This is a genomic window from Saccharopolyspora rectivirgula DSM 43747 (genome assembly GCF_000497205.1).
In the GTDB taxonomy this organism is placed as follows: domain Bacteria; phylum Actinomycetota; class Actinomycetes; order Mycobacteriales; family Pseudonocardiaceae; genus Saccharopolyspora; species Saccharopolyspora rectivirgula.
The window spans coordinates 1-48,429 of sequence record NZ_AYJW01000031.1 but is presented as its reverse complement, the minus strand read 5'-3'; the positions used below and the strand labels follow the sequence as shown (position 1 = coordinate 48,429).

Below are 48,429 nucleotides of genomic sequence, written 5' to 3'. Positions count from 1 at the left end.
CCTCCGTCCACACCTGGAGTTGCGCTGTGGGTATTTTGCGCTCCGATGGCTTTCCCGCACTCGTCAGAGCAGTGGTGGAAGAATGCCGAGCCAAGAGAACTGTCGCCGACGCAGCACATCACGCGGCATCGCTGGGCGATCGAACACCCATCAACATCGGACTGCAAGCACTGACATCGGTAGAATCCCGCCTTCTCGAAGTCGCCGTTCAACAGCAGGCCGAATTGATCCCACCATCTACTGGGGACACACTTGCCTTGACGCTCACCGGACGACTGCGATTGGTACCGGATGGTGTTGAAGCCTCGGATGCGGACTACCAGTTGGGTTCCGTGGGGTGGCCCAATGGCCGCCCAATCGGATTGACTGAAGATTTGATCTCGTTGGATCGAGCGGAAAAAGCCGAAGACCAAGAGCTCAAAGCATGGCTGTTGACCCTGCCGCGGGCAGAAGTCGACGTCATGATCGAACGAGTGCGGTTCTGCCTCCTCCACATGGCCCCCGTGCTGCTCTACGTTGGAAATCGCCACTACACCAATCTGGGCAAGCCCAGAAACCTGGTCGGCAAGTCGCTGAAAGCGGACTCGCCTCGCTGCGTCCTGAACGGTCTCGAGCACACGCCGGTGGAAGACTGGGATACCACTGACGCTTGCTTCTTGGTTTGCGTGCACGCGTTGAGCTCCTCCGGCCCTGCCGTTCGCGTCGAGGAGTTCAACGGAGTCCAGTTGAGACCAGATAGCTTGGAATCATTCCTGCGCAGCAAGTTGGCCGACTACGATGCCGAAATACCTGACACGGAGGAAATGGCACCCGCTGAACGTTTGCACGTTCTGGCGAAAGCCTGCGCACGGGGAAGGGATTCTGCTCTCAGCAGGGGCAAACGCGCATATCGCGTCATCCGCGGGTTGAACCTGAACAAACAGGAACATCTCACCGAAGAACCGGTTCAGCTGGCTCACGTGCCATCGGCGGTCACCGAGACGATGGCGGTCCATCTCGGTGTCGAGGTGCCTGCGGACTTCGCCGAACTCCGCGAAGCGTGCGCGAAGGCCATGCCATTGCTGCACGCCCCGGGGGAAGAGGGGTTCACCAGCCGGTTCGAGCAGGTGCTGCACGATGTGGTGCTGTCCGGAACCGAGGCCACGAATTCGGACGTCGGGATGTCCCGAGGTCCCCGCAAGATCAGTGCGCTGAGCAACGCGATCAGCCAGAACAGACTCGAACCCCTTGATTGGGGAACCAACGCGTTCTACTGCTGCGTCACACCCAGCAGCAATTTCGTGCGGCGATTCGCCGAAGCCCCGGCAGAACTCCCCCAAGCACTTCGGGCGATCAGCGCGCGGATGCGCTACAACGGGTGGCACTACCTGCCGCACAGCTCGGGCATGCACCACCGGGCAGCTGAGCGGGACTGGTTCTTCGCGCCCACCATGTCGGATGTGACCGACTGGTCCGACCAGCACCACACCGGCCACGTCGCGCACGGGGTGCGCTACGCCATCCGCGTACCCTTCGGCATCGAGCTAGCCGGGGCGAATCGTCCCGGAGTGCACGACTTCCGACTGATGCGGGCCTGGGGTGGAGAGGCCTATACGATCGCGGACCTGCGCAGCGCGATCGCCATCGGCGAGCTACTGCGGGTCTTCTACCAGGCCCACGCCGACCACTTGGCCTCCGGAGTCCCGCCCCTGGACGTCGTTGATTTCGACAACTCCTGGTACCAAGCCCGTTACAATGACCCGACCAAGTTGATCTTGAAGGAAGAAGCGCATGGCTGACCCGGTCGTCCTCTACCTCAACCTGCGTCGCACCCACCTGGAGCACGGGGCCGCCCTGGAAGCAGCGCACCGCCAGGGGTACGGGGTGGTGCTCATCGCCGACAGCGTTCCTCCCGGTCTTCCCCGGGGGATCGTGCGCGCGGTGCACCAGGTGGACACCTACGACGCAGAGGCGGTGGACGCGGCGGTGACCAAGGTCTGCGCCGAGCACGAACTCGCCGGCGTGATGACGTGGTCGGACCGCGATGTGGAGTCGGTGAGCCGGATCGCGGCCCGCTCGGGCCTGCCCGCCCCGTCGCCCGAAGCCGCGCGGATCGCGCGCAACAAGTACTTGATGCGCGAGGCGCTCGCCGCCCACCCCGACACGATTCCCCGCTACGCCAAGGTGAGCGACTGGGAGTCGCTGGTCAAAGCGGCCGCGGAGATCGGCTACCCGGCGGTGCTCAAGCCGACGTCCGCGTCCGGGAGCAAGGGCATCTTCGTGCTGCGGGGCGAGGACGACCTCGAACCGGCCTACGGCGAGCTGATCCGCTACACCCGCCCCGAAGTAGACCGGGTCTTCAGCGGCAACCCCAACGAGCTGATCATCGAGCAGTTCCTGGAGGGGACCGAGCACAGCGTTGAAGGTTTCGTCCACAACGGCGAGGTGTTCATCGCCGGGGTGACGGACAAGCAGACCACCGAACCGTTCCGGCTGGAACTGGCGCACGTGTTCCCCAGTGCGCTTCCCGAGCCCGCGCTGGCAGCGGTGCACCGCCTGACCCGCACCGTGATCGAGGCGATCGGTCTCGACAATTGCGCGTTCCACCTGGAGTGCATGGTCTCCGGGGACAGCGCGAAGCTGGTCGAGGTGGCGGCCAGGGTCGGCGGTGACTTCATCACCTCCCACCTAGTGGGCATGGCCACCGGTCGGTCGTTCGCCGAGAACGCTGTCCAAGTCGCCACCGGGCAGCGGCCCGAACTCACCACCGAGAACGTGCTCCACGCCGGTGTGCACAAGATCATGGCCGAGCGCGGCGGCGTGTTCGCCGGCCTGGACGGGCTGGCTCAAGCGCTGGCCGTTCCGGGGGTGCGGCACATCGTCGTGGAGCGAGCGGCCGGAGCCGAGGTGGCCCTCCCGCCGGAGGACTACATGTCGAGCACGCTCGGTGCGGTGCTCGCCACGGGTGATTCCGCGGAGTCGGTGCGCAACACCCTGGAAACCGCGGTCGGCGTGATCACTCCTCGGTTCGAGCAGGACTGAATCCCATGAGCAGACCAACCGTGCTGGTCGTGGGCTGCGCCTCGAGCACACCCCACGGTCGGGACCAGATGCGGCGGCTCAGCGCTCAGGCGCGGCGGCGTGGGATCGCACTGGTGGGCGCCGACACCCCGAGGAACCTGGCCGCCATGGATCCTGGCCTGGTGGACGAGCTCGTGGCGTTCGACGTACCCCAACCGGCCCGGGCCAGGGAGTGGGCGACCGGCCGGGGCGGCATCGACGCGGTGCTCACCTTCCGCGAGATGTGCGTGGAATCGGTGGCTGCGCTGGCCGATGAACTGGGCGTGGCGGGCAACGACCAGTCCGTGGTGCGCACCATCCGCGCCAAGGACCTGTGCCGGCGGAAGCTGCGCGAGTCGGGTTTCGCCCAACCGCACTGCCGAGTTGTCCGGAACCGGACCGAGGCCGCGGAGTTCATGGCCGACACCGGACCCGGACCGTGGATCGTCAAACCGCGTTCCGGCATGGGCAGCACCGGAGTGTCGCTTGTAGACAGCAATGCGACGCTCCCAGAGGCGATCAACCGGATTTCCGGCGAAGCGCCTTTCCTCATCGAAACCTACGTCCCCGGCAGGGAATTCTCCGCCGAAGGCGTGATGCTCGGCGGAGAACCGCGCGTTTTGGCCCTCACCGCCAAGACCACCGGAGCGGGTTTCGTCGAAACCGGTCACCGCATGCCTGCGGATCTCGACGAGTCCACCGCTGTCCGCGCGCAGGAACAGGTCGAGCGGGCTCTGCGCGCGGTGGGGCTCTCGCGCGGGATCTTCCACGTGGAGTTCTGGGCGGACGGGGATTCGATCGTGCTCGGAGAGGTGCACGCCCGGCCTGGCGGTGACTTCATCCACGCGATGGTCGAGCACGTGCGCCCCGGCCTGGAGCTCTACGGTCTACTCATCGACGACCTGTTGGGCAATCCCGCTCCTGCGCTGCCCGAGCCGAGTCGGGCAGCCGGTGTGGAATACCTGGTGCTCGACCCCGGCGAGGTGCGCTCCGTCGAAGGATGGGAGCAGGTTTCGCGCGCTCCGGAAGTGCTCGCGGCGGAGTTGAGCGTGCGCCCCGGGGACCACATCACCTCCGTTCGTGGTTCGGCGGACCGACACGGAGTTCTCGTCTTCGGAGCCAACACTTCGTCTGAAGTGGATAAATTGGCGATACGGGCGAAGAAAGCACTGCGCATTGACATCACCCGACCCTCCGAACACGGTCTTCCGATCGAACCTCGTTGAATCGCAGCAGTTTTCCACTTAGTCCTACATGGTTGTCCTCATTGGAGGATGATGTTTCGATTGTTTCGTTCACTTCCCGTTGGGATTTTCTCACGCGATCTCGGCCTGCGCGGTCCAGCACGCGCTGCGGCCGGAAGTGCGGTCAGGAAGCTGATTTTCGAAGATTCGTCCTGTTGGTGATCCGGTGCAGCCTGGCACGGTGCGCCTCGACCCAGGACGACGCGCAAGCAGCTGCACGTCTCGGCAGTCGACGGATCAACGTGGTCGTTTCGTCGAAGAACGTGTCGGACATGAGAGCGACTTCTCGGATCGCGTTGTGCCATCGGCACGGGAATTCCGCGGGGCCACCGGTGTCCTCGCTGATCCGATGGCGGTCGAGCACCTCGACCGGGATGTACGCGCGGCCGCCCATCCAGTCCTCCTCGACGTGGTCGAGCAGTTCGGTGATGTGCATGCCGACGGCCACGAGGTGGGTGGCTTCGACCAGTTCCTCCTCCACCTCAACCACTCCCACCACCGGGAGGACTGACTCGCCGAACGCTCCCGCGATCGATCGGCAGTGCCACTCCAGGCCTTCCCAGTCGTCGCTGAGGTGGCCCGCTATGGCCACTTCAGCGGTGTAGCCGTTGATGATCCGGTCGAACACGCCTGTGGGGACACCGTACCGCTGACAGGTGTCGACGAACGCCGCGCCCACGGCGTCCTGCGGAGGAAATCGGTGCCCCCAGACGTACCCCCGGATGCATTCGAGCATCTGCAGCCGCAGCTGCTCGGGAAAAGCGCTGTGCGCCGCAGCTCGAACGCGCAGCAGCATGGCGAACAAGGCGGCAACGGACCGCTGTTCCCTGGGGGACAGCTGGCGTATGCCGTCCCCGAGCAACGGTGCGGCGCGAATCTTCGCCATGCACCGCCGGTACCCGTGCCGCAGGAAGTCCACAAGATCACGATTGCCCTTCGTGCGCACCCTGGGTACCGCTTCTCGGGTAATGCGGCAGTCACCTGCAGCAACTGGGGTCACGAGGTGGCTCCACCACAGAGCGGGAGGGTGTCGTGGAACCGCTCGCTCCGGCCCGACCAGCTGCTCACCCCGTTCAGCGGCTCACCAGAAGCCCGGGTCCCCTCGCTCTGGACTTTCAGCGGAACGAGCTGCTGGCACGCAGGTGCCCGGGGCGGGCTTCCGGCCATCTCCGTGCCAGCAGAGCCGCTACCGGTTCTCCGCAGCGACGATCTCGTTCAGCGTCCGCCCTGCCGTTTCCGGCGCGAGCACCTGCGACACGACACCCCCCAGTGCGCAGAGCCCGGCAGCGATGAGCATGGTCGTGCCACTGCCCAGCTCTTGCATGGACCAAGGGAACAGGAACGTGCTCACAGCGGTGCGGACGTCCACAGTTCGATGATCACCAGCGCCACGGCGCAGACCCACTGCTGCGGGATGGTGAGCTTGCGCCGGCCGACCCGTTCGATGAGAGGTTGCGGCGACAACATCCGCGAGAGGTGGGGAGGCGACGAAGCGCACTCCCCACTGCCACTGCTCCCGGACCACACCAGCACTCCAGTGCTGACATGGTCCTACGCGAGGATCCTCCGTTCTCAGTCCACGGACTCGCCAGCAGCACGAAGGTCCGCTGAGCTGATCTTCAGCGCCGCGAGCGCTGCATCTTGGTCGTGGAGGGCCCATGCCGGCAACCGAATGGCCGGGGAACCGTCGCGCGAACTCACCAAGGCTCGACGACGGAGCATCAGGAGGAGATGCCGTTCCGCATCCGGAACTCCGCCCGCACCTCGATCGATGAGAACTGGACGGATGGCCCCGTCTTCGCCCTTGAACACTGCGTCGACCGGATGACCGTTGTGCTTGACGCCCAGTTCCACTGCTGAACTCCGCTTGTCGGCCATCAAGTCGTAGAAGAGCTGGGCGTGTTCATCCAGCTCACCAGAAGCTCCGCGGTTGCCCAGTTCTTCCCTCTCCTCCACAGCCAGGAGGAGTTCTCGCCCGGTGCCTCCCCGTTCGCGCCACAGATCTGCAGAACCGACCACGACCAGGTGCGATCTCGCCCTGGTGATCGCCACGTTCCAGAGGTTGGGCTGGTTGTTGATCCAATTGATCGCTCCATCCTCCATCCCCTCACCGGCCACGAGCGAGAAGACGATGGCATCGCGCTCACCTCCCTGGAAGGTGTGGACTGTGCCGACCTGCACGCGGTCCTCATCCGCCCAATGAGCTGCGAGTTCTTCCTGCTGTGCCCTGAACGGTGTCACGACCCCGACCGTGGCGTTGTCGGGGAGCTGGGACAGCAAGTAGTCGACGTGCTCTCGGACAGCTCGAAGTTCCTCGGGGTTCACCCATGAGTCCCCGTAACGAGAACGCACGGCCTGCCCCGCGATGTCGTGCCACCTCACAGCCGGAAGAGCAGAGGTGCGGTCGCGGACATCGGTGAGCACGGTGAGTGCCCCACCGTAGAACAACTCGTTGGCGATGGCGGCGATGTCGGGGTGGCATCGGTAGTGCTCGTCGAGCAGGAGGCTCTCCCGGTGCGCTCCCTCGGCTGCGTGGAAGGCAGAATGCCGGCGATAAGCCAGCTTGTGCTTCTCCAGATATGTGGCGCTCACCCCGCCCCGACGTCGGGTGATCACTTCGTGCTCCGGTTTGATCTCGGTGATGTGCGGGAGCTGCATGACATCACCGATGACGAGCGCACGTCGTGCGCGGAACAGGAGCGGCAACATCTGGGGGATCGAGCACTGACTCGCCTCGTCGATGATCACGAGGTCGAACAGTCCCGGAGTAGTGGAGAAGCGCCGAACCGACAAGCTCGTCGTCGCCCAACTGCGCACGTGCGGGAGAACATCGCGAACTTCTTGCCAATCGCTTTTGCCGTCGCTTTCCTGCACCAAAGCTTGTATCTTGCGCTTTCCTCCGGAAACCGCGTCGACCACAGCCGAACGCCACACAGCCAAGGAAGCTTTCTGAACTTCTTCGTCGGCGCTCTGCAACGATGCTGTGAGATCGTCATCCGATGGCAGGAGTTCCGCTTCTGCTCGACACTGGCGCCATTGGACTTCCGCCGCAGCGAACTCGGCTATGCGTGCGCACGCTGCTCTGCTGTCCTGTGCGGATTCCATTCCGAGCGCACGCAACAAACGCTTTCGACGCCACTCACCCAAGAAACGAGATTCCCTGAGCCGACGTGCTCGTTTCTCCCAGTCCTCTGGCTGGTTTCCCAAAAGCTCGGCGATTTCCCCAGGAGACAGACCTAGCGAATCAGCGCACTGCTTCCTGGTTCTCAGCACTTCGAGCAACTGCTGTTCGACTTCTGCCTTGTGAGCGATTTGCCGCCGGAATTCTTCACGTCGGCGTTCTTTTCGATCATGTTCAGCCTTGCAGGCGAGGAAGTTCCCACCATCACTGGGGGTCAGTTTCAGCAATTCCTTGAGGGCATCGTTTTCCTGTTTTCGGTAGTTGTTGCTGTGAGAGGAAGAACCGGTGCGGACCACGCTATTCTCCACGAGGTGGTCACAACGCTTCCAGACCTCGTCGACAGCTCGGTTGTTGGTGGACGCCACCAGCACTGTCTGCTGGTTCGCCACCGCGGACGCGATGGCGTTGACCACCAACTGGCTCTTGCCCGTTCCAGGCGGCCCCGTGGCCACAGTGAGCCGGTGCGTCATGGCAGAGCGGAGGACGGCGAGCTGGGCTTCGTTGGCCGGCAACGGGGTGATGACGTTCCCCTCGGAGACGGGTTCGTCATCTGGCCCGGACAGCAGCGCCCCCATTGCGGTTTTTGCGATCTGGTCCTCGTTTTCGGCGATGTACTCCAGATCTTTGATCAAGTTCTTGTTCGCCACGTCCTCCCGCGGAACCCGGATGAGGACCGCTGCATTGCGTGCACCGCTGGTCGGTGTGTTCGTCTCGATCCTGCTCTCCAGGAACCTGGGATCGAGCTCCTGCACGCAGTGCAGTTCGAACTCATCCCGCAACAATTTTCCTGCATCGGTGGCCAACAGGTTGTGCTGTCCCGCGTGCCACGTCGGCTGGTAGGTCTCGATGAGCTTGTTGGCCTGGTCTTCACCCAGGAACTCAGCTGCCAACTGCGGATGCGGGACCACCGTGCCGTACGGCCGAAGTCGAAAGGCTTGACCATCTCCTCCGGTCGTGATTTCAACTCGGCGTACCAGAAGCGGCGCGAACAACGGAGTCTTCAACCGTTCTCCGTTGCGCTTGTGGTGCAGCACAACAGCCGGGTAGCCAGCCCAGATCTCGTCCTGGTTCTTGACCGCTTCGTCCAAGAACTTCGCGGCTTCCCGTGGGGCCTCCACCGTCCCATCCGCGTCGAGCTCTCCGGACAGGAACTTCTCTTCACCGGTGAGGCAGATGTACTTGCGACCGTGATCGCTCACCCGCAGCAGCTCTGCTTCTGCGTTTTCGACGAGCAAGCACTCCCGGTAGTACTCGATCAGTTCTCCCCAGCTGGCTGCGCGCTCCCGGTTTCGGGCCGAACCGGCCGGAGAAGCATTGCTCCTTCCCTTGTCACCGCCCGAATCCCGTTCCACCGGAACGAGTTTCGGCACAGCAGACCCCACGGGGCAGTTGGCTATCACTATGCGGTCGTTGACCCCGACCGATGATTTGGTCGGTATCTGCCCGCCTTTGTGACGCATCCGGGAGTTGACGTGTTCGAACAGATCGTCCACTGAAACCTGACTGGAACCGTCCCTGCTCGCTTTGCCCGTGCGCAGCGCTTCGACCAGTTCTCCGGTGAACACCGATGGAGCTGCGCCGTCCTCCGATTCCACACCCGAGAACGACTCTTCCAAAGCTCCCGAAGAGCTCAGCACGTAAACGCCGCGACTGTTCAGCAGAGCAGGAGCAGCGGACTTCGCCCTGCCGCGCACCCGGTCATCAGTTCGAAATCCGAGGGCGAACCCACCGCTGAGGCAGCAATCCAGTATCGCGACTTTTTGCGGAGCCCAGCAGTGCTCCAACTGCTCGTTGACGAAACCAGCGCTGACCCCGGTCTGGGAGATGCGCTCGTGGTCGGTGTCCGCGGCCACGAAGTAGAACTCACCGGTGGTCTGCAGCAATCGGGTGCCGTGGCCGCTGATGTAGAGCAACGCGAGCTCGTCCTCGTCGCACCCCTCGAGGAAGTCGCGGATCGCTGCTCGCATTTCGTCAGCAGTGGGGTCATCGACGATGAGCGCGGATTCGAAGTTGCCGATCCTTCGGTCCTCGAGCACTTGCCGCAATTGCCAGGTGTCGACACGGGCCGATGGCAAGGCGGGGAACCTGCCGTCCTGGTAGTGCTCCGTGTGTATCAGCAGCGCACGTCTCCGCAGCGGGCGGCTCATGCGTCGCCCCCTGTGTTCTGCACGAACTCCCGGATGATCTCCTCCTGCCTGGCGTCAGGCTTGCCGGTGATCTCCACCTCCGAGTCGCCACGAGTTATGCGCACCTTCCGACGCCGCTCCTTGCGGCACCACTCGGCGATGGCCGTCTTGAGGACCTCGGCGAATGACCTGGACATCACCGCAGCAGCCCCGGAGGACACGACCAACGCGAGATCGTTGAGCGCTCCGCTCTTGCTCCCCGGGGCTATCGCATCGGCTTTCGCGAACTCGACCTGCACCCCCTCGAGCTCCGCCAGAGCATCGCGCAGATCTCGCGTCATCCGCTCTTTGCGGAGCGGATCACCACCAGCGAGAACTTCGATCCGGTACGACCGTTCACCCACCGCCACGTCGTCCTCTCGGCTCAACCTTTCAAGATCATTCGATGAGGCTAGAACGGCTCCACCGGCTGGCGGCGAGCTTCTGCGTCACTATCGCTCTTATGGAGCAGCTATGAACGCTCTTCGTGCACTCGAGCTTCGATTCATCGTCACCTAATCCGGCTAATACTGCTCCGGAGTGGTGATGCTGTCGCATGCCCGCGCCGCACACGGCGCATTCCCCTGTGAAGCACCGCTACGAGGAGCTGTGCGACCATCCTCGACGTCGAGTTCTTGCCCTCCCCGGACCACCTCGAAAAGCCGTCCATGACTTACCGCTACCTCGCACCCGGCCTCACTCCTCCCGCTACGTCCCCAGCGGCCGCGAAGGTGATGCGCAGGACAAAGCGTCGGGACACGCTGCCCGAGCTGAAGCTCAGGCGAGCTCTCCACCGGAGGGGTTTGAGATTCCTGGTCGACCGCTCACCTCCAGGCACGAACAGGCGCCGTCGCGCCGACATCCTCCTCCGCGGAGCGCGCATCGCCGTGTTCGTGGACGGATGCTTCTGGCACTCGTGCCCTGTGCACGCACATCTTCCGAAGAGCAACCGCGACTGGTGGCGGAGAAAGCTGGAAGGGGTCGTGCGCCGGGACCGCGACACGGATGCCGAGCTGACCGCGGCCGGCTGGTTGGTAGTCCGGGTGTGGGAGCACGAAGATCCAGAAGTCGCCGCCGACAGGAGCGCGCACCTGGTGCGCGATCGGAAGAACCACAGGGACAATTGAGAGGCGTCCGTCTCACCTGCTGATCGCCGGCTCGCGCGCACCGCTGCGATGAAGCTGGTTGCACCTGGTCTTCGACGAAGAAGATTCGACGAACATCACTCGATCCAGAACGAGAACTTCCTTTTAAAGTCAATAAAAATATATATGTCTACTGCGGACAATCTTTTGGAGAAGAAAGACAGCAGAAACTCAACTGTGATGTCCAACCCTAGTGGAGTGTCCTCTATGGATACCGCGATCAACCGCGGCGTGCAGCCCACATGGTGCGCTCGGTGCGCACCGCGAGGTCATCGCGGTGCAGGATGCTGTGCGGACCGTCGATGTCGAGCAGCCGGTCGAGCGCGGCGAGGTCTTCGTCGGCCAAGGCTCCAGCGACGCTGTTCCGCAAGAATTGCAGGCTTTTCACGGCGTAACGGCCAACCGCATCGCTGTGGGAACCACTGGCGTTGACGGTGATGGCACGCTCGCCTTCGACTGTGAACCCCGCGTCGGCCAGTTTCGCTCCCCAGTCGGCGCCGCGGTGGGGCACGTGGTCGGCGAGGTGGATCTCGTTCGCGGCGTGGCAGCGTTCCTCGAGGCCGGGACGGTCCGCGGGCGCACCCGTGGGCAGGAAGCGCGGAAAACCGGCGAGTTCGACGACGGCGAGCAGTCCACCTGGAGCAAGCGTGTGGTGGATGTTGCGCAGCGCGCGATCGGGGTCGGCCAGGTGGTGCAGCGCGGCCGATGCCCACACCAGATCAGGGGTACCGAGATCAGGCCATTCCGCGGCGTCGAGATCGGCTTGGAGAATGCGCACCTGCCCCGCTGCTCCTTCTGCTCCTGCCTTCTCCCGCAGGCGGTGCAGGTGTTCGGTGGAGGAGTCGACAGCGGTGACCCGCGCTTCGGGGAAGCGGGCGAGGAGGGCGAAGGTTCCGGCGCCTGTCCCGCACCCCAGGTCCACGATCTCGCGCGGAGGCTCGGTGAGGGGCAGCCAGGCGATGGCGGAGTTGATGTGCTCGGCGAGGACTTCCGCTTCCAGCTCGAGGAACTCCACTTGATCACCGATGTTGTGCTGCGCGTCGTGGCGCGGTGCGTGCTGGCTCATGCCGCCACGCTAAGCACGGCCATGCGTCGAACGCATGGTCTCTTTCCAGATGGGCAAGGAAGTGCTCGCCGGCACTGCCGGACGCGCATGGACCCCTGGTGCGGGTGGGGCGGATCAGGCCGAGGCGCGGGTGTCGTCCTCGTCGCGCCGGTGTCCGCGGCGGGCGTCGCGGTCGAAGATTCCCAGGATTTCGCAGGGTCCGCCCTCGGCACCGATGGCGTGCGGCAGCATGGTGGGGAACTCCGCGGCCTGGTTGGTCTCGACGCGGAAGCGTCGGTTGCCCAGCGCGAGGACCGCGGTTCCGGACAGCACGACGAGCCACTCCCGGCCGGGGTGCGCGCGCATGCGCGTGTGGTCTTCGGGAGGTGGTGCGGTCAGCCGCTGGCGCATGACGGTCATCCCGGGCTCTGCTTTCACGGGCCAGCGCAGCAGGTCGTGAGCGCTGTCGATCACCGGGTTGATCACGACGTCATCGGTGGCCGTTTCCACCAACTGGTCCAGGGTGGTGTTCAACGCGCGAGCCAGGATGACGAGGCTGTCCAGGGCCAAGCGGCGTTGACCGTTCTCGATGCGGCTGAGCGTGGACTGGCTGAGCCGGGTTCGGTTGGCCAACTCCTCCAGGGACCAGCCCTGCGCCACTCGCAACGCGCGGATCCGTTTGCGCACCAGGCTTTCCAACCCGTCATCTTCTTGCGTCATGGGCAAAATGTTATGCCTTCATCGCAAGGCGCAGTAGCGTCGCCGTGGAAGCCGGCAATGACCGGAACACGATCAGAAAGGGACCAGGACATGCCTGCGGCCACTGCTGCGCGCGAAACCGACTCCCTGCCGGACCGCATCGTCGATGTCGTTGTGATCGGAGGCGGTGCCGCAGGACTGAACGGAGCGCTGATGCTCGCCCGATCCCGCCGTTCGGTCGTCGTGATCGACAGCGGCACGCCCCGCAACGCACCGGCCGAGGCCATGCACGGCTTCATCGTGCTGGACGGCACCCCGCCCGGCGAGATCCTGGAGCGAGGCCGGGCGCAGGTGCGCGACTACGGGGGCCGGGTGGTCCCCGGCGAGGTGGTCTCGGCCGCGCCCGCCCCACCGTCACCCACGGGGGATGTGCGGTTCACCATAGCCCTGGCCGATGGCCGAACCATCACGGCACGCCGCGTCCTGGTGGCCACCGGCCTGCGGGACGTGCTGCCCGAGGTGCCCGGCCTGGCCGAGCACTGGGGGCGCAGCGTGGTGCACTGCCCGTACTGCCACGGCTGGGAGGTGCGCGACGAGCCGATCGGCGTCCTCGCCACCACCTCCATGTCGGTGCACCAGGCGCTGCTGTTCCGGCAGCTGACCGAGGACCTGGTCTACTTCACCCGCGGCGCCGAACTGGACGAGAGCACCCGGGAGCGCTTCACCGCCCGAGGCATCCGCATCGTCGACACACCGGTGGAGGAAGTGGTGACGGGCGAAGACGGCGGCATCACGGGGGTGCGCCTGGCCGATGGACAGGTGGTGCCCCGTCGGGTCCTCGCGGTCGCCACCACGATGCAGGCCCGCACCGAAGGATTGGCGGGTTTGCAATTGCCGATGGAGGACCTGCCCGATGGCATGGGCAGGCGGTTCGCCTCTGGCCCGGCCGGTACCACCGAGGTGCCAGGGGTGTGGGTGGCCGGGAACGCCACCGATCCGACCGCCCAGGTCGGTCCCGCTGCCGCGGCCGGCGCGCTGGCCGGCGCCAACATCAACGCTGACCTGGCTGCCGCCGACGCCGACACCGCGCTCACCGCTGCACAAAGCACCACCGCCTGATCCCCGCCCTGGGCTCCTCGGTGCCGTCAGCACGTGGTGCCGGCGGCACCGGGGAGTCCGCAACATCCTCACCTGGAGGCCGCAGACAACCGCAGCTCGAAGAGCGCTCTCGTCCGGCGAAGAGATCGAGATCATCCGCCATGGATATTCAACTATTGTGATCAAGAAGCGTAGGACGATATTTCCTTTCTTCTATCACTTCGCTCGATGAAATGCCCCATCGCGCAACGCTCTCAGTGATCTTCTGCTCCTCAAACCACCGGTGATGTCGCGGGTTGCGCTTCCCGCCACCGCATTGGCATGCAGGTTTTGCTGTTCCCCTCGTAGTGCATGAGGTGGGTGTTGCGGAAGAAGCGGCACTCGTGCTGAGCGAGATGCCAGCCAGCGGAGAGCACCACCGCTTTCGGAGCCATCGCGATGACAACGAGTTCCCGCTCCCCCGCGCTCTTCTTGATGCGTTCCAAGTGGTCGGCGATCTCGCTGCCCATCAAGGAGAATTCTTCTTCGGTCGGTTGATCACCGGGGACCTTGTCCTGGCAGTTGATCGTGTGCAGCGTGCGCACCCCGAACTGCCGGAAGTCCTTTGGTGAGAGGTGTTTGGCGGACTCGGTGAAGGCCAGCCACACCCCGACACGCCCTTCCGCTCCGCACCAGCGAATTCCTCCTGCACCGATGCAGTACAGGACTTTCTGCTGGCGAGGAGTGAGAATTCGCTTTCTTCCCCGTTCGGCTGCAGCTCGAGCAACCGCAAGTCCTCCTGACGCGGAAGGTGTGCCCCGATGGCCAGAGCCATTGGTCACAGCATGTTCGGCGCAACGGTGTACCCGGTGTCGTCACGGTCGTTGTTGATCGCCTCTTCCAGCGCGGCACCGACTTCCCGGCACGGTTCCACGACGTCGATGACCCCATCGCGAGTGCACCTCCCCAGGTCCACCCAACGAACCACGGAGTACGTCGACATGCGGCGGTTCTGCGCCGCGCCATCGATGCCGACACCCGCACCGCAAGTCCGGACACGCTCGGCATCAGCGAGCAGACCTGCGCCCACCGCGCCCGATTCACCACCATCCAGCGCGACCACCTCGACCCCGACACCCTGCACAAGCACCGGTTGGTGCTGGCCATCTCCGGGCAGGCCACGCAGTCCCTGGGGGCCAACCGCCGCCGCGGCCTGGGCTGGGTCAGCATCACCTGCACCCACGTCGAGCCGGGCGAAGCGGCCGCAACGGCTTTCCTGCAGCTGGGAGCAGCATGACCGAGTACGCGCACATCACCGTCACCTTGGACGAGCCCGTCGCCGCAGGCCGGAACTCGCCTTCCCACTTCCGGCAAGAGGTGCACAACCACGTTCCCGGTTCGGTGCTGCGGGGAGCGTTGGCCGCGGAGCGGCTCCGCCACCACGGCAACGCGATCAACACGACTCCGGAGTTCCTCGAGATCTTCGAGGGCGAGGGCAGCTTCGGGCCACTGCACTGCCTGGCCAGCCTGCCGATCCCGCTGTCGGTGCGAGTGCACAAGTACGCACCCCAGGACAACTGCCAGCAGCTGTGGTGGGACGAAGCCCTGGGCGAATCCGCGTCGAACTGCCCCAAGTGCCAGAGCCCGTTGGAACGCAGCAAGGGGCAGCCGCGCGGGAGCGTGCACACCACCACCCGCACCATGACCGCGCTGTCCACCGACGGAGTGGCGCTGGACGGCAGTCTGTTCAGCCAGCGCGCCCTGAGCACGGGCCTGCGGCTGCAGGGGTGGCTTTGCGGTGCCGCTGTGCGGTCCCTGCACCTGGACGGTTCCCCCATCACCGAGCTCCTGCTGGGCTCGCGGCGCAGTCTGCGCGGCAGGGCCACCGTCGAATTCGACACCGAGGCGGTTCCCGAGCCCGTCGAGAACGAGGGGAACGACGTGGTGCTGCGATTGGCCTCGCCCGGGGTGTTCGTCGACGACTACGGCCTGCCGAGTGCGAAACCGAGCAGCGCAGAGCTGTCCGAAGTCCTGGGTGTGCAGGTGCTGGACATCCGCGAATGGGTCCGTTGGGAAGAAGCCGGTGGCTGGCACGCGGTCAGCGGATTGCCCAAACCGGTCGAGCAGACCGTGGCTGCCGGGTCGACCTATCGCGTGCGTTGCGCCGAGAAGCCTTCCGACGAAGCACTGCGCCACCTCATGGCCCGAGGTGTCGGCTTGCGCCGCCGGGAAGGCTACGGGGGTCTCTACGCACCCACTTCCCCGCTCGGGTTCGCCGCATTCACCGGAAAAGTCGCTCCCCTGCGCCTGTACCGAGACTGGATTCCCGCTCTACAAGAACGACTCGAGGGGCTTCGGAAGGACTATGTGGACGACGGAAAAATCCACAATGAACTGAAAAAATCGACTTACCGGAATATCACGCCGAAGCGTTCCGGACGATGTTGAGCATTGACGACGCCGAGTTGTACGAAAAGCTGCTGAGGTTCCTGGAGGAGCAGTGAGGAGCGCGCTGATCCGACTCCGGTTGCGCATGTGGACGGCCGGCGGGGTCACCGCGCCGGAAGCGTTGGACGCGCCGGAGGAAACCTTACCGCTGCGTCGGGACACCACCGGGCAGATCCACCTGCCCGGCACGACAGTGGTCGGCAGCCTGCGCGCGCACTGCGAGCAATACCCGAGTTTTCAGTCCACTGGAGACCTTCCGGAGTTGTTCGGTCCACGGCCAGGAGCGAGCAACGGGCAGCGCACGGCCCCACCGGTGCAGGTCCTCGGCACCCTGTACCGCCACCGGGGCGATCCGGAGCTGGTCAAGCGAACCGCCATCGACCGGGTGCGCGGCAGCGCGGCCAACAACATGCTGCACCAGGTCGAAATGCTGCCCGCGGGTACCGAGTTCGACGTGGTGCTGCGCTGGGACGACCCGGATGAACGCTTCGATGCGTTCCTGCAGGCCCTCAGGGAGTGGCGGCCGCGTCTCGGCCGCGGGGCGAGCCGTGGTGCTGGCTTGTGCACGGTCGTCGGGTGCGGAACACGCGTCTACGACCTGTCTGCGGTGGAAGGCCTGCTGGCTTGGCTGCGGATCTCCGCTCCCGAGGACTACCCCGAGCCGGAGCCCGTCGAGGTGGACACCGCGGTGGCTCCCGTGCTCGACCTCGAGCTGGAGATCGTCGACGGTCTCCACATCGGTGCCGGGGGCCCAGCGGAAGAAGGAAGAACCAAGCCGAACACCAACCGGGTTCTCCGCCGAGGAGAGGACTTCCTCGTTCCCGGGACCACTCTCAGGGGTGTGCTGCGCTCCCGGGTGGAGTACGTCTGCCGCGTCGTTTCCGCACCGTCCTTCCCGGACCAGAGCTGCGGCTCCTGCCGCCCGTGCCGGTTGTTCGGGTTCAGCGGCAGCAGCGGGCGCGCTCGGCGCGCCAAGATCGCCGTGCACGACAGCACCATCACCGACCCGGTGCTCGAGCTGCGGCAGCACGTGGCCGTCGACCGGTTCACCGGTGGTGCCCGCGACCAGTTGCTCTACACCGATGAAGTCATCACCAGCGGCCGCTTCCGGGTGCGGGTCGAAGAGCTCGAACCGATCGACGACACCGAGCGGCTGCTGCTCGACGCCGCGCTCACCGATCTCCACGACGGTCTCGTCGGCATCGGGGCGCGCGCACCACCGCCGGTCTCGGCACGGTCCGCATCACCAGCCCGCACTGGCAGCACCCGGATCTGACCGCGCTGGCCGATCTCCTTCACGAGGAAGCAGCATGAGCACCGATTGGAACTTGTACGGCAGCGGACGCCGCCACCGCGACGAGTGGGCGCAACTGCACCAGGCCACCCGGGGCTGGGCGGCCGCGTGGGCCGACAACCGCGGTTTCCACCTGGACGCCATGCCCGCTGAACCACCGGAGACCACTCACCTGTGGGCGTGGGCGCCGGGCCGGTGGCTGCGCGCCCGCATCGACACCCCGCACTGGTGGGCGGCTCTGCTCACCCCGACTCCACCTGCATCAGCAAGTCGGTCTTCAGCATCGATGAGACCGTCCCCCGTCCTCGGGTCAACCACGTGCTGCCCTGGAGCCACCGGGACAGGCGCGTCCAGCACTACCGGTGCGGGGGCTCCAGCGATGTCCTCGGCCAGGACACCGTTCAACTCGTGCCGTTGCGCCCGACCACCGGTGTTTTCATCGGTGCTCTCGATTCCCTCCCGACCCACCTCCGCGAGCTCCTGGAGAAGTGACGATCAACCGCCCCGGTGAGCCACGATGGCGCCGTGCGGGCGGGTGCCGGGATCCACGCGGGTGTGGTGGGCCGTGACGGCGAAACCGGCCTGTTCGATCAGGAAGCTGAGGTGGTCGATCGGCCAGTAGTGCGCTGTGGTGATCGCGTGGTCGAAGGGTTCGAGCCGCGCCCCGTCGAAGAAACCGACGAGGAGTCCGCCGCCGGGTGCGAGGGCTCGGGCGAACTCCGCGAGCACCTCGGGCATGCGATCCGGCGAGAGGTGGATCAGGGAATACCAGGCGAGGATGCCGGCCAGGCTCGAATCGGCCACGTCGAGCTGCTCCGCCCGGCCCACCCGGAACCGAACACCGGGAAAGCGCCGCAGGGCGGCGTCGACGAACTCCGGGGTCGGATCGACCCCCTCGATGTCGATCCCCCGCTCGTGCAGCCAGTTCGTCCAGTGCCCCGGCCCGCAGCCGACGTCGAGGATCGAGCCGTCGGGGTGGGCGTGCGCCCAGCTGCTGATCAGTTCGCGATCAGCGGGTGCGGTCGCGTCGATGTTGCCGAGGATCCTGGTGTACTCCGCGGCCCGCGCCCCGTAGGCCTTGCTCGCGCGTTCGATCGTCACTCAGCGCATCCTCGCAGAGATCGCCGCTGGCCCCGTGCGAGCAACGCCGAGGTCGACTTCACTGGTCCTTGACACGAAAAGCGGTGCTGGCCAATTCTGACCAGCACCGCTGTTTTCCGTGTCGGAGGGGGGACTTGAACCCCCACGCCCAGTAATAGGGCACTAGCACCTCAAGCTAGCGCGTCTGCCATTCCGCCACTCCGACGCCTCGAGCCCGCCCCTTCTCGCAGGTGGCAGCCCCGCTGTGTTGTGCCTATAGGCTACCCCATGGTCAAAAGCGGGTTTCAGCCACCCCCGATTGTGCGCGCAGATGATAAAAATGCCAGGTGAGCGAGCACATCGAGGCAACACCGAGCACTGATCAGGACCACGGACTGCGGCTGGCCGAGGAAGAGGTCACCTCCCTGGCCAGCGATCTGATCCGGATCGACACCACGAACACCGGCGACCCCCGGACCCTCAAGGGCGAGCGCGCTGCCGCCGAGTACGTCGCCGGCAAGCTCACCGAAGTGGGATACGAGATCACCTACGTCGAATCCGGTGACCACCCGGGGCGCGGCAACGTCATCGCCCGCCTCCCCGGCGCCGACAGCTCCCGCGGCGGCCTGCTGGTGCACGGCCACCTCGACGTCGTCCCCGCCGACCCGTCCGAGTGGTCGGTCCACCCGTTCTCCGGCGAGGTCAAGGACGGCTACCTGTGGGGCCGGGGGGCGGTGGACATGAAGGACATGGTCGCCATGAGCCTCGCCGTCGCGCGGCGCCTCAAGCGGGACGGCATCACTCCCCCGCGGGACATCGTCTTCGCCTTCCTGGCCGACGAGGAGGCCGGCGGTTTCCACGGCGCCCAGTGGCTGGCCGACCACCGCCCCGAGCTGTTCGAAGGATGCACCGAGGCGATCAGCGAAGTCGGCGGGTACTCCGTGACCTTCAAGGACGGGGTCCGCGCCTACCTGGTGCAGACCGCCGAGAAGGGCATCCGGTGGCTCAAGCTGCGGGTGCGGGGCCGCGCCGGCCACGGCTCGATGGTCCACGAGGACAACGCGGTGTCCAAGCTGTCCGAGGCGGTGGCCAAGCTCGGCAACCACCGGTTCCCGCTCGTGCTCACCGACTCGGTCCGCGAGTTCCTCGCCGGGGTGAGCGAGCTCACCGGGTGGGAGTTCCCGGAGGACGACATCGACACCGCGATCACCAAGCTCGGCAACCTGTCGCGGATCGTGGGGGCCACGCTGCGCGACACCGCCAACCCGACCATGCTGACCGCCGGCTACAAGCACAACGTCATCCCGTCGGTCGCCGAAGCCGCTGTGGACTGCCGGATCCTGCCCGGCCGGGAAGAGGCGTTCGACCGGGAGCTCGCCGAGCTGCTCGGCCCCGAAGTGGAGCGTGAGTGGGTCGGGCTGCCCCCGGTGGAGACCAAGTTCGAGGGCCGCATCGTGGACGCGATGTCCGCGGCGCTGATCGCCGAGGACCCGGAGGCGAAGACCCTGCCCTACATGGTCTCGGCGGGCACCGACGCGAAGTCGTTCGCCCGGCTCGGCATGAACTGCTACGGCTTCGCTCCGCTCAAACTGCCGCCCGAGCTGGACTTCAGCTCCCTGTTCCACGGGGTGGACGAGCGGGTTCCGGTGGACTCGCTGCAGTTCGGGGTGCGGGTGCTCGACCGGTTCATCCGCAATAGCTGACCACCGGCGCCATCTGGTTTCATCGGAACCGGAGTTGATCTTCGCGGAGGTGCCGTGCCGTGGACGTTGCGCAGGCCATCGAGATCTACCTGGAGCACCTGCAAGCCCGGAAGCTGGCGGCGAACTCGCTGCGCGCCTACCGGCGGGACCTGGAGTCGGTGGCCGGTGAGCTGACCGAAGTCCTCGGACGCGAAGCCGGCCAGCTCCCGGTCGGCGACCTGACCCCTTCGGTGCTGCGGTCGGCGTTCGCCCGGTTCGCCGCGAGCCGGTCGGCGTCCACGGTCACCCGCGCCTGGTCGACGTGGAACGGTTTCTTCGGGTTCTTGGTGGTGGAGGGCGCGGTGGGCGGCAACCCCATGCAAGTGGTGCCGAAGCCGCGCACTCCACCGCCGGTTCCCAAGCCGCTGCAGGGCGAGGACACCCCGGAGCGGTTGCTGCGCACCGTGGCCGCCGGCAACCGGAAGGCCCGCAACCCTTGGCCGGAGCGCGATTTGGCGGTTCTGTCCACTTTGTTGTGCACCGGGGTGCGGTCCGCTGAGCTGCTCGACTTGACCGTCGGTTCGCTCGCCGGCCGGCCCGGTGACCGCCGCCTGCACGTCCGCGGCAAGGGCGGGCGCAGCCGGTCGATCCCCATCGAGGACGCGCTGGACGACGTCATCCAGCAGTACCTGCGCTCCCGGAAGCTGCGGTTCGGCGACCGGTTGCCGGGGGACGCGCCGCTCTTCGTGGACCACCGGGGGCAGCCGTTGCGCCGCGGCGGGCTGCAGTACCTGGTCCAGCAGTCGCTGCGGGCCGCCGGGGTGACCGATCGGGTGCAGCGCGGCGCGATGGTGCACGCCCTGCGGCACACCTTCGCCACCCGTCTGGCGGAGGACGGCGCGAACGCGGCGGAGATCGCCAAGCTCCTGGGGCACGCGTCGATGAACGCCAGCCAGACCTACATCGACGTCACCGCTCGGGAGCAGCGGTTGTCCGTGCGGGCCAACCGGACGCTGCGGGTCCTCGGTGAACTGTCCGCGCGCTAGCTAGCGCAGCCGTTCGAGCTCGCCGGCGACCTCGACGACCTGCTCGGCGAGTTTGCGGAGCTCCTCCGCCCCGGCTCCGTCCTGCACCGCGGTCAGGACGTCTTCGGCGGCGCAGCGCAGTTGGAACAGCCGGTCCTGCAGATCGGCGACTTCGGCCGCGGCGAAGACCACCGCGTCTTCGGGAAGACCGCCGCGCTGCACCGCGGTTCGCCGTTCGTAGGCGCGCTGCCGGCACGACTGGGCGCAGTACAGCCGGGGCCGCCCTTGGCGTCCAGAGGTTTCTATCGGTCGCCCGCACCAGGCGCAGTGCCGCACCGAACGCTGCTGTTTGCGGTCAGAGAGGACGTCCACGTCTGATCACGCTAGCCTGCCGCCCCGGGGTGCCCGCCCCGGCACACCGATCAGGCAGAGTGACATCCGTGACGTATCCCTTTCTGCTCGGTCCCAAGCCCCGCGCTTTCGCGCACCGCGGCTGGCACATCGACGACCTGGACGGAATGGAGAACTCCCGGAGCGCGTTCCGCCGCGCAGTCGAGGAAGGCTACCGGTACATCGAAACCGATGTGCGCGCCACCGCCGACGGGGTGGCGGTGGTGCACCACGACGCGACTTTGAACCGCACCACCGACGGGCGCGGCGCGATCCGGATGCTGCGCTGGGACGTCGTCCGCCAGGCGAAGATCGGCGGGCGGGAACCGGTGGCCAGGCTGGACGACGTGCTCGAAGAGCTGCCGGACACCTTCTTCAACATCGACGTCAAGGACGACCACGCGGTGGTCCCGGCACTGCGCACCATCCGCGCGCACAACGCTTGGGGCCGGGTGTGCCTGGCGTCGTTCTCCGAGCACCGGGTCCGCCGGCTGGCCCGCTTGGGCGGTGATCGGCTGTTGACCTCGCTGGGCCGGGGTTCGGCGCTCGCCTTGTGGACCGCTGCTCACTTGGGTGACTGGCCACTGCGGACGGTGGTCTCCGGGAGCGCCGCGCAGGTTCCACCGGCGGTGGGGTCGCTTCGGGTGATCGACCCGCGGTTCATCTCGCGGGCCCACCGGTGGGGATTGGAGGTGCACGCCTGGACGGTGGACGATGCCGCCGAGATGCACGCGCTGTTGGACGCCGGAGTGGACGGTTTGTTCACCGACCGCCCGGATGTGCTGCGCGATGTGCTGGTGCAGCGGGGGCAGCAGTTCCCGGGAGAACCGGTGGCCTGAGTGGAACTACGCATTGTTTCCGGTTTTCCCCCCGGGTACGGGTTGAGTCAGTACAGTCCGGTTACCCGAACCAGGTGAATTTCGGCTCCCGGAGGACGGATGAGCGTGCAGGACAGCGGGGTCTCACCGGAGGCTGCCCGGCGGAAGAAGGAACAGCGCGGCTGGTGCTGGTACGACTGGGCCAATTCGGTGTTCCCGACCTCGGTCACCACCGTTTTCCTCTCGCTCTACCTGACTTCGGTGGCCACTGAAGCGGCCAAGGCCGACACCGCCCGCAACGGGGTGGATCCGTGCCCGGGCGGCAACGCGCTCGAGCGGTGCGACATCTCCGCGTTCGGCATGTCCTTCCCCGCCGGTTCGCTGTGGGGCTACCTGCTGTCGTTGGCGACGGTGGTCCAGGTCGTGGTGCTGCCGATCACCGGCGCGATCGCCGACCGCACTCAGCGCAAGCGCACCATGCTCGGGGTCTTCGCCTTCCTCGGGGCGGCCGCCACTGCCCTGCTGGCGCTGGTCTCCGGGGGGAACTGGCAGCTCGGCGTGGTGCTGTTCGTGCTGGCCAACATCTGCTACGGCGCATCGGTGGTGGTCTACTACTCGTTCCTCCCGGAGATCGCCGATGCCGATGAGCGCGACCAGGTCTCCTCCCGCGGCTGGGCCGTCGGCTACCTGGGGGGCGGCTTGGCCCTGGCCTGCCACTTGGCGATCTACTTGGGACACGAGGCGATCGGGTTGGACAGCGGCGCCGCGGTTCGCCTGGTGTTCGTCTCCTCCGGGTTGTGGTGGGCGCTGTTCACGCTGCTCCCGTTGACGGCGCTGCGGCGGCACCGCGCGCCCGAGAGCGGCGGGGAGAGCGGCGCGTCGGTGATCACCGCGGGTTTCAAGCAGCTGGTCGGCACGTTGCGGCAGGCGCGGCACTTCCCGCTGACCCTCGCCTTCCTCGGGGCGTACTGGATCTACACCGACGGGATCTCCACCGTCTCCCAGGTGTCGGCCCAGTACGGCAGCCTGGAGCTCGAGCTGCAGCAGGAAGTGCTGATCATCACGCTGTTGATCGTCCAATTCATCGCCTACGCGGGTGGTGTGCTGCACGGGTTGCTCGCCCGCCGGATCGGCGCCAAGAAGACGATCCTGGTGAGTCTCGTGATGTGGCTGGTGGTGCTCGGTGCGGCGTACTTCGTGCAGGCCGGCCAGCAGCTGCAGTTCTACGGCCTGGCGGTGGGCATCGGGCTGGTCCTGGGGGGAACGAACGCGCTGTCCCGTTCGTTGTTCAGCCAGATGGTGCCACCGGGCAAGGAGGCCGAGTACTTCTCGCTGTACGAGGTGGGTGAGCGTTCGACTTCTTGGCTGGGGCCGCTGCTGTTCGCCGGCATCGGCCAGCTGACCGGTTCGTTCCGGTTGGCGATCATCTCGCTGATGGTGTTCTTCGCCATCGGGTTCGTGCTGGTGGCCTTGGTGCCGGTGCGGCGGGCGATCGCCGCGGTGGGCAATCCGGTGCCGAAGGTGCTGTGATGCTTGCACGCGGGTGGTGAGCGGAATACGACGACCGCCTGCGTCCGTTGCTCCGCGAAGGTGATAGGCATATCGGCGGTCATCGGTGCTCGCGGCATATGCCGGCACGCAGCGTTGTTGACCATTTCAGAACGGGATGATTACAGACTGTGGTTAAGTGATGTGGCTACTAAGCGACTCGGACCGTGATCTCGGTCCTACTTCGCCCGGTGTTCCGGGTATACCTTTGGCCGCTGTGACGGCCGGTCTGGCACTATCACCCGTTCGAATGAACCTATAGATTGCCAGTGGGATAACGCGTAACGAATGGCGTCCGACTGCATCTCTAGGGAAGAAACCGTCGTTGACGGGTGAACAACGTCACCGACGGCAACCAGAGGACAGCATCCGGGAACAGACGACGGCACGGCCGTTGTTGCACTCGGTGAGCACAAACCGCCTGGGTGCCCACCCGGGCCAAAGTGAAAGGAACCGTCATGGCCGATCGCGTTCTGCGTGGCAGCCGGCTCGGAGCAGTCAGCTACGAGACCGACCGCAACCACGACCTCGCACCGCGCCGGACGGTGCGCTACTCCTGCCCCAAGGGCCACGAGTTCGAGGTGCCGTTCTCCGATGACGCGGAACTCCCCGCCACCTGGGAGTGCCGCCTGCACGGCACTGAATCGAAGCTCGTCGACGGCTCCGAACCAGAGCAAAAGAAGTCCAAACCGCCGCGCACCCACTGGGACATGCTGCTGGAGCGGCGCACCATTCCCGAGCTGGAAGAACTGCTCAACGAGCGGCTGCAGATGCTGCGTGAACGGCGCGGAGAAGCCTGAGGAACAGCCGGTGTGAAAAGCGCCTGGGGATGGCGGCCCCGGGCGCTTCGCGTTTTCAGCGCAACAACGCCCGCACCGAGGAGAGCAGCTGGTTGCCCCGCCGCCGCAGGCCCCACTTGGTGACCCGGACCAAGGCCTCCCGGACGATCTCACCGGTCATCTTCGACTTGCCCTGCTCGCGCTCCACGAACGTGATCGGGACCTCGGCCACCGCGAAACCGGCCTCGATCGACCGCCACGTCAAGTCGACCTGGAAGCAGTAGCCCTGCGAGGCGACGCTGTGCAGCTTGACGCTCTGCAGGACTTCCCGGCGGTACACGCGGTAGCCAGCCGTCATGTCGTTGACCGGGACGCCCAGCGCCAACTTGGAGTAGATGTTCGCCCCGCGGGACAGCATCGCGCGGTACCAAGGCCAGTTCACCGTGCGTCCCCCGGGCACGTAGCGCGACCCGACCACCACGTCGGCGCCGGCCCCGTCCGGGCCGAGCATGCTCAACAGCCGCGGCAGGTCCTCGGGGGCGTGGGAACCATCGGCGTCCATCTCGACGATGACCTGGTACCCCCGGTCCAGCGCCCAGGTGAAACCAGCGACGTAGGCCGCCCCCAACCCGGCCTTCGCAGCCCGGTGCAGCACGTGCACCCGTTCATCAGCGGTGGCCATCCGGTCGGCTATCTCGCCGGTGCCGTCCGGGCTGTTGTCGTCCACCACCAGCACTTCGGCGGCGGGAACCGAGCCCAGCACGCGCTGGACTATCTGCTCCACGTTGTCCCGCTCGTTGTAGGTGGGTATGACCACCACGACCGAACTGGCAACGGCATCGCCTCCGGAGGCCTGCCGGTTCCCCATTAACTCCTCCTTGCCGGCCCGCGGCCGGCAGTCCTCGTCCTTGCTCGACTGCTCACCTGCGGCGAGGCCGCCACCAGGTGAATACCAGTGCGCCCGCACCCCCCAGCGACAACAGCCAACCCGGGACGCTGCCGAGCTTGGTCGCCAGCGTCTCGGAGGTGCGCAGCGGTACCTCCGACACGAAGTGCTCAGCGGTGAACAGACCGGTCTGGTGGTCCACGGAGCCGTCCGGCCGCACGACCGCACTGACCCCGCTGGTGGAGGACACCACCACGGCACGGCCGTGCTCGACGGCCCGCAGCTGCGCCATGGCCAGCTGCTGGTAGCTCATCTCCGAAGGCCCGTACCAGGCGTTGTTGGTCGGCACCACCAGCAGGTTCGCGCCCTGCCGCACCGCACCGGTGAACACGTCGTCGAAAGCCACGTCATAGCAGATGCCCACCCCGAGCACCGCGTTCGCGACCCGGAGCACACCGGGCTCGTCCCCGGGAACCATGTCCTGCTCGAAGCGGTCCACGAAAGGGGACACCAACCGGGCCACCGGGCGCAGGGGGATGGTCTCCGCGAACGGCACCAGGTGCTGCTTGATGTACTGCTCGCCCGCACCGGTCTCGGGGTCCCAGTGCACCACCCGGTTGCGCAGCTCCCCGTCGGCGTCGACGCCCAGACCGCCGACCGCCAGCGGCACCCCCAGTCTGCTGGCCACCGCCGAGAGCTCCGGATCGGTGCGCTCCGGCCGCCAGCTGCCCACCTGCTCGGGGAGCACCACGAAGTCCGGGCGGGGCAGCCGACCCGCCTCGACGCTCTCGGCGAGCTCACCGGCTTGCCGGATGTGGTTGTCGTGCAGCACGTCGTCGGCGTACAGCAGCCCGAGCCCCAGGTTCGGGGCGTTGCCCTGCACCACGCCCACCCGGGCGGTGCCGGCCTCCGCCTCGGTTCCCACCACCGGCCACACCGCCAGCCCGGCCAGCGCGGGAACCAGCGCGCACGCCACCGGAACAGCCCAGCCGCCACGGCCGCGCAGCCGGCTCACCAGCTGCGCCAGCCCGGTGCCGGTCAGCGCGATCGCGAACGTCACCGCAGCGGTGCCGCCCAGCGAAGCGAGCGCCAAGTACGGTCCGCTGATCTGGGTGAACGCCAACCTCCCCCAGGGGAACCCGCCGAACGGGAAGCTGGAGCGCAGCAGCTCGGCCGCGACGAACACCATCGCCATCCACAGCGGCGCGGCCGGCAACCTGCTGACCCGGGCCATCGCAGCCCCGGCGACCCCGAAGAACAACGCCTCCACCACGGCCACCGCCAGCCAAGGCCACGGGCCGAACTGCACTTCCAGGAAGTCCTGCAGCCACCCCAGCAGCGGCAGCAGGAAAGCCATCCCGAACAGCAGGCCGTAACCGAAGCCCGCCCCGGCTCGACGCCGTTGCACTGTCAGCGCGAAGACGGCGAAGGCGAGCGGGGCCGTCCACCACAACTGGCGCGGGGGCGAGCCGGCGTAGAGGACGAAGCCCGCCACGACCACCGCACCGGACCGCAGCAACGGGCCGGTCAGCTTCCCTCCGGCCTTCCTGCCTCTCGACCGCACATCGCGCTGCGCATCAGCCGTAGGGACAACCAACCCGACCAACCTTCTCGGTCTTGCAGTCCCGGTGTGACCAGGACGGAACGTACTCATCCACCGCGCGCCGACTCCGCACGCACCAGCCAAATGTACGCGCACCGGTGTCGCCGCAGGCCGAGCTCCGACCAACCGGAGGGAGAAGCCACCACGACCGCGCCAGCCGCACCCGATCTCGGCACCGCAGGAGCAGTGACGCGGCCGGCGGTCAGCCGACCAGATCGTCGTCTTCCGGCTCCCTGGTGTAGATGGTCTGGCCGCGCAGGACCGTGCGCAGACAGCGCGGCAACCGGGTCCCCGGGGCCAGGTCGGGCAGCGGCGGCACACCCGAACGCGGATCGGTCGACCAGCGCTGCACCCTGGAGTCCGGCGCCGCGACGACGAGCTCGTCGACATCCCACACCGCGTAGGTGGCGGGAGCCCCGGGCACCAGCATTCCGGTCAGCCCGTCGTCGACCCCAGCGGCCCGCCAGCCTCCCCGGGTGTGCGCCACGAACGCCGCCCGCGGCGAAATGCCGAAGCCTTCGGTGCGATGGTAGACGGCGGCGCGCACCGCACCCCACGGGTCCACCGGGGTGACCGGGGTGTCGGACCCGAAGGCCAAGGTGACACCGCTGGCCGCGAGCTTGGCGAACGGGTTGAGCTGGGTGCCGCGCTCCGGCCCGAGCCGGCGCGCGTACATCTGGTCGGGGCCGCCCCAGGCGGCGTCGAATTGCGGCTGCATCGAAGCGACCACCCCGTAGCCGGCCAGCTCGGCCGCCTGCTGCGGGTTGACCATCTCCAGGTGTTCCACCCGGTGCCGCATGCTGGCCAGCGCCGGGGTGCCCACGACTTCGGCGGCCTGCCGGAAGCCCGCGCAGACCTCGGCCACCGCGGCGTCCCCGATGACGTGGAAGCCGGCCTGCAGCCCGGCCTTCGTGCAGGCCACGAGGTGTTCGGCGATCTGCTGGGCGTCCAGGTAGAGCGCTCCGGCAGTGGTGGGGTCGTCCGCGTAGGGCTCCCGCAGCGCCGCGGTGCGCGAACCGATCGCGCCATCGACGAACAGGTCGCCGGCCAACCCGCGCACTCCCAGCTGCCTCGCCTGCTCCAGAGCGCCGAGCTCACCCCAGTAGCCGATGACCTCCGGCAGACCGCCCTGCCCGGACAGCTCCAGCAGGCTCGTCAGGTCGTCGGCACCGGAGATGTCCGGACCGGCGCATTCGTGGACGCACGCCACGCCCTGCGACGCGGCGTGCCGCAGGAACGCCAGCTGGGCCTCGCGGCGCTGCTGGGTGCTGAGCGCTTCCCGAGCTGCCCGCCGGACGTGGTGGTGCGCCACTCGGGTGAGCGGCCCGCTGTCGCTCCAGCCCTCGGCCTCCTTGGCCATCGGCGCCCGGTCGATCAAGGAGGTGGAGACGAGCGCCGAGTGCACGTCGATGCGCGACAGGTAGACCGGCGCCCCGCCCGCGGCCTTGTCGATCTCTTCCCGCGTCGGCGGGCGGCGTTCGGGCCACCAGGTCTCGTCCCACCCGTGCCCCCACACCACGGCGCCCGGGTACTCCTCGACGTAGTCCCGCAGCGCGTGCAGGAATTCGGTTAACGATGCGCAGCCGGTGAGGTCCAGGCCGTTGACCAGCAAACCGGTGGACGTCGCGTGCACGTGGGAATCGACGAACGCGGGCGCCACGAAGGCGCCCTGCAAGTCGACGACCTCCGCATCCGGGTGCAGCGCACGACCGACCTTGTCGCTGCCGACCCACGTGATCGTGCCCTGCGTCACGGCCATCGCGGTGGCATCGGCATCAGCGGGCGAGTAGATCCGCCCGCCAAGCAACAACGTTGTGTCGGACATTCCTGATGGCTTCCTGATCCAGGTGTTCAACTGCGCGGTCCCGTCGCTGAGCGCACCCAGCCACGATCGTCCTGGCGAGCTTACTCCTGAGCCTGGAGCCACCCGCGTACCGGCGACCTCAGTCCAGCCCGGAGCGCTCCTGCTGGGGTCCGGTTTGGCGGGGGAGCTGCGGCGCCACCGGCGCGTCCTCGTCGTCCTCGGTGACCGACACCACTTCACCGTCGATGACGTCGCCCCCGGCGAAGCGGGCGCCGCGGGCGTGCGGGAAGCCCCGTTCCCCGGCCTGGGCGGCTCGCTGCTCCGCCCGGCGCAGCATCCGGTCGCGCAGCACTGCGCGGATCGGCGGGAGCAACAGCAGCAGACCGGCGATGTCGCTGACGAAGCCGGGCAGGACGATCAGGAATCCGCCGGCGGCGATGAGCACGCCGTCGGTCATCTCCCGTTCCGGCGGCCGGCGCTGGAGCACCGACTCCTGGAAGGCGCGCACCGTGCGACGCCCTTCGTGGCGGAGCAGCCAGGTGCCCAGCACCGCGGCGACCAGCAGCAGCCCGATGGTGGGCAGCACACCGATCGCCTGGCCGATCGCGACCAGCACACCGAGTTCGACAACGCCGGCGATCAAGATCAATACAAGCAGGGGCACGGATTCAGACCTCTCTGTCGGCGGCTCTCCCCATTACAACGTCTCAAAAGCCGCAAATGCTCCCTGCCGGGCGAGCCTGCAGATCACAACGGCGGGTGAGCCAATAGACTGCTGCTGATGCGGGCGCGTAAGTCGAGACCACTCGTGGTGCTGCTGGTCAGCCTGGTGCTGGCGCTCGTGGTGCTGGCCAGCGACCAGTACCTGCCCGGGCTGCCGCTGCAGCCCAAGCAGCTCCCCGAGGCGGTGGTCACGCTCGGCGACAGCACGCTGTCCGGAGAAGGCGGCGGCAACTACGAGGTCGGCACCGACGGGGAGAACGGCAACTGGTGCCACCGCTCGGCCGCGGCCCCGGTGCACCAGCTGCGGCTCCCACCGCACGTGACGCGGATCAACCTGGCCTGTTCGGGGGCCAAGACGGACCTGGTCGGGCTGCACCCGCTCCCCGGGCACCCGGAGGGGTCGCAGGCCGCGCGGTTGGCCGAGGTGGCCAAGCGGTACCGGGTGACCCACGTCATCGTGCAGATCGGCGCCAACGACGACCCGGGGTTCACCGACCTGGTCACCCGGTGCGTCGAGGCCTGGGCCCGGCGCTCTGACGAGGGGTGCTCCGCGGACATCGCGGCGGAGTGGCCGCAACGGCTGGAGCGGATGCAACCGAAGATCCTGGCCGCGCTCGCGGACATCCGGACCGCCATGGACAGCTCCGGCTACACCCCCGGCAGCTACGACCTGGTCCTGCAGTCCTACGCCTCCCCCGTGGGACCGGAGATCTCGCCGGAGCTGCAGAACCTCGCCGGCTGCCCGTTCCAGACCGGCGACCTGACCTGGATCCGGGAGACCGGGGTGCCCGCCCTGTCCAAGGCGATCCGCGAAGTGGCCGAGGAGGCCGGGGCCCGGTTCCTGGACCTGTCCCGCGCCGGCATCGGTCACGAAGCCTGCACCGGTGATCCGCAGACCCGGGCCGGCGAGTGGTTCACCCGGCTGACGGTCGACTGGGAGAGCCTGGAGCACGAGGACCGCGCCCCGCACGCGATGCAGGAGTCGTTCCACGCCAACGCCGTCGGTCACGCGCAGCTCGGCCGCTGCCTCAGCGATTTCCTGAACCTGCCGGACCAGCGAGCGGTGTGCCTGCCGGACGAGAACGGCAACCTGCAGGCGGTTCCCGAGCACGCCGTCGCCGCCCAGGCCAACAGGTGACACCGCGCCCGCGGCCGGCGGCTCGACCGCGGGCGCGCTGGGACCGTCAGATCGCGGGCGGCCGGTTCTCGAACGGCGTGGACAGCACGACGGTGGTGCGGGTGGAGACCTTCGCCGCCTCCCGGATCTGCTGCAGCAGCTCCTCCAGCCCCTGCGGGGACTGCACTCGCACCCGCAGGATGTAGGACTCCTCCCCGGCCACCGAGTAGCACGACTCGATCTGCGGCAGGTGTTCGAGCCGCTGCGGGTAGTCGTCCGGCGCGGCCGGGTCGATCGGGGTCAGGGAGATGAACGCGGTCATCGGCAGACCGATCTGCTCCCCGTCCACCTTGGCGGCGTACCCCTGGATGGCGCCGCGCTGCTCCAATCGGCGAACCCGCTGGTGCACGGCCGAGACGCTCAACCCGACCCGCTCGGCGAGGTCGGTGAAGCTGCACCTGCCGTCCCGGGCCAATTCCCGCAGGATCGCCCGGTCGGTCGGTTCCAGCGGGCTGGACGTGTTCGACTCCTTCTCGCTCACGCCGGCAGCACCACCAAATCCCGCGGCTGGTTGTTGACGCGTTCCGCACCGTCCTCGGTGACGATCACGATGTCCTCGATGCGAGCTCCCCATCGACCCTCCTGGTAGATGCCGGGCTCGATGCTGAACGCCATTCCCGGCTCCAGGACGGTGCGGTTGCCCGCCACGATGTAGGGGTCCTCGTGCACGTCCAGTCCGATGCCGTGACCGGTGCGGTGGAAGAAGAACTCGCCGAAACCCGCCTCGGCGATGGGCTCGCGAGCAGCGGCGTCGACAGCCTCAGCGGTCACCCCCGGACGAACCGCTTCGAAAGCCGCCTGCTGGGCGTCCCGCAGCACCGCGTAGGTGTCGCGCACGTCCTCCTGGGCGGGCTCGCCCACGGCGTAGGTGCGGGTGCAGTCGGAGTTGTAGCCGCCGGGGACCGGACCACCGATGTCCACCACGACCACATCGCCCTTCTCGATCACCCGGTCCGAAAGCGCGTGGTGCGGGCTGGCCCCGTTCGGCCCCGAGCCGACGATGACGAAGTCGGCTTCGGTGTGGCCCTCGGCGACGATCGCCGCTTCGATGTCCGCGCCGACCTCGGCCTCGGTGCGACCGGGCCGCAGGAACTCGGCCATGCGGGCGTGCACCCGGTCGATGGCGGCGCCGGCCTGGCGGAGCGCTTCGACCTCGGCGGCGTCCTTCCGCATGCGCAGCGCGCGCAGCACCGGGCCGGCCAGCTGCTGCTCGGTCTCCGGCAAGACCGACCGCAGCGGCAGCGCGTGCAGGGCGGGCATGGTGTCGGCGATGGCCAGCCGGGCGGGCTTGGCGCCCCCGCGCCCCAGCAGGTCCCCCACCAGCGCGTGCGGGTCCTGGCCATCGACCCACGTCACGGTTTCGAGGCCGAGCGCGTCGGCGGGCACGTCGGCGTAACCGAGCTCTTCGAGTTTGGGCACCACCAGCACCGGAGTGCCGGGCCGACCGGCGGCCGGGACCACCAGTGCGCTCAATCGCTCGAACGACTCACCGGCAACCCCGATCAGGTAGCGCAGATCGGAGCCCGGGGTGATGACGAGCGCGTCGAGATCAGCAGCCGCCGCTGCTTCCGCGGCCTTGCGCAGCCGCGCCGCGAATACCGACGGATCCTGGTTGGGCGAGACGATGGCCATGACGTTCAGACTATCCCGTGGTTCGCCGCGAGCACCGCGCCCTGGCCTGAAACCGAAGCCACCAGTGGTCGAGCGGGTCGCGCGGTCCGCTATGGACGAATCGGGGAGACCGGTGGAGCGCTGCGGGGCGAGGGCATGACAAGCTAGCGACGTGCGTTCCCCGCTGATGCTCGTCGACGCAGCCGGCCTGTGGTTCCGCTCCTTCTACGCGCTGCCGGAATCGCTCACCGCCCCGGACGGCACACCGGTGAACTCGGTGCGCGGTTTCTGCGACATGCTCGCCCGGCTGATCACCGACCGGCGGCCCGGCCGGTTGATCGCCTGCCTGGACAACGACTGGCGCCCGCAGTTCCGGGTCGACCTGCTGCCCTCCTACAAGGCGCACCGGGTCGCCGAAGCGGAACCGGACGAAGAGGACGTTCCGGATTCGCTCGGCCCGCAGGTCCCGATCATCCTCGAGGTGCTGGCAGCTGCCGGGATCGCCACCGCGGAAGCCGAGGGGTTCGAGGCCGACGACGTGATCGGCACGCTCACCGAGCAGGAGCAGCGCGATCCGGTCCAGGTGGTGACCGGGGACCGGGACCTGTTCCAACTGGTCCGCAGCACACCGACCCCAGCCCGGGTGGTGTACGTCGGTGCCGGGCTGGCCAAGGCCCAGGACTACGGACCGGCCGAGCTCGCCGAGCGCTACGCGCTGTCCGCGGACCGGGCCGGCGCCGACTACGCGGACATGGCGATCCTGCGCGGCGACCCGTCCGACGGCCTGCCGGGGGTGGCCGGCATCGGGGAGAAGACCGCCGCGAAGCTGATCACGCAGTTCGGCTCCCTGGAAGCCCTGCTGGAAGCAGCGCAGGCCGGCGATCGCGGACTCACTCCTCGGGTGCTGGGCAAGCTGGTCGAGGCGGCCGAGTACCTCTCCGCCGCGCCCGGCGTGGTGCGAGTCGCGCGGAACGCTCCCGTGGTCCTGCACCGCCCCGACGGGTTCCCTCCGTCTGATGTGGACCACCAGAGGTTGCGCCAGCTGCAGCAGCAGTGGGGGCTCGGCTCCAGCATCGACCGGCTCATCTCGGCGATCGAGCGCTCCGGGCAGCCGCGGTGATCTGGTAGCGCTGGAACTCCACCGGGTCGTGAGCGCAGAAGATGTCCACTTCCGGGTGGGCGGTGGCCAGGTCCCGCAACCGCTCCTGGTTCCTGCGGCGCAGTTTCCCGTCGTACTGCATCAACCGCTCGTAGCCCCGCAGCGCGGGCGGCGCGTGCTGGGGCCGGAGCAGCTGGCCGTGCGCGAAGTAGGCGTCCCCGGCGTCCAGCAGCCACCGATCACCGGTGCGCACCGCAACCCCGGTGTGACCGCGGGTGTGCCCGAACAGCGGGACCAGCAGTATTTCCGGTGGGAGCCCCGGCAAGTCGCGAACCGCTTCGAAACCGAACCACTTCTCCCCTTCGGAACTGCTGTGCACGCTCCAATGCGGACCGTGCGCCCACTGGTGCCGCAGGTAGCGCCCCCGGTCCAAACCCAACTGCATGGTTTCGAACTCGGTGTCGTGCAAGTGCACCGTGGCGTGCGGGAAATCCGGCAGACCACCGATGTGGTCCCGGTCGAGGTGGGTCAGCACGATGTGCCGGACGTCCTCCGGTCGATAGCCCAGCTGGGCGACCTGGTGCACCGCGGTTTCCGACGGGTTCAGCTCCGGTCGGGTCATCAGCAGCCACCGCCGGGTCAGCTTCTCGTAGTCGGTGGTGATGTCCCGGGTGCCGAAACCGGTGTCGACCAGCACCAGTTCCCGGTCGGTTTCGATGAGCAGGCAGTGGCAGACCAGCCGCCCGCGGCCGAAGTCCGACTTGGCGTAGCTGATCAACCGGCCACCCCAGGGGTGCATCGTTCCGCAGTTCAAGTGATGGACCCGCATAGCACGCTCCAACTCCGCGTCGGTGCACCCCGGGTACCCGGGGGCAAGACGCTGCCATTCCCTCAGAAATTCGTGCCGCACCAGGGCAGTCGTCCGGTCCGGAACAGCTCCTCGGCCCGAGGCACCGCCTCGGCGTCGTGCACCTGGATCCGACCCGCTTCCACCATCCGCGACACCGGGTGGTCCCCCAAGTAGAGCGAAGCCAGGGTGGCGACGTCCATGCTCAACTGCGGCTGCCCGGTGCTGCGCTCGACCCCTTGCCCCGAGATCCGGTAGCAACCGGAGTTGGTCGGCAGCATGCTGTCCGCCACCTCGATGGTCACCGGCTCCGCCGATCCGAAAGCCCGCTGCTGCAAGGCGGTTTCGACGTCCACCAGCCGCAGCCACAGGTCGTCGTACGTCGCCACGGTGCGGCACTGCCGCCGGTCGGTGAGCCACAGCTCCAGCGGCTCGTCCAGCGGCCGGTCCACCACCCGCACCTGGTTGACCAGATCGATGTCCAGCAGGAAGCGCCACAGGCTCGCCGCCACAGCGCTGTCCGCGGCCTGCAGGTCGTGCACCTGCAACTGGCTCTCCGCCACGTCGAAGGCGTCTTCGATGCTCTTCGGCTCGTAGACGGCGAAACCGTCGTACGTGCCGTCGTCGGTCTGGTGCACCACGACCAGCGCCCCCGTGCTGAGCATGCCCAGCCGCGACTTCCACCACCCGTCGGTGCGCTCGATCTGGCCCGGCCGGGCCAGGACGCGGTCGCGGTAGATCTCCGGCAACACCCGGGTGGCCGCCGACAGCTCCAGCAGGTGCACCCGTCCCTTCCGCGGCACCTCGTCGCGGAACTGCGTCCGGATCCTGTTGATCTCCACCATCCGGGCCCGAGTGGCCACCCCGTATCCGAAGCGCTCGTAGATGACGGCCTCGGACGCGTGCAGCATCGCCAGCGGTTCGTTCCGCTGCCTGGCGTCGTCCAGCTGGGCGTGCATCAAGCCGGTCAGGATTCCGCGCCGAGTCCTGTCGGGCCGCACCGCCACCCCCGTGACCGCACCGGCCGGCAGCTTCCGCCCGCCCGGGACGACGACCGCGCTCGAAGTGGTCAGCGCGGTGCCGGCCAGCTCGTCGTCGACGAACGCACCGAGCACCCGACCGGTTTCGAACCTCGCCCGCAGGTGGCTCCACTGCTCGTCAGTCGACGGACGCTGCAGCACCGCGCGCAGGAAGAGGTCGTAAGCCGCGCGGAGCTCCTCTTCCTGCAGCGTCCGCATCTGGTGTCGGCCCACGCCCAGAGTGTTCCTGCTGGGTCAGCCGCTGTCGAATTTTCACTTCGGGTAGCCGACTTCGTAGATCCCCAGGGAGTCCTTGACGGTCACCGTCACCGTCTTCTCCCCGGACTCGAGGGTGACCCGGCAGTCGAACCGGTGGCCGGGCTCCACTGGCTGGTCCTCCGGGCAGCTGACCCCGGTGACCCCGTCGAGGTGGTACGAGTCGGTGAGGGTCCGCTCGATCCCCTTCTCCACCCCGGCCGCGTCGAACACCGTGCGCGTGAACCACCCCGGAGCCACGAACCCCAGGACCAGCACCACCGCCGCGCCCAGGACGACCACCGCCAGCGCCCCGAACACCCACGGCAGCGCCGAGCGCTTCTTCTTCGGCGGCACCGTGAACTCCTCCGACCCGTTCTCCCGAGCCCCCTGCGGAGCTTGCGGCGGCGCCACCGAGTAACCGATGGCCGGAACCACCCCGCCCGGCGGGCGGAACTGGGGCTGTCCCCACTGCGGTTGGTCATCTGGCGGACCGTAGGGCCCGGTCATCACTACCTCCGGAAGGAGCATCGGCGAACAGCGATACGGCCCTGCTGATCAAACCACAGCAGGGCCGCTGTTCGCGTCAACCGGGCCGTCACGCCACTCCGGCGGCCACCACCCCGCGGCGGATCGCGGTCACCGCCTTCGCCGCGGACGACCCCACCGGGTCGGCGGTTCCCATGACCTCGCGGATCTGGTCCAGCAGATCGACGACCTGCCGGCACCAGCGGACGAAATCACCGGCGGAGAGTTCGTGCCCGGCCGATTCGGATGCGATCAGCACCCGTTCCAGGGACTCCCCGCGGGCCCAGCGGAACACCGGCCAGGCGAAACCGGCATCGGGTTCGCGGGTGCGCTCCAGCTTGTGCCGCCGCTCGTCGTCCTCCAGCTCAGTCCACAACCGCCAGGTCGCGTCCAGCGCCTCGCTGACCGCCCCGGCCGGGACCTGCGGGGCCAGCAGCCCCTCCCGCCGGGACTCGTAGACCAGCGAGGAGACCACCGCGGCCAACTCGGCCGGCCCCAGGCCCTCCCAGATACCGGCCCGCAGGCACTCCGCCGCGAGCAGGTCCGACTCGCTGTAGAGCCGGGAAAGCCGCCGGCCGTGCTCGCTGACCGGCCGGTCGGGGTCGTCCAGCTGCAGATAACCGCGCTCGTCCAGCAGCGCGATGATGCGGTCGAACGATCGCACCAGGGAGTGCGTCGTGGCCGCCACCTTACGCTGCAGCTGCTCGGTTTCGCTCCGCAGCCGCTCGTGCCGCTCGGCCCAGCGGGCGTGGGTCTCCCGGTCCGCGCAACCGTGGCACGGGTGGGAGCGCAGGGCCTGCCGGAGCTCCAGCAGCTCCGGGTCGTCGGCCGCGCCGGAGCGCCGCCGGCCACGCCGCCCGGGAGCCTCGATACCCGTGTTGCGCAGGGTGGAGGCCAGGTCCCGGCGGGATTTCGGGGACCGGGTGTCCACGTGCTTGGGCAAGCGGATCTTGCCCAGCGGTTCCACCGGGGAGGTGAAGTCGGCCACCGAAAGCCGCCCGGACCAGCGGTCCTCGGTGACCACGAGCGGCCGCGGCTCCCCCATCGGCTCCACACCGGGGTCGATGACCACCGCCAGACCGGAGCGCCGGCCAGCGGGCACCGCGATCACGTCCCCCTTGCGCAGCTTCTCCAGCGACTTCGCCGCCTCCGCGCGACGGGCCTGCCGGTTCTGCCGGGCCAGGTGCTTCTCACGAGCCGAAATCCGCTTGCGCAGGTCGAAGTACTCGGCGAAATCACCGAGGTGGCAGCGCATGGCCTCGGCGTAGCCCTCCAGGGCTTCCCGGTTGCGGTCGAGCCGCCGGGACAGACCGACCACCGAGCGGTCGGCCTGGAACTGGGCGAAGGACTGCTCCAGCAGCTCCCGGGCAGCGTCCCGGCCCACCCGCTGGACCAGGTTGACCGCCATGTTGTAGCCGGGCCGGAACGACGAGCGCAGCGGGTAGGTGCGGGTGGAGGCGAGGCCCGCCACCTGCTTGGGGTCCATGCCGGGCTGCCAGAGCACCACGGCGTGCCCCTCCACGTCGATGCCGCGCCGCCCGGCGCGCCCGGTCAACTGGGTGTACTCGCCGGGGCTGAGGTCGACGTGGGATTCGCCGTTGAACTTGACGAGCCGCTCCAGCACCACGGTGCGGGCGGGCATGTTGATCCCCAGGGCGAGGGTCTCGGTGGCGAAGACGGCCTTCACCAGTCCGCGGACGAACAGCTCCTCCACGGTCTCCTTGAAGGCCGGCAGCAGGCCGGCGTGGTGCGCGGCAACCCCGCGCTCCAGCGCTTCCCGCCACTCCCAGTAGCCGAGCACCACCAGGTCGCTCTCCGGGAGGTTCGCCGTGTGCTTGTCGACGACCTCCCGGATTTCGGCCACCTCGGCGTCGGTGGTGAGCCGCAGCCCGGCGCGCACGCACTGGGCGACCGCCTGGTCGCAGCCGTTGCGGCTGAAGATGAACACGATCGCCGGCAGCAGTCCGGCCGCGTCCAGCCCGTTGAGCACGTCCACCCGGGAGGGCGGGAAGAAGCGGGGCGGCCTGGAGCCCTTCCGCTTGCCGTTGGGGCCACCGCGTCGACCGCGCTGGAAGTGCGTCTGCGTCAACCGCTGGGTCTGCCGCAGCAGGTTCGGGTTGATCTTCAGCTCCCGTCCCCGGGACTCCCCGGCGAACAGGTCGAACATGCGGGGGCCCACGAGCATGTGCTGCCACAGCGGAACAGGCCGGTGCTCGTCCACCACCACGGTGGTGTCACCCCGCACCTCCTGCAGCCACTCCCCGAACTCCTCGGCGTTGCTGACGGTGGCCGAGAGGCTGGCGATCTGCACGTGCTCGGGCAGGTGCAGGATGACTTCCTCCCACACCGCACCGCGGAAGCGGTCGGCGAGGTAGTGGACCTCGTCCATCACCACGTAGCCGAGCTGGTCGAGGCTGCGCGAACCGGCGTAGAGCATGTTCCGCAGCACCTCGGTGGTCATCACGACCACCTGGGCCTCGCCGTTGATCGAGGTGTCCCCGGTCAGCAGGCCCACCGCCGCGTGCCCGTAGCGTTCGCACAGGTCGGCGTACTTCTGGTTGGACAGCGCCTTGATCGGCGTGGTGTAGAAGCACTTCCGGCCGCTGCGCAGGGCCAGGTGCACCGCGAACTCGCCGACCACCGTTTTGCCGGCACCGGTCGGCGCGCACACCAGGACTCCGCGTCCGGATTCGAGAGCTTGGCAAGCGGTCCGCTGGAACGGGTCGAGTTCGAAGTCCAGCTCACTGATGAACTCGGCGAGCTCGGGGTGCGCACTGCGACGCGCGTGCGCCGCATACGCCTCCGCTGGGGACCGCTTGGTCGGGTTGGAACGGCTTGCAGCCACACCTCAAGGCTTTCACATCGATTGCCGTCGCGTCGCACGCCCCGCCAGGTCGGCGACGAGACTCACCTCACGACGGTCAACGCCCCGGGGTGGTTGTGCACGGTGAGCGGCAGGCGCACGGCCGGATCGCCGTCGGCGAACGCCAGCCAGCCGTTCTCCCCGCTGAGCCGCACCCGGTCGGTCTGCAAGGTGTAGACCGCGGGGTGCTCCACGTGCCGCCCGGTGCGCAAGTGGGGCAGGATCGCGGCGAAATCCCGCAGGGTCACTTCCCCGACCACCGTGATGTCCAGCAGCCCGTCGGCCGGGTTCGCGTCCGGGCAGATGGGGATCCCGCCCCCGTACCAGGAGGTGTTGCCCACCGCGACCAGCGTGGCGTCCAGTTCGACGATCGTCTCCGGGGTCTCCACCCGCAGCGGCATCGCGTGCAGCCGGGACAACTCGATCAGCAGCGCGACGTCGTAGCGCCAGTGGCCGGACAACCAGCGGAGGCGGTTCGCCCGCGCGTTGACCTGCGCGTCGAACCCGGCGCACAGCACGGTGCTGAACCACCCGCCGCCGGCGACCTTGCCCAGGTCGACCTGCTGGCGACTTCCGGAGGCGATGGCCCGCGCCGCCAGGTCGGCGGCGGCCACCGGGTCCTGCGGGATGCCGAACGCCCGGGCGAAGTCGTTCCCGGTGCCGGTGGGGACCACCGCCAACGCGGTCTCGCTGTGCGCGCACGCCTGGAGCGCCAGGCGCACGGCCCCGTCCCCTCCCGCGACCACCACGACGTCCACCCCGTCGGCCACCGCGGCGGCGATCGCAGCTTCCGCCTCGGCAGCGCTGGCGGTGACCGCCGTCCGCAGCTGGCAGACCTCGCGAAGGCTGGCGATCACTGCCCGCGCCGACGAAGCCGTGACGCCCCGCCTGGCTTCCCGGTTGACGATCAAGATACCGCGCACGGGGCAGCATCTTCGCGCACAGCGGATCTTTTGGCCACCACTCAGGTGGCTTCGTCGTGCTCCGCTGCCTTGCCGGACGAGGTGACGTCCAGCTCGGACGGCCGGTAGTCGATCTTCGACGGCTCGTCCGGGTCGAGACCGGCCATCCCCATCCCGGCCAGCTTCTTCTCCCGGCGCTTGTCGTTGAGCCGGCAGATGACCATGGCCACCCCGAACAGCGCGCTCAGCGCGAGGGCCAACGCCAGCATCGAGAACGGGTCCTGCCCGGGTGTCGCGACCGCCGCGAACACGAACAGCGCGAACACCACGCCGCGCCACCAGCTGCGCAGCTTGGCGTAGCTGACGATGCCGGCGAAGTTCAGCATCACGATCAGCAGCGGCAGCTCGAAGCTGACCCCGAAGACCAGCAGCAGCAGGAGCACGAAGTTGATGTAGTCACCACCGGTGAGGGCGGTGAAGAAGGAACCGCCACCGAAGCTGACCATGAAGGTCAGCCCCTCGGGGACCACGAAGTAGGCCAGGACTGCGCCGGCCGCGAACAGCACGCTCGCGAAGGCCACGAAGACCCGCGCGAACTTCCGCTCCTTGTCGTACAGCCCGGGCGTGATGAACGCCCACAACTGGTAGAGCCACACCGGGCTGAACAGGATCGCCCCGACCGAGAAACCGACCTTCAGCCGGAGCATGAAAACTTCGAAAGGCTTGGTCTGCAGCAGCTGGCACTGCCCGTTCGGGCTCAACCGCAGGTCAGCCGGCAGCTGGCAGTAGGGCTTGAGCAGCACGTCGCCGAGCGTCGGCAGCCCGAACGCCGAGTTGGAAAACCACCAAAACCCGAAGATGCCACCGACGACCACCGCCGTGAGGGCCACACCCAAGCGGTAACGCAGCTCGTAGAGGTGCTCGATGAGCGTCATCGTGCCGTCGGGGTTGTGCCGACGGCCCCATCGACGACGGTTCTTGTTGAATGGGTTTAGGCGGCGCAGCACACTGGCACCCACCGTAGGTTCCCGTCCAGATCAGTTCTTCTTCTCGTCGGACTGCTTTTCCTCGGGCTGCGCTGCAGCAGGCGGAGTGCTCGTCTCCCCGCTGGAGAGCTGCTGTTGCTGCTCCCGCTCGGCCTTGGCCCGCTTCGCGGCCTCCTCGTCCTCCTTGAGACCACGAGCTTCAGCCCGGAAGACGCGAGCGGACTGACCGAGCGCGCGCGCCATCTGCGGAAGTTTGCTGGCCCCGAAGAGCAGCAGCAGAACCAGGACGATGAGCACGAGCTCCCAGCCACCTGGCAAACTCATTCGGCACTACCTTTCGTGAAAGACCCCATACGACCGTCATGTTACGAGCGCCGCAGCGCGGCGGACAGGCCGCGCGCAGCTCACCGCCGCCGGCGCTCCGCGAACGCGACCCGCAGCCCGGCGCTCCGCGCCTTGAGCAATCCGGCCCGGTCCTTGATCTGCGCGACCGCCTGCTGCTGCGCAGAACGGAGCTCGCGGACCGCTTTGCCAGCGCGGACCGCCAGCACCACCAGCCCGGCCAGAGCAACGGCCACCAGCACCAGACTCAACACGTACGGCACGCAACCACTGTATCGGTTTCAGGTGACCGGAAGTTGACGTGCCCGCACCATGGCGGCTTCCGCGCGTTGACGCACTTCACCCCGCAAGGAGGCCGGGCTCAGCACCCGCACCTGTCCGCCGAGCCCGAGGAGCAACCGCACCAGCCACGCCCGGTCCCAGTAGCGCATCCGAACCCGGGCCCAGCCCTCCGGGAGTTCGGTGAGCTCCGCCACCGTGTAGTACTCGGCCACCCACCTGGCTTCCGGGGACAGCTCCAGTTCCGCGCTCGGCTGGTCCTCCGGCGGCTGGAACAGCCCCGGCGACAAGTCCTTCGGCTGGGCTTCCGACGGCGGTCGCGCGGGCTCGTCGAGGACCTCCAGGTCGTCGATCCGGTCCAGCCGGAACAACCGGACCTGCTCGGCCGACCGGCACCACGCCTCCAGGTAGGTGCGCCCGTCCACGATCAACACCCGCATCGGGTCCACGGTGCGTTCGCTGATGGCGTCCCGCGTGGCCGTGTAGTAGCGCAGCCACAGCGCCCGCCGCTGCGTGGCGGCCATCCGCACGGTCGAGCGGACCTGCGGGTCGACCGACCCCTCCCCGGTGGCCAGGCCGACCACCACCTCCGCCGGGCGGGCCTGCCCCACCGCGCTCTCCACCTTCGCCAGCGCCCGCCGGACCGCGTCGGTGTCGACCAGCCCCGGGGTTTCCGCCACCGCCTGCAACGCCACCAGCAGTGCGGTGGCCTCCACCGGCGTCAACCGCAGCGGGCGGCGCATCCCGGCGTCGAAGGTGACCGTGATCGAGTCGCCGTCGAAGGACAGGTCGATCAAATCCCCCGGCCCGTACCCGGGCAGACCGCACATCCACAGCAGTTCCAAATCCCGGCGCAGCTGCTGCTCGCTGACCCCGAAGTCGGCGGCGGCCTCCGAGATGCGGATGCCGGGGCGGCTGAGCAGGTACGGCACCAGGGCGAGCAGCCTGGGCAGTCGTTGCGCGGTGCTCGATCCCATCAGTTCTCCCCGTTGGTACTGCTCGCCCCGAGGTGCAGCTCGTGCACCGCCTTGCGCAGCGTCTCCGGTTCGACCACCACCACGTCGGGGCCGTAACCGGCGATCCAGCTGGCCGCGGCTTCCGGCTGCACCAAGTCGAGTTCCAGCAAAGATCCCTCGACCCCCGCGCATTCCAGCGGGGTGGATCGAACGGCCTTCCGGCGCAGCCCCTGGGCCCGCCCCTCAGCCGCCCAGACCCGCACCCGGGTGGGCGGCAGCCGCTGGTGCTGACCGGCGACGATCTCCAGCAGGTTCGCACCGGTCGGCCGCTGCACCTGCCCCGGAGGGCTGATCGCCACCGGCTGCCCGGCGATGCGCGACAGCCGGAAGCACCGGGTCGCCCGCCGGTCCTGGTCGTGCCCGACCAGGTACCAGTGGCCACGCCAGGAGACCACTCCCCACGGCTCCACCCGCCGGCGCTGGAGCTCGACCGCGCCGGAGCGGCGGTAGTCGAAAGCGACCACCTGACCAGCTCGGACAGCCGCGTACAGGGGCGCGAAGGCCGGTTCTGCCGTGCGCACCCGCGGTTCGACCGGGACCGCGGACCGCTCGTCCACCTCCACCCCGGCAGCTCGCAACTTCAACAGCGCCCCGCGGGCGGCCGAAGCGAATTCCGGGGAATCCCACAGCCGAACGGCCAAGGCCACCGCGGCCGCTTCGTCCGGGGCCAACTCGATGTCCCCGAGTTCGTAGTCACGCCGGGCGATCCGGTACCCGTCCGCGGTGTCGAAGACCGAATTGCGCCCGGTCTCCAGCGGGATCCCCAGGTCGCGCAGCTCGGCCTTGTCCCGCTCGAACATCCGGAAGAAGGCCTCGTCGGTCGGCGCATCGGCGTACCCGGGCACGGTCGCCCTGATGCGCTCGGCAGTCAAGTACTGGCGGGGGGACAGCAGGCACAGCACCAGGTTCACCAAGCGTTCAACACGCGCAGTGGCCACCCCGAAACTCTAGCGCCACCCCATCGGCTAAGCGGCGGAACGAACCGGGATGTCGGGGTACCGATCGCTCCACGGACGCGCCTGCTCGAGCTGGGCGGCCAGGCGGAACAGCATTCCCTCCCCGCCCAGCGGGGCCACGAACTGCATCCCGATCGGCAGCCCGTCGCCAGTCCAGTGCAGCGGCACCGTCATGGCGGGCCGACCGGTCAGGTTCGCCAGCTGGGTGTACGGCACGTACTTGAGGCTGTTGCGCGCTTGCTGCTCCACCACCCCGGTCCAGTGCAGCAGCGCCGACAGCCGCAGCGTCAGCGCCGCCTTCCCGGCGGCCCGGACCGGCGCGGCCACGCCGAGCTGCCCCACCCGCGGCGGCGGCGTGGCGGTGGTGGGGGTCAGCAGCAGGTCGTAGCGGCTGTGGAACTCGGCCAACCGGCGCGTGTGCTCGTGCCACCGGTCCAGCACGGACACGTACTCCGGGCCGGACACGTGCCTGCCGACCGCGGCCAGCAGCCTGGTGTCGACTTCGAAGCTCTCCGGGGGAGCCCCGGTGGTTCGGCGGACCTCCTCGAGGTTGGCAGCGGTCTTGACCATCCAAGCCCGCAGGAAGTCCGCGGCCAGTTCCGCGGTGTCCACCGGGCAGGCCACCGACTCCACGTGGTGGCCGAGCGATTCCAGCAGCTCCGCGGTCGCCGACAGTCCCGCGCGCGCCTCGGGGTGCGGTTCGCCGAACGCCGAATCCGCGCTGAACCCGATTCGCAGCCGACCCGGTTCCCGCCCGACTTCAGCGCTGAACGACCGCTCCGGCGCAGCGCGGTGGTACGGAGCCGTCGGGTCCGGTCCGACCAGGCAGTCCAGCGCAGCAGCGCTGTCCCGCACGGTCCGCGAGATCACCCCGTCCACCGCGGCACCGTGGAACTGCTCGGACACCAGCGGACCGGAGGGCACCAGCCCCCGTCCCGGTTTGAGGCCGAACAGGCCGCACCAGGAAGCCGGTATCCGGATCGAACCACCACCGTCGCTGGCCGCGGCCACCGGCACGATCCCGGCGGCCACCGCGGCCGCTGAACCGCCCGAAGAACCCCCCGGGGAGCGGCTGAGGTCCCACGGGTTGCGGGTGGGGCCGAAAGCCTCCGGCTCGGTGACCGGTTTGATCCCGAATTCCGGGGAATTGGTGCGCCCGAACACCACCAGCCCGGCGTCCAGCCAGCGCTGCACCACTTCGGCGGTCTCGGCCGAGGTGACGTTGCGCAGTGCCCGGGAGCCGGCGGACGAAACCGTGCCGGCCCACTCCTGCCCCAGGTCCTTGAGCAGGAACGGCACCCCGGCCAGCGGGCCGCTCAGCTCTCCGTTCGCGCGCTCCCGCGCGATCTCGGTGAAGTACCGGGTGATGGCGTTGAGCTTCCCGTTGACCGCATGAGCCCGATCCAGGGCCGCGTCGAGGAGTTCCGCAGGGGTGATTTCACCGTCGCGGACGAGCTGGGCGAGGGAGACCGCGTCGTGCTTGCGGTAGTCCAGGTGTTCCACGGTTCGCTCCTTCTGATCACCGCAGTCGGTGAGCCTAGCGGCGGGACGCGGAACCGGGAAGCGTTCCGAACGAGCTTTCTCGACGAACGCTGCGAACCGGATGGGAACGAACCGAGCAGCCCGACGCGAGCACCGCGCACGTTCGGCCAGCTGGCCCCGACCGGCGGGCGCAGCCGGCACCGCACCGAAGCGCAGGAGGAATTCCGCCCCGACCGGGGCCGGTCGGGGCGCCACCAGGTCCGGCGACCGGTCGCCGGACACCGCTCACAGGGAGTTGATCAACCGTTCCACCCGCTCGTCCACCGCCCGGAACGGGTCCTTGCACAGCACCGTGCGCTGGGCCTGGTCGTTGAGCTTCAGGTGCACCCAGTCCACCGTGAAGTCCCGGCCGGCGGCTTGGGCGGCCGCGATGAAGTCCCCGCGCAACTTCGCCCGGGTCGTCTGCGGCGGGGTGTCCTTGGCCGCTTCGATCTCGCCGTCGTCGGTGACCCGGTCGATGAGGTCCTTGCGCTGCAGCATGTCGAACAACCCCCGGCCACGCCTGATGTCGTGGTAGGCGAGGTCGAGCTGGGCGATGCGCGGGCTGGACAGCTCCAGGCCGTGCTTGCTGCGGTAGCGCTCCAGCAGCCGGTACTTGATCGCCCAGTCGATCTCCCGGTCGATCAAGGAGAAGTCCTGCTCCTCGATGGCCTGCAGCGCCCGCCCCCACAGATCGAGGATCCGGTCCGTGGTCGCGTCGGAGCCCCGGCGGTCGACGTAGTCCACCGCGCGCTCGTAGTACTCCCGCTGGATGTCCAGCGCTGACGCTTCCCGGCCACCGGCCAACCGGACCGTGCGCTGCCCGGTCATGTCGTGGCTGATCTCCCGGATCGCCCGGATCGGGTTGTCCAGGCTGAAGTCCCGGAACTGGACACCCTGCTCGACCATCTCCAGCACCAGGTTGGCCGTGCCGACCTTCAGCAGCGTGGTCACCTCGGACATGTTCGAGTCGCCGACGATCACATGCAGGCGGCGGTAGCGTTCGGCGTCGGCATGCGGCTCGTCGCGGGTGTTGATGATCGGGCGGGAACGGGTGGTCGCGCTGGACACGCCCTCCCAGATGTGCTCGGCGCGCTGGGACAGGCAGTACACCGCTCCCCGCGGGGTTTGCAGCACCTTCCCCGCGCCGCAGATCAGCTGGCGGGTCACCAGGAAAGGCAACAGCACATCGGCAATCCGGGAAAATTCACCCGATCTGCCGACAAGGTAGTTCTCGTGGCAACCGTAGGAGTTGCCCGCCGAGTCGGTGTTGTTCTTGAACAGGAAGATGTCCCCGCCGATCCCCTCGTCGGCCAACCGGCGCTCCGCGTCGGCGAGCAGGTCCTCCAGGATCCGCTCCCCAGCCTTGTCGTGCGCGACCAATTGGCCCAGGTCGTCGCACTCCGCTGTGGCGTACTCGGGGTGGGAACCCACGTCGAGGTAGAGCCGGGCCCCGTTGCGCAGGAAGACGTTCGACGAACGCCCCCACGACACGACCCGACGGAACAGGTACCGGGCCACCTCGTCCGGGGACAACCGCCGCTGCCCGTGGAAGGTGCAGGTGACCCCGAACTCGGTCTCAATGCCGAAGATCCGCCGCTGCATGCTTTCCACAGTAGGCGCTAACCGGCAGGTAGGCGGTCCGCCGTTTGGGCAGCGCGTACTGTGTTGCGGGTGGTCAATACCTTGCACAGCGTGATCGACCGAGTTCGGCGTGCTGACCGCGCGCTGTCCCAACGCAGCGCCGCCCTGCGGCCGACCATCGCAGATCCGCTGCTCAAAGCGCTGAGCACCGGGGCCGACCGGAGCGGGTTGTGGCTGGGCGCAGCTGCCCTGCTGGCAACGCGCAAGGGCCGCACCCGCCGGGCAGCGCTGCGCGGTGCCGCTTCGATCGCGCTGGTCAGCACGGCGACGAACCTGGTCGGCAAACCGCTGCTCCCCCGGCGCCGGCCGCCCGCAGACCTGGTGGCGGCCCACCGCCGGATCAACACCCCTCCGCTGTCGTCGTCCTTCCCGTCCGGGCACGCCGCTTCTGCGGCCGCGTTCACCGCCGCCCTCGCCGTGGAATCTCCGCTGCTGGGCGCCGTGGTCGCTCCGGTGGCAGCCGCGGTCGCCTACTCCCGAGTGCACACCGGGGTGCACTGGCCCAGCGATGTGCTGGCCGGCGCGGCCCTGGGCACCGGTGCAGCGCTGCTCACCCGCCGGTGGTGGCCGGTGCGCCCCGGGGCGGAGGCGGTCACCGATCGGCCGGACGTCCAGCTCCCGGCCCTGGCCGACGGAGCGGGACTGCTGGTGCTGATCAACCCGGAGGCCGGGGACGGCGCGGGCGAACCCGCGTCCTGGGCGAAGACGAACTGGCCAGCGGCTCACATCGTCTACGCCGACACCGACCTGCTCACCGACGACCTCGAACAACTGGTCCAGGAGAACGAGCCGACGGCCCTGGCGGTCGCCGGCGGAGACGGAACGACCGCGGCAGCGACCTCGGTCGCCCTCCGGCACCACCTTCCGCTCGCGATCATCCCGGCGGGGACGTTGAACCACTTCGCCAAGGACACCGGCCTCGACCTGGAGTCGGTGGCCGACGCCGTCTCCCAGGGCACCGGGATGGCGGTGGGGCTCGGCGCGGTGCGCACCGACGGCGGGACCCCGAAGTACTTCCTGAACACCGCGAGCCTCGGCAGCTACCCGGACGTGGTGCAGCTCCGGGAGAAGTGGGAACCGCGCTGGGGCAAGTGGCCGGCCGCCGCGGCCGCGCTGATCCGCGTGCTCCGCTCAGCGACCCCGCTGGACGTCACCATCAACGGCCGTCGACAGCGGGTGTGGGGGTTGTTCGTCGGCAACGGCAGGTACGCGCCGAGCGGTTCCGCGCCCGCCTGGCGTCCGGACACCGGCAACGGGAACCTAGACGTCCGGTACGTCCGAGCTGGTCGGTTCGCCCGACTCCGGGTCGTGCTGTCCGCGCTCACCGGAACGCTGCACCGCAGCAAGGTCTACACCGAACTGGTCACCGGGGAAGCCGAAGTGCAGGTGCACGGTGATCCGGTGGCTGTCGCCACCGACGGAGAAGTCGGCCCGGAGGGGACGCGGTTCGTCTTCACCGCCCGGCCGCGGGCGGTGAAAATCTACCGGAGGGGAACCGGGTCAGTCCTCCTTGGACTTGTCCGATGAGCTCTCGCCGCTCTGCGGGAGCAGTGCCTTGAGAGCCGCTCCGCGGATGCGCCGGAAAGTCCGGTGCTCACGGGACCGGTCCAGTATGGCCACCTCCAACTGGTCCACCCCGAGCTCGCGGTTGCCGTCGCCGCCCGCGGACAACGCCCGGATGGCCAGTTTGGCGGCATCGGCCAGCTCCA

The 48,429-nt window shown here is 68.3% G+C and carries 45 protein-coding genes, 1 tRNA gene and 1 pseudogene; 17 read left to right on the top strand and 30 right to left on the bottom strand.

The features are described from left to right. The 3 genes from SREC43747_RS21040 to SREC43747_RS0110665 form a co-directional block, all read left to right on the top strand. Positions 1-1,778 (top strand): hypothetical protein (locus SREC43747_RS21040; RefSeq protein ID WP_236623135.1); only part of this gene is annotated, 1,778 nt, incomplete at its 5' end. Continuing rightward, positions 1,771-3,021, top strand: a complete 1,251-nt coding sequence (locus SREC43747_RS0110670) for an ATP-grasp domain-containing protein (RefSeq protein WP_029721232.1) — start codon at positions 1,771-1,773, stop codon at positions 3,019-3,021. The genes SREC43747_RS21040 and SREC43747_RS0110670, both read left to right, overlap by 8 nt. Positions 3,022-3,026: 5 nt before the next feature. After that, entirely contained in the window at positions 3,027-4,265 is a 1,239-nt protein-coding gene (locus SREC43747_RS0110665; RefSeq protein ID WP_081722525.1) for an ATP-grasp domain-containing protein, read from the top strand. Between the two features lie 142 nt (positions 4,266-4,407). Here SREC43747_RS0110665 and SREC43747_RS0110660 read toward each other — a convergent pair whose 3' ends face one another. The 4 genes from SREC43747_RS0110660 to SREC43747_RS0110640 all read right to left on the bottom strand — a co-directional run bounded on the left by SREC43747_RS0110660 (position 4,408) and on the right by SREC43747_RS0110640 (position 10,018). Then, positions 4,408-5,169 carry a squalene/phytoene synthase family protein gene (locus tag SREC43747_RS0110660; RefSeq protein ID WP_152528384.1) on the bottom strand — a complete coding sequence of 254 codons (762 nt, stop codon included), beginning with the start codon at positions 5,167-5,169 and terminating at the stop codon, positions 4,408-4,410. A gap of 300 nt (positions 5,170-5,469) precedes the next feature. After that, positions 5,470-5,607, bottom strand: coding sequence for a hypothetical protein (locus SREC43747_RS21940; RefSeq protein WP_236623134.1), 138 nt, complete (start codon positions 5,605-5,607; stop codon positions 5,470-5,472). A 248-nt stretch (positions 5,608-5,855) separates the two neighbouring features. After that, the gene (locus SREC43747_RS0110645; RefSeq protein ID WP_037331762.1) at positions 5,856-9,611 is read right to left on the bottom strand and encodes a caspase, EACC1-associated type; all 3,756 of its coding nucleotides are present in this window, start codon (positions 9,609-9,611) and stop codon (positions 5,856-5,858) included. Further along, complete coding sequence (locus SREC43747_RS0110640; RefSeq protein WP_236623133.1) at positions 9,608-10,018, bottom strand: effector-associated constant component EACC1; 411 nt, start codon at positions 10,016-10,018, stop codon at positions 9,608-9,610. Before SREC43747_RS0110640 ends, SREC43747_RS0110645 begins: the two co-directional genes overlap by 4 nt. A 279-nt stretch (positions 10,019-10,297) precedes the next feature. Here SREC43747_RS0110640 and SREC43747_RS0110635 point away from each other — a divergent pair, with 279 nt between their 5' ends. Next, entirely contained in the window at positions 10,298-10,756 is a 459-nt protein-coding gene (locus SREC43747_RS0110635) for a very short patch repair endonuclease (RefSeq protein WP_306413781.1), read from the top strand. A 238-nt stretch (positions 10,757-10,994) separates the two neighbouring features. Here the strand turns inward: SREC43747_RS0110635 and SREC43747_RS0110625 are convergent, their stop codons facing one another. Together SREC43747_RS0110625 and SREC43747_RS0110620 are read right to left on the bottom strand one after the other, a co-directional pair. Beyond that, a complete protein-coding gene (locus SREC43747_RS0110625) occupies positions 10,995-11,840 on the bottom strand; it encodes a class I SAM-dependent methyltransferase (RefSeq protein WP_029721224.1) in 846 nt (281 codons plus the stop codon). Between the two features lie 114 nt (positions 11,841-11,954). Then, on the bottom strand, positions 11,955-12,539 hold the full coding sequence (locus SREC43747_RS0110620; RefSeq protein ID WP_029721223.1) for a helix-turn-helix domain-containing protein: 585 nt from the start codon (positions 12,537-12,539) through the stop codon (positions 11,955-11,957). Positions 12,540-12,629: 90 nt separating this feature from the next. On the opposite strand from SREC43747_RS0110620, the gene SREC43747_RS0110615 reads away from it, so the two are divergent. Beyond that, entirely contained in the window at positions 12,630-13,637 is a 1,008-nt protein-coding gene (locus tag SREC43747_RS0110615) for an NAD(P)/FAD-dependent oxidoreductase (RefSeq protein WP_029721221.1), read from the top strand. Between the two features lie 251 nt (positions 13,638-13,888). Here SREC43747_RS0110615 and SREC43747_RS0110610 read toward each other — a convergent pair whose 3' ends face one another. Together SREC43747_RS0110610 and SREC43747_RS20250 are read right to left on the bottom strand one after the other, a co-directional pair. Continuing rightward, positions 13,889-14,200, bottom strand: a complete 312-nt coding sequence (locus tag SREC43747_RS0110610) for a hypothetical protein (RefSeq protein WP_152553653.1) — start codon at positions 14,198-14,200, stop codon at positions 13,889-13,891. A 233-nt stretch (positions 14,201-14,433) separates the two neighbouring features. Next, entirely contained in the window at positions 14,434-14,745 is a 312-nt protein-coding gene (locus tag SREC43747_RS20250) for a hypothetical protein (protein ID WP_152528383.1), read from the bottom strand. A gap of 6 nt (positions 14,746-14,751) precedes the next feature. Here SREC43747_RS20250 and SREC43747_RS21320 point away from each other — a divergent pair, with 6 nt between their 5' ends. The 4 genes from SREC43747_RS21320 to SREC43747_RS0110590 all read left to right on the top strand — a co-directional run bounded on the left by SREC43747_RS21320 (position 14,752) and on the right by SREC43747_RS0110590 (position 17,829). Next, positions 14,752-14,892 carry a hypothetical protein gene (locus SREC43747_RS21320; protein WP_160173008.1) on the top strand — a complete coding sequence of 47 codons (141 nt, stop codon included), beginning with the start codon at positions 14,752-14,754 and terminating at the stop codon, positions 14,890-14,892. Continuing rightward, a complete protein-coding gene (locus SREC43747_RS0110600) occupies positions 14,889-16,043 on the top strand; it encodes a type III-B CRISPR module-associated Cmr3 family protein (RefSeq protein WP_152528382.1) in 1,155 nt (384 codons plus the stop codon). The genes SREC43747_RS21320 and SREC43747_RS0110600 overlap by 4 nt, the downstream gene beginning before the upstream one ends. A 52-nt stretch (positions 16,044-16,095) precedes the next feature. Next, positions 16,096-17,319: an RAMP superfamily CRISPR-associated protein gene (locus tag SREC43747_RS19745; protein ID WP_201768677.1), complete on the top strand. Its 1,224-nt coding sequence runs from the start codon at positions 16,096-16,098 to the stop codon at positions 17,317-17,319. Positions 17,320-17,565: 246 nt separating this feature from the next. Further along, on the top strand, positions 17,566-17,829 hold the full coding sequence (locus SREC43747_RS0110590; RefSeq protein WP_029721213.1) for a hypothetical protein: 264 nt from the start codon (positions 17,566-17,568) through the stop codon (positions 17,827-17,829). A gap of 3 nt (positions 17,830-17,832) precedes the next feature. Here the strand turns inward: SREC43747_RS0110590 and SREC43747_RS0110585 are convergent, their stop codons facing one another. Next, on the bottom strand, positions 17,833-18,438 hold the full coding sequence (locus SREC43747_RS0110585; protein ID WP_029721212.1) for a class I SAM-dependent methyltransferase: 606 nt from the start codon (positions 18,436-18,438) through the stop codon (positions 17,833-17,835). Between the two features lie 119 nt (positions 18,439-18,557). Then, positions 18,558-18,643, bottom strand: a tRNA-Leu gene (locus SREC43747_RS0110580). 169 nt (positions 18,644-18,812) lie between these two features. Here SREC43747_RS0110580 and SREC43747_RS0110575 point away from each other — a divergent pair. Both SREC43747_RS0110575 and SREC43747_RS0110570 read left to right on the top strand, forming a co-directional pair. Further along, complete coding sequence (locus SREC43747_RS0110575) at positions 18,813-20,120, top strand: M20/M25/M40 family metallo-hydrolase (protein ID WP_408005204.1); 1,308 nt, start codon at positions 18,813-18,815, stop codon at positions 20,118-20,120. Between the two features lie 59 nt (positions 20,121-20,179). After that, positions 20,180-21,145, top strand: a complete 966-nt coding sequence (locus SREC43747_RS0110570; protein ID WP_029721208.1) for a tyrosine-type recombinase/integrase — start codon at positions 20,180-20,182, stop codon at positions 21,143-21,145. Here SREC43747_RS0110570 and SREC43747_RS0110565 read toward each other — a convergent pair whose 3' ends face one another. Then, positions 21,146-21,496, bottom strand: coding sequence for a hypothetical protein (locus SREC43747_RS0110565; protein WP_029721207.1), 351 nt, complete (start codon positions 21,494-21,496; stop codon positions 21,146-21,148). A gap of 68 nt (positions 21,497-21,564) precedes the next feature. Here SREC43747_RS0110565 and SREC43747_RS0110560 point away from each other — a divergent pair, with 68 nt between their 5' ends. The 3 genes from SREC43747_RS0110560 (at position 21,565) to SREC43747_RS0110550 (ending at position 24,680) form a co-directional block, all read left to right on the top strand. Further along, on the top strand, positions 21,565-22,353 hold the full coding sequence (locus SREC43747_RS0110560; RefSeq protein WP_029721205.1) for a glycerophosphodiester phosphodiesterase family protein: 789 nt from the start codon (positions 21,565-21,567) through the stop codon (positions 22,351-22,353). A 99-nt stretch (positions 22,354-22,452) separates the two neighbouring features. Continuing rightward, on the top strand, positions 22,453-23,862 hold the full coding sequence (locus SREC43747_RS0110555) for an MFS transporter (protein ID WP_029721204.1): 1,410 nt from the start codon (positions 22,453-22,455) through the stop codon (positions 23,860-23,862). Positions 23,863-24,338: 476 nt separating this feature from the next. Further along, positions 24,339-24,680 (top strand): RNA polymerase-binding protein RbpA, encoded by a 342-nt coding sequence (locus SREC43747_RS0110550; protein ID WP_029721203.1) that lies wholly within the window; start codon positions 24,339-24,341, stop codon positions 24,678-24,680. Positions 24,681-24,735: 55 nt separating this feature from the next. Here the strand turns inward: SREC43747_RS0110550 and SREC43747_RS0110545 are convergent, their stop codons facing one another. The 4 genes from SREC43747_RS0110545 to SREC43747_RS19740 all read right to left on the bottom strand — a co-directional run bounded on the left by SREC43747_RS0110545 (position 24,736) and on the right by SREC43747_RS19740 (position 29,616). After that, positions 24,736-25,527, bottom strand: a complete 792-nt coding sequence (locus SREC43747_RS0110545) for a polyprenol monophosphomannose synthase (RefSeq protein ID WP_029721201.1) — start codon at positions 25,525-25,527, stop codon at positions 24,736-24,738. Between the two features lie 52 nt (positions 25,528-25,579). Beyond that, a complete protein-coding gene (gene lnt, locus SREC43747_RS0110540) occupies positions 25,580-27,109 on the bottom strand; it encodes an apolipoprotein N-acyltransferase (RefSeq protein WP_236623132.1) in 1,530 nt (509 codons plus the stop codon). Between the two features lie 241 nt (positions 27,110-27,350). Next, positions 27,351-28,973: an amidohydrolase gene (locus SREC43747_RS0110535; protein ID WP_029721199.1), complete on the bottom strand. Its 1,623-nt coding sequence runs from the start codon at positions 28,971-28,973 to the stop codon at positions 27,351-27,353. Between the two features lie 118 nt (positions 28,974-29,091). Beyond that, on the bottom strand, positions 29,092-29,616 hold the full coding sequence (locus SREC43747_RS19740) for an FxsA family protein (protein ID WP_029721198.1): 525 nt from the start codon (positions 29,614-29,616) through the stop codon (positions 29,092-29,094). A gap of 117 nt (positions 29,617-29,733) precedes the next feature. Here SREC43747_RS19740 and SREC43747_RS0110525 point away from each other — a divergent pair, with 117 nt between their 5' ends. Next, positions 29,734-30,813, top strand: coding sequence for a GDSL-type esterase/lipase family protein (locus tag SREC43747_RS0110525; protein ID WP_029721197.1), 1,080 nt, complete (start codon positions 29,734-29,736; stop codon positions 30,811-30,813). 46 nt (positions 30,814-30,859) lie between these two features. On the opposite strand, the gene SREC43747_RS0110520 is transcribed toward SREC43747_RS0110525, so the two are convergent. Both SREC43747_RS0110520 and SREC43747_RS0110515 read right to left on the bottom strand, forming a co-directional pair. After that, positions 30,860-31,333, bottom strand: a complete 474-nt coding sequence (locus tag SREC43747_RS0110520; RefSeq protein WP_029721196.1) for an Lrp/AsnC family transcriptional regulator — start codon at positions 31,331-31,333, stop codon at positions 30,860-30,862. Continuing rightward, positions 31,330-32,484: a M24 family metallopeptidase gene (locus SREC43747_RS0110515; RefSeq protein ID WP_081722523.1), complete on the bottom strand. Its 1,155-nt coding sequence runs from the start codon at positions 32,482-32,484 to the stop codon at positions 31,330-31,332. The genes SREC43747_RS0110520 and SREC43747_RS0110515 overlap by 4 nt, the downstream gene beginning before the upstream one ends. Positions 32,485-32,650: 166 nt before the next feature. Between SREC43747_RS0110515 and SREC43747_RS0110510 the strand changes: the two genes are divergently transcribed. Continuing rightward, entirely contained in the window at positions 32,651-33,583 is a 933-nt protein-coding gene (locus tag SREC43747_RS0110510) for a 5'-3' exonuclease (protein ID WP_029721194.1), read from the top strand. On the opposite strand, the gene SREC43747_RS0110505 is transcribed toward SREC43747_RS0110510, so the two are convergent. From SREC43747_RS0110505 to pafA, 12 genes are all read right to left on the bottom strand, one after another. Next, positions 33,546-34,391 carry an MBL fold metallo-hydrolase gene (locus tag SREC43747_RS0110505; RefSeq protein ID WP_029721193.1) on the bottom strand — a complete coding sequence of 282 codons (846 nt, stop codon included), beginning with the start codon at positions 34,389-34,391 and terminating at the stop codon, positions 33,546-33,548. The genes SREC43747_RS0110510 and SREC43747_RS0110505 overlap by 38 nt on opposite strands. A 62-nt stretch (positions 34,392-34,453) precedes the next feature. Next, entirely contained in the window at positions 34,454-35,662 is a 1,209-nt protein-coding gene (locus SREC43747_RS0110500) for a GNAT family N-acetyltransferase (RefSeq protein WP_236623131.1), read from the bottom strand. A gap of 39 nt (positions 35,663-35,701) precedes the next feature. Further along, positions 35,702-36,193, bottom strand: coding sequence for a DUF4333 domain-containing protein (locus SREC43747_RS0110495; RefSeq protein ID WP_029721191.1), 492 nt, complete (start codon positions 36,191-36,193; stop codon positions 35,702-35,704). 88 nt (positions 36,194-36,281) lie between these two features. Then, positions 36,282-39,056: a DEAD/DEAH box helicase gene (locus SREC43747_RS0110490; protein WP_029721190.1), complete on the bottom strand. Its 2,775-nt coding sequence runs from the start codon at positions 39,054-39,056 to the stop codon at positions 36,282-36,284. 62 nt (positions 39,057-39,118) lie between these two features. Next, the gene (locus SREC43747_RS0110485) at positions 39,119-39,997 is read right to left on the bottom strand and encodes a diacylglycerol/lipid kinase family protein (protein ID WP_029721189.1); all 879 of its coding nucleotides are present in this window, start codon (positions 39,995-39,997) and stop codon (positions 39,119-39,121) included. A gap of 41 nt (positions 39,998-40,038) precedes the next feature. Then, on the bottom strand, positions 40,039-40,995 hold the full coding sequence (gene tatC / locus SREC43747_RS0110480; protein WP_037331757.1) for a twin-arginine translocase subunit TatC: 957 nt from the start codon (positions 40,993-40,995) through the stop codon (positions 40,039-40,041). A gap of 18 nt (positions 40,996-41,013) precedes the next feature. Beyond that, complete coding sequence (tatA, locus tag SREC43747_RS0110475; protein WP_029721187.1) at positions 41,014-41,286, bottom strand: Sec-independent protein translocase subunit TatA; 273 nt, start codon at positions 41,284-41,286, stop codon at positions 41,014-41,016. A gap of 80 nt (positions 41,287-41,366) precedes the next feature. Then, positions 41,367-41,567: a bacteriophage holin gene (locus SREC43747_RS0110470; protein ID WP_029721185.1), complete on the bottom strand. Its 201-nt coding sequence runs from the start codon at positions 41,565-41,567 to the stop codon at positions 41,367-41,369. An 18-nt stretch (positions 41,568-41,585) separates the two neighbouring features. Then, positions 41,586-42,560, bottom strand: coding sequence for a helix-turn-helix transcriptional regulator (locus SREC43747_RS0110465; RefSeq protein WP_029721183.1), 975 nt, complete (start codon positions 42,558-42,560; stop codon positions 41,586-41,588). Continuing rightward, positions 42,560-43,537 (bottom strand): helix-turn-helix transcriptional regulator, encoded by a 978-nt coding sequence (locus SREC43747_RS0110460; protein WP_029721182.1) that lies wholly within the window; start codon positions 43,535-43,537, stop codon positions 42,560-42,562. The genes SREC43747_RS0110465 and SREC43747_RS0110460 overlap by 1 nt, the downstream gene beginning before the upstream one ends. A gap of 27 nt (positions 43,538-43,564) precedes the next feature. Further along, positions 43,565-45,058 carry an amidase gene (locus SREC43747_RS0110455; RefSeq protein ID WP_029721180.1) on the bottom strand — a complete coding sequence of 498 codons (1,494 nt, stop codon included), beginning with the start codon at positions 45,056-45,058 and terminating at the stop codon, positions 43,565-43,567. 264 nt (positions 45,059-45,322) lie between these two features. Beyond that, the gene (pafA, locus tag SREC43747_RS0110450; protein WP_029721178.1) at positions 45,323-46,681 is read right to left on the bottom strand and encodes a Pup--protein ligase; all 1,359 of its coding nucleotides are present in this window, start codon (positions 46,679-46,681) and stop codon (positions 45,323-45,325) included. Between the two features lie 90 nt (positions 46,682-46,771). On the opposite strand from pafA, the gene SREC43747_RS0110445 reads away from it, so the two are divergent. Continuing rightward, entirely contained in the window at positions 46,772-48,247 is a 1,476-nt protein-coding gene (locus SREC43747_RS0110445) for a bifunctional phosphatase PAP2/diacylglycerol kinase family protein (protein ID WP_081722526.1), read from the top strand. Here the strand turns inward: SREC43747_RS0110445 and SREC43747_RS0110440 are convergent. Next, positions 48,221-48,429, bottom strand: a pseudogene (locus tag SREC43747_RS0110440) (proteasome subunit alpha); the annotation flags it as partial. The gene SREC43747_RS0110445 and the pseudogene SREC43747_RS0110440 sit on opposite strands and share 27 nt — an antisense overlap.

What these genes read in the sequence shown, in the direction of transcription:
- SREC43747_RS0110670 (WP_029721232.1), top strand. Translation starts at nt 1,771, where the DNA reads ATGGCTGACCCGGTCGTCCTCTACCTCAACCTGCGTCGCACCCACCTG.
- SREC43747_RS0110665 (WP_081722525.1), top strand. Translation starts at nt 3,027, where the DNA reads ATGAGCAGACCAACCGTGCTGGTCGTGGGCTGCGCCTCGAGCACACCC.
- SREC43747_RS0110660 (WP_152528384.1), bottom strand. Translation starts at nt 5,169, where the DNA reads ATGGCGAAGATTCGCGCCGCACCGTTGCTCGGGGACGGCATACGCCAG.
- SREC43747_RS21940 (WP_236623134.1), bottom strand. Translation starts at nt 5,607, where the DNA reads ATGCAAGAGCTGGGCAGTGGCACGACCATGCTCATCGCTGCCGGGCTC.
- SREC43747_RS0110645 (WP_037331762.1), bottom strand. Translation starts at nt 9,611, where the DNA reads ATGAGCCGCCCGCTGCGGAGACGTGCGCTGCTGATACACACGGAGCAC.
- SREC43747_RS0110635 (WP_306413781.1), top strand. Translation starts at nt 10,298, where the DNA reads ATGACTTACCGCTACCTCGCACCCGGCCTCACTCCTCCCGCTACGTCC.
- SREC43747_RS0110625 (WP_029721224.1), bottom strand. Translation starts at nt 11,840, where the DNA reads ATGAGCCAGCACGCACCGCGCCACGACGCGCAGCACAACATCGGTGAT.
- SREC43747_RS0110620 (WP_029721223.1), bottom strand. Translation starts at nt 12,539, where the DNA reads ATGACGCAAGAAGATGACGGGTTGGAAAGCCTGGTGCGCAAACGGATC.
- SREC43747_RS0110615 (WP_029721221.1), top strand. Translation starts at nt 12,630, where the DNA reads ATGCCTGCGGCCACTGCTGCGCGCGAAACCGACTCCCTGCCGGACCGC.
- SREC43747_RS0110600 (WP_152528382.1), top strand. Translation starts at nt 14,889, where the DNA reads ATGACCGAGTACGCGCACATCACCGTCACCTTGGACGAGCCCGTCGCC.
- SREC43747_RS0110555 (WP_029721204.1), top strand. Translation starts at nt 22,453, where the DNA reads ATGAGCGTGCAGGACAGCGGGGTCTCACCGGAGGCTGCCCGGCGGAAG.
- SREC43747_RS0110550 (WP_029721203.1), top strand. Translation starts at nt 24,339, where the DNA reads ATGGCCGATCGCGTTCTGCGTGGCAGCCGGCTCGGAGCAGTCAGCTAC.
- SREC43747_RS0110545 (WP_029721201.1), bottom strand. Translation starts at nt 25,527, where the DNA reads ATGGGGAACCGGCAGGCCTCCGGAGGCGATGCCGTTGCCAGTTCGGTC.
- SREC43747_RS0110535 (WP_029721199.1), bottom strand. Translation starts at nt 28,973, where the DNA reads ATGTCCGACACAACGTTGTTGCTTGGCGGGCGGATCTACTCGCCCGCT.
- SREC43747_RS0110525 (WP_029721197.1), top strand. Translation starts at nt 29,734, where the DNA reads ATGCGGGCGCGTAAGTCGAGACCACTCGTGGTGCTGCTGGTCAGCCTG.
- SREC43747_RS0110515 (WP_081722523.1), bottom strand. Translation starts at nt 32,484, where the DNA reads ATGGCCATCGTCTCGCCCAACCAGGATCCGTCGGTATTCGCGGCGCGG.
- SREC43747_RS0110510 (WP_029721194.1), top strand. Translation starts at nt 32,651, where the DNA reads ATGCTCGTCGACGCAGCCGGCCTGTGGTTCCGCTCCTTCTACGCGCTG.
- SREC43747_RS0110505 (WP_029721193.1), bottom strand. Translation starts at nt 34,391, where the DNA reads ATGCGGGTCCATCACTTGAACTGCGGAACGATGCACCCCTGGGGTGGC.
- SREC43747_RS0110495 (WP_029721191.1), bottom strand. Translation starts at nt 36,193, where the DNA reads ATGACCGGGCCCTACGGTCCGCCAGATGACCAACCGCAGTGGGGACAG.
- tatA (WP_029721187.1), bottom strand. Translation starts at nt 41,286, where the DNA reads ATGAGTTTGCCAGGTGGCTGGGAGCTCGTGCTCATCGTCCTGGTTCTG.
- SREC43747_RS0110465 (WP_029721183.1), bottom strand. Translation starts at nt 42,560, where the DNA reads ATGGGATCGAGCACCGCGCAACGACTGCCCAGGCTGCTCGCCCTGGTG.
- pafA (WP_029721178.1), bottom strand. Translation starts at nt 46,681, where the DNA reads ATGCAGCGGCGGATCTTCGGCATTGAGACCGAGTTCGGGGTCACCTGC.